Below are 49758 nucleotides of genomic sequence, written 5' to 3' on the forward strand. Positions count from 1 at the left end.
ATGCTGACGCCGAGTCCGACCTTCGCCGCCTGATGACAGACCGCGTCGACCCCGCTCAACGCCTGGCGCACGGCGTCACGGTCGCGCACATCGGCGGCGACGAACTCGACCTCGCTTCCCCCTTCCGGCTCGGGGGCGGAGCTGCCGTGCACGTCGGGGCGCAGGGAATCGAGGATTCGAACCCGCCAGCCCGCGGCGATCGCCTCATCGACGATCGCGGAGCCGATGAATCCGGCTCCGCCGGTCACGAGCAGAAGTCGGCTCATGCTCGTGCCCCGATCAGCGCCGCGACCACCTGGGGCGCCAGGCGCTCGGGCGGCTCGTACCCCGGAGGGATGGCGGCGATGATCGCTGCGACAGCCGCGCTCAACCGCGGCTGCGCCTGTGCCATCACGGCGAACACGCGTTCCGCGGTGGCCGAGGTGTCATCCTCCGTCTCGCCGTGCTCGGTGTCGGTGTCGGTCACGATCGCGAGGTTCACGTGCGCGAACCCGAGCTCCGCGGCGAGCGCCGCCTCGGGCAGCTGGGTCATGTTGACCAGGGCGGCTCCCATCGCGCGGTGCCAGTCGGCCTCGGCGGCCGTCGCGAACCGCGGTCCCTGCACCACGACGCTGGTCCCCGCGGGGTGCACGCGTTCCCCCTGGTCACGGAGCACCCGGAACGCGATCTCGCGCAGATCCCGGTCGTAGGGCTCCGCGAACGGCAGATGCTGCACACCGGCGATCTCGATGTCCCCGTCGAAGTAGGTGTCGGCCCTGCCGTGCGTGCGGTCGATGAGCTGATCGGTCAGCACGAAGTCACCGGGCGCGAGCGATGACGCCAGCCCACCCACCGCGTTGGTCGACAGCAGCACCCGTGCCCCGAGCCGCCGAAGCCCCCACAGCAGCGCCCTGGCGTTGACCCGGTGCGGCGGCACCCGATGCCCCTCCCCGTGCCGCGGCGCGAACGCCACCGCGCGTCCGTGCAGCCGGCCGACGACGATCTCGGGAACGACTCCCCACGGTGAGTCCGACGCGGGAAGGACTCGTCTGTCCCCGAGGTCGAGCGCTTCGAAACCCGATCCTCCGATCACGGCGAACTCGATCCGGCCCGGCTGCGCGTCAGTCATGCTCCCAGCGTGCCCGCGGAGTCGGCATACCGGCACCCCATTTCCTTACACCCCGATGACAGGTTCCCGATCCGCCCGCGTCCGGGCACGCCCGGTCCGCATACTGAGGACATGCGCGACGACCACTCGACCGGTTCGGTGACCGAACGGCTCTCCGTCGCGCTCCAGGATCGGTCGGAACGTGCGCAGCGAGCCCTGGGCTCCCCCCTGCGCACGACGCGGATGGCCGTCGTCATCGGCAGACTGCTCGGTCTCGCCTTCCTCGTGTGCTTCGTCACCGGTCTGTACAGCCACCTGCAGCAGGATCCGCTGCCCTGGCTGACGCTGCCGACGCGCCCGATCCACCTCTATGCCTGGAATCAGGGGATCCACGTCGTCGCGGGGTCGATGCTCATCCCGCTGCTCCTGGCGAAGCTGTGGATCGTGTTCCCGAACCTCTTCGCCTGGCCTCCGGTACGCAGCTTCCCGCATCTGCTGGAGCGCCTGAGCCTGGCGGTGCTGGTGGCTGCCGCGCTGATGGAACCGATCACCGGGGTGCTCAACACCCTGCAGTGGTATCCGTGGGACTTCTCCTTCCGCCGCACGCACTTCGCGCTGGCCTGGGTCCTCATCGGGGCGATGGCCGTGCACATCGCGGTGCACCTCCCCGCGATCGTCACCGCCTGGCGCGCAGACCCGGACGATGACGACGCCCCCTCCGATTCCGATGCCCCCTCCGATTCCGAAGGGACGGCGACGCGATGACCGCGCCCCTCTCCCGCCGCCGCTTCCTCACCGGGGTCGGCGGCGCCTCCGCACTGTTCGGCGCCGCGGCGCTCGCCCACGCGGTCGCCCCCATCGGCCCGTTCAGCCTGCGGGAGCCCCGCACCCGCGCCGACAGCCCCCAGGATCTGCCCGTCAACCGTTCCGCGCGGCAGGCCGATGTGACGGCGCTCGCCCTCGACCCGGAATGGACGCTGACGGTCGTCGGCGGCGGGATGACCCGCGTCTTCACGACCGCCGGGCTCGAAGGCCTGCCGCAGCGCACGGTCCGGCTCCCGATCGCCTGCGTCGAGGGGTGGACCGTCGACGCGACGTGGACGGGCGTGCGCCTGCGGGATCTCCTCACCATCGTCGACGCACCGGAAGACGCCACGATCCGCTTCCGCAGCCTGCAGCAGCGCGGCGCGTTCCGGGCGACCACGATGCCGCCTCAGTATGTCGGCGACCCACTCACGCTGGTCGCCCTGCAGCTCAACGGGGAGCGCCTCGACCTCGACCACGGCTATCCGGCGCGCGTCATCGCCCCCGGGCGGCCCGGCGTGCTGCAGACCAAGTGGCTGTCCTCGATCGAGGTGGTCTGATGAGGGCCGGCAGAATCGCGCTCGCAGCCGTCGGGGTCGCCCTGCTGCTGTGGGGAGCCTGGCTGATGCTCTCCGCACAGGACTTCGCTCAGCTGTTCAGCGTCGCCGTCTGGCTGCTCGCCGTCGTCGTCGTGCATGACGGCCTTCTCACCGTGGTCAGCGCCGTGCGCCATCGCCTGCGGCCTCGGACCGCGACGGCGGCACCCCGCGGACCGGCCGTCACTCGCGACACGGATCCGGCAGACGGGTGAGGCTCACGAAGGCCCTCCCCGACAGCGTCCACGTCTCGATGATCTGCAACCCCGTCCCGTGCACCCGATCGCGGAGTGCGGTCGCTCCGATCTCGTACCACGGGAAGGGCGAGCTCGACCGGCCGTCGATGTCGACGACGGTCGCCTGATACCCCCGGTCCCGCGTCGGGTGCGGATCGACTTCGACGATCACACGTCCCCCCGGACCGACGATCTGCCCGCACCGGGCGAGCAGTGCGTCCGGCTCGCCCCCGATGCCGATGTTCCCGTCCAGGAGCAGCAGCGTGCCCCAGGAGCCCTCCTGCGGCAGCGGATCGAACACGGAACGCTGCAGCGCGGGCAGGCCCTGCTGCCTGGCGTGCTCGACGGCGGACATCGCGACGTCGACCCCCAGCCCGAGGTGTCCGGCCACGATCGCGGCGTGGAGTATCCGCCCCGGCCCGCATCCGACATCGAGCACGGGCCCTCGGATCCGGGCGATCACCGAGTCGTCGGCAGCGTCCGCGGCGGCGAGGAAACGACCGACCTCGACCCGATGCTCGGTTCCCTCCCCGAGTTCGATCAGGCGCAGCATCCCTCCCCCGTTGCGCAGGGCGAAGTCGTAGGGCGCATCGCCTCCGGCGCCGAAGTGCGCGGCGGTCGCGTTGCTCATCCTCGCCCGTTCCCTTCGCCCGCGCGGCCGACGGCAGCCGTGGCCTCGAGGACACCCGAGAAGCGGGGAAGCAGGCCGGCGAGATGCCCCTGCGGAGACAGAACGGCCGCGACCTCCCGCAGCGAGGCGAGATCGTCGATGTCCGTGAGAGGAGGGGCGTCGCGCACGCGGAGCCACATCCGCACCAGGCGTCGACGCTGATGCACCCCGGTGTCCGACACCGACATCGGCACACCGCGGACGAGGTCCCCGCGCGAGCACGAACCCAACCGTCCGGGGCGAAGATCGTCGATCCCGAGGAGCCAGAAGCCTCCGTCGGTCGCCGGTCCGATCCAGGCGTCGACGTCTTCCGGCCAGTCATCGGCGAGTGCGCGCAGCAGCATCGGATCCAGCTGAGGGGTGTCCATGCCGACCAGGAGCACCCTCCCGGGAACGGAGTCCAGCGCTGCGCCGATCCGCTCGTCCAGCCCGCCCGAGACCTGGGAGATGACCCGGAAGCCCGCGGGAACGGATACGTCTCCCTGCGCGCAGACGACGACCGGGAGCCCGGTCGCCCCCACTGCGTCGAGGGTGTCGGCGAGGCTCGCCTGTGCGATGTCCGCCGCCTCCTCCAGCGTGAAGGGCGGATGCAGCCGGGTCTTGACCTTTCCCGGCAGACACTCCTTCGCCATCACGATGATCGTCGTCTCGGCGCTCATGCGAGCCTCCTCAACGTCCGGTGCATATCCGACACCGCGATCAGGGTGCCCCGGACCGTTCCGGTGACCTTCGACCGGCCGGTCCGCGGGCGGTAGGAGACATCGGTCTCGCCGATGCGCAGCCCCTTCCGCCAGGCACGCAGCAGGAGTTCGAGGGGATAGCCGCTGCGTCGATCCTCCATCCCGAGGTCGAGGAGCATCTCGCGACGCCCGGCCCGGAACGGACCGAGATCGTGCATCGAGAGCCCGGTGCGCCGACGCACCATCGACAGCAGCACCGTGTTCGCGAATCGCGCATGGATCGGCCACGCCCCTCGCCCACCGACCCGGCGACGCCCGAACATGAGGTCGCTCTCACCTCGATGCACGGGGCCCGCGAGCCGATCGAGCTCGGTCAGGTCGAACGATCCGTCGGCGTCGCAGAAGGCGACGACGGGTGCCGTGGCCGCACGCAGTCCGGCATGCACGGCAGAGCCGTACCCGCGCCGTGGCTCCTGGATCACCAGCGCTCCGAGACGACGCGCGATCTCCGCCGACCCGTCGGTGGAGCCGTTGTCGACGACGATCGCCCGCGCACCGGAGGGAAGGGCAGCCAGCACCCCGGGCAGCGCCTCCGCCTCATTCAGACAGGGGAAGACGACGTCGGTGGGAAAGGCCATATCGCGACGCTAGAGAAGATGTCCCCCCGGCGACATCCGTCAACTCTTACGAACCGAGGAAGGTTGCCCTCCGAGCGGGTGACGGGGAGGACCTCCGAACCTACGATGAGAGCATGTCCGCGCCGTCCGTTCCGCCTCCGCACCTCGCGGAACTCGCCGACCGCCGGGTGCTCGTGATCGAGGACGATGCGACGGTGAGCGAGGTCGTCCAGGCGTATCTGCGCGCCGCGGGGTACCTCGTCGATCACGCCACCGACAGCTTCACCGGTCTGGCATCGGCCGCGGCGAGCGCTCCCGACCTGATCGTGCTCGACCGGATGCTCCCCGGAATCGACGGCGCCGAGGTGTGCCGGCGGATCCGGGCCGCCTCGGACGTCCCGATCATCATGCTCACGGCCCTCGGTTCGGAGGAGGACCGCATCGACGGTCTGGAAGCCGGTGCCGATGACTACGTGGTCAAGCCCTTCTCCCCCCGGGAACTGGTCCTCCGCGTGAACTCGGTGCTGCGCCGGAGCCTTCCCGAATTCGCGCGGGAGGCTCCGTTCGACCTCGGTCCCTTCCACCTCGATCCCTCGGCCAGGATCGTCACCCGGGACGGCGTGCCGCTCGAGCTGTCGGTGCGCGAGTTCGAACTGTTCGCGTTCTTCCTCAAGCACCCGCGGCAGACGTTCGATCGACCCACGCTGCTGCGTCGGGTCTGGGGATGGGAGATCGGAGACCTCTCGACGGTCACGGTCACCACCCGGCGACTTCGGGAGAAGATCGAAGACGACCCCGGATCCCCCACGGTTCTCGTGACGGTGTGGGGCGTGGGGTACCGCCTCGAATGGGAGGACCGCTGATGCCGTTCGCCGATGTCGTCACGATCGCAGCCATCGCTCTCGGATGGGCTCTCCTCGTCGGAGGGGCCGGCCTGCTCGCGCTGTGGCTGCTGCGCCGGCGCTCACTGATGCTGCAACTGTGCATCGTGATCCTCGCCGTGGTGCTGTCCTTCGCCGCCGGGGTGCTCGCGGTCGCCGAGGCGATGTACATCTCTCCCCACGACCTTCTCGTCGTGGTCGTGGTGACCGCCATCTCCGCCGTCGTCGCGGTCGCCGTCGCCGTGCTGCTCGCGGCCCGGCTCGTCCGCGACGCCCGCTCGTTGCAGAGGCTGACGCATTCGGTCGGTGAGGGAGAACTGCTCGAGGACACGGGCGCCCTCCCCGTGAACACGGAGTTCGCCCGCGTGGCCGCCGAACTCGTCTCGACCAGTGAACGGCTCGCGGCGGCACGCGAGGAGGTGCAGCTCCTCGATCGCTCCCGGCGCGAGCTGATCGCGTGGATCTCGCACGACCTGCGCAGTCCCCTCGCCGGGCTGCGGGCGATGACGGAAGCACTGGATGACGGCCTGGCCGAGGACCCTGCCCGCTTCCATCGTCAGATGCGCCGCCAGGTCGACCACATGAGCGACCTCGTCGACAACCTGTTCGAGGTCTCGAAGATCTCGTCCGGCACCCTGACCCTCCGTCTCGAACCGATGTCCCTGCACGATCTGGTCAGCGACGCGGTCGCCGAGCTGGCGCCGGTCGCCCGGGCGAAGGACGTGGCACTCGTCGAGCTGACCAGCCCGGATCACACCGTCGTCGGTGACGCGCGCGAGCTCGCCCGCGTGATGACCAATCTGCTCGCCAACGCGATCGAGCACACACCGGCCGGAGGGACGATCCGCATCAGGACCAGCCGCGAAGACGACGCGATGGTGCTCTCGGTTCAGGACACCGGCTCGGGCATCGCCCACGAGAACCTGACGAGCGTCTTCGAACCGGGGTGGCGGGGCACCGACGCGCGAACGCCCGGCACGAGCGTCCACGGCACGAGCGGTGCCGGTCTCGGGCTCGCGATCGCGCGCGGCATCGTCGAGGCGCACAACGGGGTGATCAGCGCGCACAACGCCGACGGCGGGTCGCGGTTCGACATCCGCTTGCCCGTGGGCGCCTGAGTCGGGCGGACGAGGTCCGTGCCAGGTCATAGGCTCGGAGGATGACCGCGCGCACCTCCCTCAACCGAGAGATCCTGCGCCTGGCCGTTCCTGCTCTCGGCGCGCTGGTCGCGGAGCCGGCCTTCCTGATCGTCGATGCCGCGCTGGTCGGGCACCTCGGCACGACTCCGCTCGCCGGGCTCGGCATCGCCGCGGCCGTGCTGCAGACCATCGTCGGACTCATGGTCTTCCTGGCCTACTCGACCACGCCGGCGGTGGCGCGTCGCTTCGGCGCAGGTCAGCCGGGTGAGGCCGTGTCGGTCGGCATCAACGGGATGTGGCTCGCCCTCGGACTGGGAGCCGTCCTCGCGGTGATCGGCGCCGTCTCCTCGCCCTGGCTCGTATCGCTCTTCGGCGCGAGCGAGGCCGTCGCCGCACAGGCCAACGAATACCTCGTGATCTCGATGTGGGGTCTCCCCGCGATGCTGATCGTGTTCGCGGCGACCGGGTTGCTCCGGGGCATGCAGAACACCATGACGCCGCTCTGGATCGCAGGGCTCGGCTTCGGCGCGAACGCCCTGCTGAACTGGCTGTTCATCTACGGACTCGGCTGGGGCATCGCGGGCTCGGCCGCCGGAACCGTGACCGCGCAGTGGGGGATGGTGGCCGCCTATGCCCTGGTGGTCCGCCACCTGGCCACGCGCCACAGCGCCTCGCTCCGCGCGCAGCGCGCCGGCATCCGCAGCACGGCCACGTCGGGCGGCTGGTTGTTCCTGCGCACCGTGAGCCTGCGTGTCGCGCTGCTCGCGACGGTGGGGATCGCGACCGGGATCGGGACCGATGAACTGGCCGGGTGGCAGATCGTGTTCACGATCTTCTCGGCTGCGGCCTTCGCTCTCGACGCACTCGCGATCGCCGCGCAGGCGTTGATCGGCAAGGAACTCGGTGCCGGCGACGAGCGACAGGTGCACCGGGTGCTGGCACGGACGGTGGCGTGGGGTGCGTGGTTCGGCGTGGTCGTCGGCGGGCTGATCGCCGCTCTCTCCGGGGTGCTCGGCATCGTGTTCACCGGCGACGCCGAGGTCGCCGCTCTCGTGCAGCCGGCGCTGCTCGTGCTCGCCGTCGCCCAGCCCATCGCCGGTGTCGTCTTCGTGCTCGACGGGGTGCTCATGGGCGCGAATGATGCGCGGTACCTCGCGATCGCCGGTGGCGTGAACCTCGTGCCGTTCCTGCCGACACTGTGGATCATCTCCGCGGTCGGCGTCGACGGATCCGCGGGCCTCGTCTGGCTGGCCGTGGCTTTCTTCGGCGTCTATCTGCTCGCCCGGCTCGGCACCCTCGGCTGGCGCGTGCGCTCAGGGCGCTGGCTCACCGCGTCGGCGTGATCCCGGGTGCGGGCTCCGCGTCCGAGCTGACTGCACAGACTTCCGCGAGAACGACTTCTCCACAATCGCTGAGTTCCCCGGAATACTAGGCCTCCGTTCCCTGGCGCCTCGACGATCATCGAGGAACAATGAGGGGATGCTGGGGATGACGGAACCACAGGTCTGGACACTGATCGGTGTCTTCGCCGCAGCCATGTTCGGAACGCTCACGCTCATGTCGACGATGTTCCTGCGAACGATGCAGAACGGCTTCGACGGCGTGCGCACCGAGCTGAAGAACGAGTTCGCCAGCGTACGGACGGAGTTCAGGAACGAGTTCGCCAGCGTACGGACCGAGTTCAGGAACGAGTTCGCCAGCGTACGGACCGAGTTCAGGAACGAGTTCGCCAGCGTGCGCACCGAGTCGGGCAGCGAGTTCAGCGGCGTGCGCACCGAGATCCGGGCCATCCACGAGCGCATCGATCACCTCGACCGGGACGTCAGCGCGATCTATCGCCACATCTTCGGCATCGACCGCGGCTGACGACTGCTCCACGGTCGTCGTCTCGACGGCTCAGCCGGCGTAACGGCGGCACCACTCGTACATGATCACGGCCGCCGCAGCGCTGGCGTTGATGGAGCGCGTCGAGCCGTACTGGGTGATCTCGATGTGCGCGGAGGCCGCGGCGAGCGCTTCGCTGGACAATCCGGGCCCCTCCTGACCGAAGAGCAGGACGCAGCGGAGCGGGAGATCTGCCTTGTCGACGGGGACGGCACCGTCGACGTTGTCGACCGCGATGATCGGAAGCCCTTCGGCCGCAGCCCACGCCGCGAAGGTCTCGACGTCTTCGTGGTGCACGACGTGCTGGTAGCGATCGGTCACCATCGCCCCGCGCTTGTTCCACCGTCGGCGACCGATGATGTGCACGGTTTCGGCGAGGAAGGCATTGGCGCTGCGCACGATCGACCCGATGTTCATGTCGTGCTGCCAGTTCTCGATGGCGACGTGGAACGGATGCCGCTGGGTGTCGAGGTCGGCCACGATCGCCTCCATCCGCCAGTAGCGGTAGCGGTCGATCACGTTGCGGGTGTCGCCCTCGGCCAAGAGGACGGGGTCGTACTGCTCCCCCTCGGGCCAGGCCTCCGCACCGCCCGGCCAGGGCCCGACGCCGTAGCCGGGTTGGCCGATGGAGCCCGTCGCCGCGGCCGCCGAAAGGTCCGGTGTCGTGCGGTCCGCCGAGGCATCATCCATCCCGCCAGGCTATCGCCGCCTCTGCGGAGCCGGCACCGAGGACTTTTAGGCGTACCGAAAAATACGCTACGGTTTCGGTGTGCCTAAAAATTCTGTGCTTCCGGGAACCACGAAGGATCTGACCCCGGCGACCGCGCCCCGCGGGCTGTGGCTGCTCGGACCCGCCCTCGTCGCCGGGGTCGCCTACCTCGACCCGGGAAACGTCGCGAGCAACATGACGGCGGGCGCCCAGTACGGCTACCTGCTGGTCTGGGTCGTCGTCGCCGGCAACGTCATGGCCTGGCTCATCCAGTACCTCTCCGCGAAACTGGGTGTCGTCACGGGGCAGAGCCTTCCCGAGGTGCTGGGCACACGCCTGCGCCGCCCGTGGGCACGCCGGGCGTACTGGGTGCAGGCCGAACTCGTCGCGATGGCCACCGATCTCGCGGAGATCATCGGCGGGGCGGTCGCCCTGAACCTGCTCTTCGACGTGCCCCTGCTGCTCGGCGGCCTGATCACGGGCGCCGTCTCGATGATCCTCCTCACGGTGCAGAACCGTCGCGGCGCACGTCCGTTCGAGTTCGTGATCATCGGACTGATGGCCATCATCACGATCGGCTTCGTCGCCGGTGTGTTCGTGGCTCCGCCGGATCCGGCAGGGATCCTGGGCGGCATGGTGCCGCGCTTCGAGGACACCGGATCGGTGCTGCTGGCAGCCTCGATCCTCGGGGCGACGATCATGCCGCACGCGATCTACGCACACTCCTCCCTCGCCCGCGACCGTTTCGGGGCGACGACCGCGCACGCCGGCGACGAAGCCGTGCGCACCGAGAGCTCGCGCATCCGTCGGCTCCTCACCGCCACCCGCTGGGACGTCTCGGTCGCGATGGTGATCGCAGGTTCGGTCAACCTCTGCATCCTCCTGCTCGCCGCCGCGAACCTGGCGGGGGTCGAAGGCACCGACTCGCTCGAGGGGGCGCACGCCGCCCTCGCCGCCGGCCTCGGACCGGTCGTGGCCACGTTCTTCGCGGTCGGCCTGCTCGCTTCCGGTCTCGCCTCGACGTCGGTCGGCGCCTACGCGGGAGCCGAGATCATGCACGGCCTGCTGCACGTGCGCGTCCCCCTGCTCGCACGGCGGCTGGTGACGCTGATCCCCGCTCTCGTGATCCTCGGGATCGGTTTCGATCCGACGCTCGCCCTCGTCCTCAGTCAGGTGGTGCTGTCCTTCGGGATCCCGTTCGCCCTGATTCCGCTGGTCGTGCTCACGGCACAGCGACGGACCCTCGGCGCCTGGGTCAATCGACGGTGGACGACAGCAGCCGGCATCGTGGCCTCGGTGCTGCTGATCGCACTGAACGGCGCTCTGCTCTGGCTGGTGCTGACGGGAGCCTGAGCCCGGATAGGCTCGGAGGCATGTCTGCCGAGAGCGCTCGCCGCACCGTCCGCATCCTCACCTGGACCGGCTTCGCGACCGGCATCATCGGTGGGCTGCTGATCGCCTTCCCGAAGGTCATCGGGCCCGCCAGCCCCTGGGTGCAGCTGGCCCTCGGCGTGGCCACCCTCGTGCTGGCGTTCCGTGCCCGCAAGGTCGGCATCGACGAGGTCGAGGGGTTCGACGGCCGGCTCTCGCTGGCCGCCGCCCTCCTCGGATTCCTCGTCCTGTTCTTCGCGGGTCAGGCGGCGTTCATCTTCCTGAGCACCCTGGGCTGACCCCCGTCGCTGCCTGGGCGCGGGAGAGCACCGCGTAGGCTGGTCGGGTGGCCTCCCCCGCAGCTGACGACTATCTGAAGACCGTCTACGCGCACACCGAGTGGCAGGATGCGCCGATCACCCCGTCGGTGCTCGCCGCGAAGCTCGGCATCGCCCCCTCGTCGGTCACCGAGATGGTCAAGAAGCTCGCCGCCGCGGGGCTCGTCTCGCACGTGCCCTACGGCGCGGTGCGGCTGACGGAGGCCGGCACGGCCCGCGCCCTCGCGATGGTGCGCCGACACCGGCTGGTCGAGACCTGGCTGGTGCAGGAGTTCGACTACGGTTGGGACGAGGTGCACGACGAGGCCGAGGTGCTCGAACACACCATCAGCGACCGACTGCTGGAAGGCATCGACGCCCGCCTGGGGCGCCCCCGCTTCGACCCGCACGGCGATGCGATCCCCGATGCCGACGGGCACGTGGAGCGGGTGCCGTTCGTGCTGCTGGCCGATGCCGCGGTCGGACACACAGGACGCGTGCTGCGGGTGAGCGACCAGGATCCGGAAGTGCTCCGCGCCGTGGAGGCCGCGGGCATCGCGGTCGGCGTCGAGGTCACCGTGACCACCGCCGGTGTGTCCGTCGACGGTACCGACGCCGAGGTCGCGCACGCCGCGGACGTGATCTGGCTCACCGCCTGAACCGATATGAAGCAGCGCCCGGATCGTAGGAGGTCGCTGCCGAACTCCTAGTGTGGAAACCGACCGGGGGGTTGGTTCGTGTCACAGGATTTCCACGTCACGCAGTTGGTGCTGTCAACGCAGCGCACGGAGCTCGAGGTGTCGGCGCGGGACCTCGAAGCGAAGATGAGCACCGCGCACGCCGCTGACACCGGCGTGCAGGCGCCGGTCGGCCGTACGTCGCTGCGTGACGCACTGGAGGGCGCCATCGGGGAGACGCATGCGCTGGTACAGATCGGCCAGGATGACGTGCAGAAGATAACGGGCCGACTCCTGATGCTGGAGACGCAGACCACCGGCCTCGACCTGCGCCTCGGCGCCGGCTGGGAAGACCTTCCGCTGTGACCGCTTCCCCCAAGGGCTACCCGTTCGAGCGCATCGACTACGACGTGGGACAACTGAACAGTCTCCATGGACATCTCGAGGATGCCGCCGCCGAGGTCGCGGCGATGCAGCTCGTGCTGCGCAACGTGACCGACAACCTCGAAGGACGCGGGCAGGCGCTCGACCAGGCGAAGGCCATGGCGGGCGACGTCGCCGCTGCGTTCGCGTCTCCGGCCGCGCGCATCTCGGAGGCGAACCTGCCGATCGGCGCGGTCGTGAACGACGGCGGCTACTTGCAGGACGGCAGCGAATCCTTCGCGAACATCGCCAACATCATCAACTATGGTGAGCCGTTGACGACGGACGATCGGTGATCACGTGAAAACGATCTTGAGAAGCAGACGACGTGCGAGTGCAGTGCTCGCAGTGACGGGAGTGATCGTCATGACCGGATGCACGGTGAACGGACCCGCCCCCCAGGGGCAGGCGCTGTTCGACGAGGCCGAGGAGAACTATCTCCGCTATCGCGGGTTCGTGAACGAGCTGCAGACGACGCTCGCCGATGAGGACTGGACGATCGGCCAGCTCGGCGTCTACGGCATGCAGCCGGTCGAATGCGACGGCGACGACCAGTACCGGTTCGACCTGAACCGCAGCATCCAGTTAGACGGATCCCAGCGCGAGGCCTATGCCAAGACCGTCGAAGAGTTCCTCACGGACAACGACATGACCCCCCAACGGCGCGTGCTCGGCGAAAACGACCAAGAAGGACAGCTCATCCAGGTCACAGTGCGCGACGAGGGCGACTTCTCACAGCTGCTCATCGAAATCAGAAAGGACGGACGGGTCAGGATCGCCGCGGAAACCGTGTGCTGGCCCGGAAACGCCTTCGACCTCTCCGACATGCTCTTCGGCGACATCTACTTCCTCGGCGACTACCTGCCGTCGGATGTCGAGTCCCCGACCGATCCGCTGTTCTTCGGCATCACCCCCGGTGACCCGCAGTTCGCCACCGAGACCCCTGCTCCAACCGAGACCCCCAGCCCCTAGAAGATACCAACGTGAGCCTTGCAACGCTTCAGCGCAATCGGCGCCCCTGGCGGGTCGGGCTCTGGGCAGTCAGCAGCGGCGTCGCGTTCTTGCTGGGGAGCGGAATCTTCGCCTACATCATCTATATGGCCCCGTACATCAGCCCGGTTCTCGAGATATTGATGTACGTCCCCTACCTCATCGCGGCGACGTTCACCTCCCTTTTGGTGAGGAATATCGACCGTTCGAAGCCGTGGGCAACAGTGGTCGGGTTTGTCGGGGTGACACTCTGGATTGCACACGGCTTGGTCGTGTTCACCCTCTTCCACTGACACGCACTCTCGGCCTGTTGACCGAGCCCGGGAGAAACAGCAAAACAGGGGTAGATCACCCTCGCCCTCTAGGCTGTGCACATGGCACAACGTGACGACATCGAATGCTGGCTCACCGATATGGACGGTGTGCTCGTCCATGAGAACGACGCCATTCCCGGGGCGTCCGAACTGCTCGCCGGGTGGGAGAGCGCAGGCATCCCGTACCTGGTGCTCACCAACAACTCGATCTTCACCGCGCGCGACCTGTCGGCACGCCTCCGCATCAGCGGACTGCACGTGCCCGAGGAACGCATCTGGACCTCGGCCCTCGCCACCGCCGACTTCCTGAAGCAGCAGCTGCCCGGTGGCTCGGCGTTCGTGATCGGCGAGGCCGGCATCCTCACCGCCCTGCACGACGCCGGCTTCATCATGACCGAGACGAACCCCGACTTCGTGGTCGTCGGCGAGACGCGCAACTACTCGTTCGAGGCGATCACGAAGGCGATCCGCCTCATCATCGGCGGCGCGCGGTTCATCGTCACGAACCCGGATGCCACGGGTCCGAGCACCGACGGACCGCTCCCGGCCACCGGTGCGATCGCGGCCCTCATCACCAAGGCCACCGGCAAGGAGCCCTACGTGGTCGGCAAGCCGAACCCGATGATGTTCCGGTCGGCGCTGAACAAGATCGGCGCGCACTCGAAGCGCACCGGCATGATCGGCGACCGGATGGACACCGACGTCGTGGCCGGCATCGAGGCGGGCCTGCACACCGTCCTGGTCCTCACCGGGATCAGCGACCAGGCCGAGGTCGAGAAGTACCCGTTCCGCCCCGATGAGATCGTGCAGTCCGTGGCCGACCTGCTGCCGCGGATCACCGAGACGATCCCGACGGTGAAGACGAAGAAGTAGCCCATGGGCGCACTGGAAGACGGCGAGCGGATTCGGGCGGCCGATGCGGTCGCCTGGCGCACCTGGCTCCAGGAGAACCACGAGCGGACCACGGGCGTCTGGCTGTTGAGCGTGCGGGGTGCCGCCGACGGTGTCGAGTACGAGGACGCCGTGCGGCATGCGCTCTGCTTCGGATGGATCGACGGCCCGGTGCGCGTGTTCGGCGAGGGAACGGACGAGCGCGCCGTCGGACAGTGGTTCTCGCCTCGCCGCCCCGGCAGCGGATGGGCGGCGACGAACAAGGCTCGGATCGCGGAACTCGAGGCGGAGGGACTGCTCGCCCCGGCCGGGATCCGTGTGCTGGAGACGGCGAAGGCGAACGGCTCCTGGACCGTGCTCGACGGCCCCGAGGCCGGGATCGAGCCGGACGAGTTCGCCGCCGCCCTCGATGCCGTCCCCGCTGCGCGCGAGAACTGGGACGCGTTCCCGAAGTCGGTGAAGAAGTTCGGTCTCACGCACATCGCGATGGCCAAGCGCCCGGAGACCCGGTCGGCCCGCATCGCCAAGATCGTGGCGGATGCCGCGGAGGGGAAACGACCATGAACCAGAACGATCTGCTGTTCCTCGTGGTCTTCCTGATCCTGCTCAGCTCACTGACCGTGTTCATCGTGCAGTTCGTGCGCTCCCGCCGTGGTCGCGGCGGCTCGGACGACGGCCGCGCGGGCTGGTGGGAAGGCCCCTGGGACGACGACGACCGCAAGCGCTGAGCCCGCGGTCGTCGAGGCCCGCCCGTCTGCCGCCCCGCCCGTGTGCCGTCCGGAGCAGATGTCGGGAGATTTCACGGATGTCGGGCGGATGAAGGGCATTCGCTCGACATCCGCCCATCCTCCCGACATGTGAACCGACGACAGGCGTGACATCTGCTCCCGCTCAGGACGCCAGCGACGCCCCGGGGATCGCGGCGAGCAGTTCCCGCGTGTACGGATGCTGCGGGTCGTCGAAGATGCGCTCCGGCGTGCCGCTCTCCACCACGACACCGCGCTGCATGACGTGCACCTCGTCGGAGATCATCCGCACGACGGCGAGATCGTGGCTGATGAACAGGTAGCTCAGGCCCAGGCGCTTCTGCAGGTCGGCGAGCAGATCGAGGATCTGCGCCTGCACCAGCACGTCGAGCGCCGACACCGCTTCGTCGAGCACCACGAGCTCGGGCTCGAGCGCCAGGGCGCGGGCGATCGCGACGCGCTGACGCTGTCCGCCCGACAGCTCGTGGGGCAGACGCTCGGCCATCGCCGCGGGGAGGGCGACCTGTTCCAGCAGCTCGAGCACCCGTGCCTTGCGGGACGCCGTCGTGCCGATGCGGTGGACACGCAGCGGCTCGGCGATCGACTGCTCGACGGTGTAGCGGGGGTCGAGTGAGGCGTAGGGGTTCTGGAAGACGGGCTGCACCCGACGGCGCAGGGCGAACAGCTCCTTGCGACGGAGAGTGGTCAGGTCGAGCCCGTCGAACAGGATCGATCCCGACGTGGCGTCTTCGAGGCCGAGCACCATGTTCGCGGTGGTCGACTTGCCGGACCCCGACTCCCCCACGATCGACACCGTGGTGCCCCGCCGGATCTCGAAGCTCACCCCGTCGACCGCGGTGAACGTCTGCGGTTCCCCCGCTTTGGGAGCGCGGAGTGCGAACTCCTTGCGGAGGCCACGGATCTCCACGAACGGAGTGCCCGTGGCAGCCTCGCGCTGCGGCAGGGCATCCCGGCGGGACGCGAGGCTGGGCGCCGCGGCGAGCAGTTGCTTGGTGTACTCGTGTTGCGGAGCGCCGAGGACCTGGGCGGACGTCCCCTCCTCCACCACCCGGCCACGGAACATGACGACGATGCGGTCGGCGCGCTCGGCGGCGAGGGCCAGGTCGTGGGTGATCAGGAAGACCGCGGTGCCGAGCTCATCCGTGAGCGTGTCGAGCTGGTCGAGGATGCGTCGCTGGACCGTCACGTCGAGGGCGGAGGTGGGCTCGTCGGCGATGAGCAGGCGCGGCTTGCAGGCGAGGCCCATCGCGATCAGCACGCGCTGCCGCATACCCCCGGAGAACTCGTGCGGGTACTGGTGAGCGCGCTGCGCGGCGTCCGCGATCCCCACCATCTCCAGAAGCTCGACGACCCGGGCCTTCGTGGCGTCTCCGTGCGTGTGGCCGTGCACCTCGAGGGCCTCGCCGATCTGCTCGCCCACGCGCATGAGCGGGTTGAGGTTCGACATCGGATCCTGCGGCACGAGACCGATCCCCGCGCCGCGCAGCGAGATCATCGCGTTCTCGGGCAGGGCGGTCAGCTCGCGCCCGTCGAAGCGGATGCTCCCGGCCGTGATCGAGCCGTTTTCCGGCAGCAGGCGGTTGACCGCCGCGGCGGTGGTCGACTTGCCCGATCCCGACTCGCCCACGACCGCGACGGTCTCACCGGCGGCGATGTCGATGTTGACGTCGCTGATCGCGGTGACCAACTCGGAACCGGTCCGGAAGGCGACGGCGAGACCGCTGATGCTCAGCACGGGCTCGGTGATGCTCATGATGTTCTCGTTCCTTCGTTGTCGTCCAGGAGGGCGGGGAGCACCGCGCGCCAGAGCGCCTCGGTCGGTGCGGGTTCGGGGGCGAAGAGGCGGGTGCTCAGCAGCACCGCGGCGGTGCCGGTGTTCGGGACGATCCCGAGGGCACAGCCCGTGAAGCCGGGGTGCCAGAGCACGCGGGTCGGCCGGCCGGCGACGGCGACCGTGTCGCTGCGCCACCCCAGCGCCTGTCCGGCATCCGGTCCGTCGCGGAAGAGCTCGGCGACGTCGTCCGGGCCCCACAGCGCGGGATGGCGCTCGGGCGCGGCGAGCGCCGCCCCCAAGGTCAGCAGGTCGGTCGCGGTGCTGAACAGCCCCGCGTGGCCGGAGACGCCACCGAGAGCATGGAAGCAGTTGCCGTCGTTCACGACGCCGGTGATCTCCTCCTCGCGCCAGGTGAAGTCCCGCGCCGCGGTGAGGATCGGGTAGGGCTCCCCCGTGGCGACCATGCGGCGTTCGGCGACGTCACCGATAGCGGACGAGGCGACGGGCTGGCCGACGGGTCCGTATGCCGTGCGATCCAGGCCGAGGGGCGCGGTGACGAGCTCGCGGACGGCGGCGTCCAGAGGCAACCCGGTGACCGCCGCGACGATGCGGCCCAGGAGCATGAAGCCGAGGTCGGAGTAGTGGCGGGCGTCGTCGAGGGCGTATCGCAGCGGGATCGCATCTGCCGCGGCGGCGGGGTCGCCGGCGTGCGCTCGGTCGAGGTAGAGAGGCTGCCACTCCCACAGGCCGGCACGGTGCTGCAGGAGGTGGCGCACCGTCGTTCCCGGAGCGCACGCGGTCCCGGCGACGAAGCGGTCGACCGGATCGTCGAAGCGCAGGTCGCCCCGGCTGACCAGTCTGAGGATCGCTGTCGTCGTCGCCGCGACCTTCGAGACCGAGGCGATGTCGAACGCGGTCTCGGTGGTCATCGGGGTTCCGGCGAGGTCGGCCAGGCCGCCGGCCGCGACCTCACGCCCCGCATCGGTCACGACGCCCGCGACGGCTCCGCGCGGGGCGGACTCCATCCCGAGGACGGCGGCGACGGCGGCGGCGGCGGTCATGCGCGCACCTCCGCACCGCGGCCGAGGTCGCGATCGAGGTCGAGGAGGATGTCGGTCTGTGCGTCGGATGCGAGCCCCAGGATGCCCAGCCCCGTGCCCACCCCGAGCGCCAGCACCTCACCGGACGGGGCGACCCCGCCCACCACGGGTGAGCGTCGCAGCCAGGACGCCGCGTCCAGGTCGTGCACGACATCGGGGGCGACGGCCGCCGCGAGGTGGGCTGCCGCACTCACTCCGACGTGGGACTCCATCATGCAGCCGATCACGACCCCCAACCCTGCCTCTCGCGCGGCCTCCGCGGCAGCGATCGCCTCGGCCGGACCGCCCGTCTTGGCGAGCTTGATGTTCACGAGGGCGGCGGCTCCCCGATCGGCGATCACGCGCACGTCCTCGGCCGTCCGCACCGACTCGTCGGCCATGATCGGGGTGTCGACGGCCGCCGTCACCGCGGCGAGCGCGACGAGGTCATGGGCGGCGACCGGCTGCTCGACGAGTTCGAGCCCGAGGTCCGCGTCCTCGGCCGTACGGATCAGGCGGATCGCGGTCTCGGCGTCCCAGGCCTGGTTCGCGTCGATGCGCAGGGTGATGTCGGGCCCGACAGCCGCGCGGACGGCCCGCAGTGCGGCCACGATGTCGTGCGCGGCCGAGGCCTTGAGCTTGAGGCAGCCGAAGCCTGCGGTGACGTACTCCTCAGAAAGCGTCGCCACCGCCTCCGGCTCTCCCACGGACAGGGTCATGTCGGTGCGGACGTGCGACGTTCTTGAGGAGTTGTGCACCGCGTGCGCGCGAGACAGCTCGGCCACGAGCGAGACCTCCCGCTGCTGGGCGGCGAGATCGGCGACCGCGCACTCGACAGCGCTGCGGGCGGCCGCATTGCCCCAGATCGACCGCGCGATGTCCCCCGGGAGCCCGGCGTCGCCGGCATCGCGACCGAGCACGGCGTCGGCGAGGGGACCTGCGACCGCGGCGGCGACGCTCTGCGGACTCTCCCCCGTGACGCGCCAGCTCGTGGCGGCTTCCCCGTATCCTCGGCGCCCCTCCGCATCGGTCGCCTCGACCAGCACGACGTCGAGACGGTCCGTCTGCCGCACGGCGGTGATGAACGGGCGCACCAGCGGTGACGACACCCGGAGCACGCGCAGACGCACCACGGCGCTCATGTCCACTCCTTGCGCATGCGCTGCTCGGGCTCGCCGAACTCCGGCTGCGTGCGGGTGGCCCCATCCGGATGCCAGCCCTTCGCCTCGTAGAAACCGATCGACGGCGCATTCGCTGCGAACACCCACAGTGTCGCGGCTTCGGCCCCGGCCTCCCGCAGCTCTGCCGTCGCCCGCGTCAGCAACGCTCCACCGATGCCGCCGCCGTGAGCACGCGGCGACACGTACAGGGAGTGCACGGCCCCGTCGATCCGCCCGTCGGTGTTCGACGTCGCCGCGTACCGGGTGATCCCGACGATCCCGCCGTCCCGCTCGGCCACGAGCACGATGCCCACCGGGTCGGAGAGCACTCGCCGCCACAGCGCCTCCGCGCGCGCGTCGGTCATGACGTCGATCGCCGCATCGGGGAGGACGCCGCGGTAGCTCTCCCGCCAGCAGGCGAGGAACACCTCGAGCACCCCGGACAGGTCGTCCGGGGTGGCGGGGCGCACCTGGAGGGTCACGATGTCGCGGCCTCCGTGAGCACGAGGGAGTCGATGGCGGCGACGGGTTCCGGCATCTGCAGCGGACCGACGCCCGGGGTGATCGTGCCCAGGATGCGCGGCTCGCGAGCACCGGTGCCGCCCGGGACGATCGCGGGGACGCCGTGCATCGTGGACCAGCCGATCAGGGCGAGGAGGATCGCCTCCTTGCTGTCTGCCGCAGCCCCCAGTTCGTCGGCCAGCACGACCTCGGTCGCGGGCAGGGCGGCGCGCAGTCCGTCGAGGATCAGCGGGTTGCGGCAGCCGCCGCCCGACACGGCGAGGAACCCGATGCCCGCGGCCTCCACGTCGCGTGCGACCGTGCGGACGGTGAGCTCGGTCAGTGTCCGCACGACATCCGCCACCGCGATCTCGCGCCCCTGCGCGGCGAGGTGCTCGTGCACGTAGCCGAGGTGGAAGTGCTCCTTGCCCGTGCTCTTGGGCGGGGTGAGCGCGTAGTAGGGGTCTTCGAGCAGAGCGGCCAGCAGCGCCTCGTCGACCTGTCCGGTGCGGGCGATCGCGGCGTCGTCGTCGTAGCCGAGCGGGTTGAGGCCGTGCTCCACGATGACCGCGTCGACGAGTGCGTTCGCGGGGCCGATGTCGTAGGCGACCAGGCCGTCCTGCCGCACCACCGTCATGTTCGAGATGCCGCCCAGGTTCAGGGCGGCGGACACCCCGGCGCGTGAGCGCAGCAGCAGCTCATCGAGGAACGACACCAGCGGCGCACCGTGGCCACCGACCGTGATGTCGCGGATGCGGATGTCGGAGACCACGGGGGCACCCACCTTCTCCGCGATCCAGGCTGGCTGCCCGATCTGCAGGGTGCCCCGCGCGTGCGCGCCGTCGACCCAGTGGTACACGGTCTGTCCGTGCGAGCAGACCGCGTCGATGCCGCCCACTTCTGCGGCGATGTCGGCCGCGACGTCGGCGAACGCCTGACCGATGAGCGTGTCGAGCTCCGCGACCTCCGCGAGCGTCGTCTGCGCCGGTGGCAGCGCCGCGATCAGCCGTGACCGCAGTTCGGGGGCATACGGCACACTGGTCGCCGCGAGCACCGTGCCGCGCAGGTCCACGCCGTGCGCGGTGAAGCCGCCACTGGTCGTGAAGTCGACGACGGCGGCATCGATCCCGTCGTGCGAGGTGCCGGAGATCAGTCCGAGGACGCGCATCAGTTCTCCTCCAGTGCGGTGCGCAGCCGGCCGTCGGCGGCATGCAGTCGTGCGGTCGCCGCCGCGAGATCCTCCCCGCGGCGGATCATGATCGACGCGAGCTTCACGTCGTAGGCGGCCGATTCCAGAGCGGCCAGCGCCGCGTCCCGGTCGACCGCCGCGATGGTCTGCACCATCCGGATGGCCCGCTCACGCAGCTTGTGGTTGGTGGCCTTCACATCCACCATCAGGTTGCCGTACGCCTTGCCGTTTCGCACCATCGAGATGGTCGAGAACATGTTGAGCACGAGCTTCTGGGCCGTGCCCGACTTGAGCCGGGTCGAACCGGAGAGCACCTCGGGGCCGACCTCGACCTCGATCCCGTGCTCCGCCGCGGCGCTGAGCGCGGTGCCGACGTTGCACGAGAGACCGATGCTGAGCGCTCCGAGCTCGCGCGCACGTCGGACGGCCGCGATCACATAGGGCGTGCGTCCGCTGGAGGCGATGCCGATCACGGTGTCGAGCGGACCGATGCCGGCCGCGTCGATCGCTGCAGCGCCCGCGTCCGCGTCATCCTCCGCACCCTCGACGGGGTTCACGATCGCGCCGGGGCCCCCGGCCATGATCGCGAAGACGAGCTCCGGCGGCGTGCTGAACGTGGGCGGGCACTCCGAGGCGTCGAGCACACCGATGCGTCCGGGGGTTCCCGCGCCGACGTAGACCAGGCGGCCACCCTGCGCCATGCGAGCGGCCGTCTCCTCGATGGCGGGCACGATCTGCGGCAGGGCGCGCTGCACCGCGGCGGGCACGGTGGCGTCCGCGTCGTTCATGGTCTGCGCGAGTTCCGCCACGCTCATCAGGTCGAGTTCCGCATAGCGCGGATCGCTGGCCTCCGTGGCCAGTCCGCCGAGATCCTCCAGGGTCATCGCTTTCCTCTGTTCCGGGGGTCGAGGCTGTCGCGCAGGCCGTCACCGAGCAGGTTCAGGCCGACGACGAGGAGCACCACGATCACACCGGGCGCGATCATCGTCCACGGCGCGATCGTCACGAGCGTGCGCGCCTCGAAGATCATCGAGCCGAGCGAGGGTGCCGGCGGCGGTGTGCCGAGACCGAGGAAGCTCAGCGAGGCCTCGGTGAGCACGGCCCATGACAGGGAGAGCGTGACCTGCACGATGATGATCGACGTGATGTTCGGCAGCACGTGCCGGAACATGGTCGCCATGCGACTCTGACCCGTGCTCTTGGCCGCCTTGACGTACTCGACCTCGCGCAGCGACAGCACGGGCCCTCGGGTGACGCGGATGAAGATCGGCACGTACACGATCGCGATGGCCACGGCGATGGTGAACCAGTTGCGGTCGAACACCGACGCGAGCGACAGGGCCAGCAGCAGCGGAGGGAACGCGAACAGCACGTTGGTGACCGCCGTGATCGCGCCGTCGGAGATGCCGCGGTAGAAGCCGGCGATGAGTCCGCACACGGTTCCGACGACGGTGGCGAAGGCCACCGCGACCACCGAGATCAGCGCCGAGTTGGCGACACCGGCGGCCACGCGGGAGAACACGTCGCGACCGAACTGATCGGTGCCGAACCAGTGCACGGCGGACGGCGGCTGCAGGCGGGACGGCGGATCCTGCGCGAGCGGGTCGAACGGCAGCAGCCCGAACGCCGAGACGAGGCTCAGCACCGCGAGCAGGACGACGATGATGAGGCCCGTGAGTCCACTGCGACTGCGCAGCAGGAGACGCACGCGCTCCATGCTGCGCCCGCCGCCGGGGGCGAGGGTCGGAGTCTGAGAGATGTCGGTCATGCGGCACGCACCCGAGGATCGATGACCCGGTAGAGCAGGTCGGTGAGCAGGTTGACGATGACGAAGGCGAGCGCGATCACGAGGACGGTGCTCTGCACGAGTGCGTATTCCTTCTGCTGGATGCCGAGGAGCACCTGTCGCCCGATGCCGGGGAGCGAGAAGATCTGCTCCACCACCACGGCGCCGCCGAGGAGGTAGCCGAACTGCAGGCCGGTCATCGTGACGATGGGAACCAGGGCGTTGCCGAGCACGTGACGCACCTGCAGCCGCCGCGGCGGGACGCCCTTCGCCCTGGCCGTGCGGATGAAGTCGTTGGCGCGGATCTCGAGCACCGCGGTGCGGGTCGTGCGCATGATCGGCGCGGCGATGCCGAAGCCGAGCACGATCGAGGGCAGCAGCATCTGCTGGAGGTTCAGCAGCGGGTCCTCGAACAGCGTGGCGTAGGCCTGACCGTTCGGGTTGAAGCCGAACGAGGAGGCGAGGATCGCCAGGAGCGCCGTCCCGAGCAGGAACGCGGGGATCGAGAGACCGGCGAGGCCGACGACCTGTCCGACGCCGTCGCGGAACGAGTCGGGCTTCGAGGCGGAGAGCATTCCGAGGGGGATGCCGATGGCCAGGGCGATCACGATCGAGAAGATCGCGAGCTCGAAGGTGACGGGAAGAGCGGCGGCGGTGAGATCGAGGACGCTCGTCTGGGCCCGAGAGGAGAACCCGAGGTTTCCGGTGAAGATGTTGCCCAGCCAGGAGAAGAACTGCACGAAGAGCGGCTGGTCGAGCCCGTAGTAGGCCTCGAGGGCTGCGCGTTGCGAAGGCGTGAGGGCGGCCGCCTCCGTGCCGAGGCCGGAGCTGATCTGATCGCCGGGGATGGCCCGCAGCATCAGGAAGACGAAGATGGCGACGCCGAGGAGCGTGCCGAGTGCGGCGACGATGCGTCGCAGCACGCTGTTGCGGAGGAGCTGTCTGAACATGCGCGTGTGGGGGTGCCTGTCGTCGGGGAGGGAGGGGGCGCGGGGTGGCCGCGCCCCCTCCGATCCGCTACTTGATGGAGGTGGTCCGCAGGTACTGCAGCGAGCCGTTCGCCATCGGGACGAAGCCGTCGACGGTCGCGGAGGTCGCGGTGTAGGTGTAGCTCGTGAACAGCCAGATCCACGCGGCGTTGTCCTCGAGGTTCTCGGAGACCTGCGCGTAGATGTCCTTGCGCTTCTCCGGGTCGGCCGTCTGGCGACCCTCGGCGAAGAGCGCGTCGAGCTCGGGCGAGGAGTATCCGGCGACCTTGTTCAGGTTTCCGGTGCTGGTGAAGTAGCGGCCGTACATGCCGTCGGGGTCGGGACGACCGCCGTTGAGGGCGACGGCGGCGTCGAAGTCGGCCGCGATCCAGCGGTCGACGAACGCGCCGGACTCGAGCACCTCGAGGTCGAGCGTGATGTTCGCGTCGGCCAGCTGCGCCTTGAGGTTCTGGGCCTCGTTCACCGACGTCGCGTACTCACCCTGGGAGACGATCGTCTTGATGGTGACGCCGTCCTCCTTGCCCGCCTTCTTCAGGTACTCGGCGGCCTTGTCGAGATCGCGTTCGGGGCACGGACGCGCCTCCGGGTCGGACTTGTACGCGGGAGAGGTGATGGGACCGGTGACTTCGCCCTCGCCGAGAGCTGCCGTGTCGAGCACCTCCTGGCGGTCGATCGCGCACTGCATCGCGAGTCGCACGTTGACGTCGGTCAGGTCACCGCGCGTGGCGTTCAGCTGCAGCGCGTGGTAGCTCAGCTGCGGGGTCGTGGCGACCTCGACGTTCGCGCCCTCGGCGGTCTGTGCGACCAGCGGGTCGTCGAAGACGGCCAGCTGCACGTTGCCGGACTGCATCGCCGACACGATCGATGACTCGTCGGGGATCACCCGGAACTCGACCGTGTCGAGCAGCGCCGCGTCGCCCCAGTAGTCCTCGTTCTTCGCCAGCGTGATCGACTGGCTCGCCTTGCGGTCGTCGAGGATGAAGGGACCGGTGCCGTTGGGCGTGGTGTTCAGCCCCTCTTCGGTGTCGTCCGAGGAGAGCATCGCCATGTTGATCACGGCGAGGTTCGCGGGAAGCGCGGCGTCGGGAGCGCTCAGGGTGAGGGTGACGGTGTTCTCGTCGGTGGCCTCGACCGCGGTGACGGAGGCGAGAGAGCTCGCTGCGACGGCCGCCGTCTCCTCGGCGGCGATGGCGTCGAGCGAGTACTTCACGTCTTCGGATCCGAAGGTGCTGCCGTCCGCGTAGGTGACGCCCTCGCGCAGGTGGAAGGTCACGGTGAGACCGTCTTCCGAGACGTCCCACGACTCGGCGAGGCCGGGGACCACGTTGAGGTCCTCGTCGAACTCGGTCAGCGTGCCGTACAGGTTCTGCAGGACGTTGACGGCCTGGAACTGCGTCGCCTTCCAGGGGAAGAGCGTGTCGGGATCGCTTGTGACGCCGATGACGAGGTCGCCGCCGGCCTCACCCGTCGACGGAGTGTCGGACGCGGGTGCGGAACAACCGGTGATCACGAGCGCCAAAGCGACACCCGTGGCTGTGAGAGCGCCGAATGACGCCCGCCGTGCTGTGCTCATTGCTGATTCCTCCTGGCTGGGACGCGTCGCCGTGGCGTCGGGTCAGGCTCTGTTGCCTGCCGCCCGCGAACATCGTCGGTCTGGGTTGGTACTAAAAGTACACGACAGACGCTACTGATGTAACAGAAGTTCCTCTACTGTTATGAACAGCGATCGGAGACCCTATGCCCCACGAAGCCGCCCGCGACGATGCCGGCGCACACCCCGTGCTCGTCCGCATGCGTGCGATCCGTCCCGAGCTGCGTCCGAGCGAGCAGCGCATCGCCGACCTCTTCCTCTCCGATCCGGCGGGGACCGCCGGACTCTCCATCGCCGAACTCGCCCAGCGCTGCGACACCTCGACCACCTCGGTGGTGAGGTTCTGCAAGCGCCTCGGCTACGAGCACGTGCGCGAGCTGCGCAACCACGTGCTGCGCGACGTCGAACGCGAGACGTTCGACACGGCCGCGCTCCCTGCCGTCTCCGGCGACATCGACCGCAACGACACGCTGTCCGACATCGTCGCGAAGGTGTCGCTGGCCGAGACCCTCTCGCTCGCAGACACCGCCAAGGTGCTCGACACGGAGTCACTGCGCGCTTCCGTCGACGCCATCACGTCCTCGACCAGGGTCGACATCTTCGGTGTGGGTGCGAGCTCCATCGTCGGACTCGACCTGCAACGCAAGCTCACCCGGATCGGGCGCACGGCACTGGACTGGTCGGACGCGCATGCTGCCTGGACCTCGGCGGCGACGCTCGGCCCCGGCAACGTCGCGATCGCGGTGTCGCACACCGGCACCACGACCGACACGATCGAGTTCCTGCTGCTCGCCCGCCAGACCGGGGCGACGACGATCGCGATCACGAACCATGCCGGCGCTCCACTGGCCGACCAGGCGGACATCGTCCTGACGACCGCCGCGCGCGAGACCGGCTTCCGGTCGGGTGCCCTCGGCAGCCGGATCGCCCAGCTGATGGTGGTCGACTGCATCTTCATCGGCGTCGCACAGTCGAACTACGACCGCTCGATGGAGGCTCTGCGCGACACCTTCGCCGCCGTCCACCGCGTGCGGAAGACGGGGGCGTGACCGCCCGCACCCGGCGAGCGCGAGCGGGGCTGTTCACCGCCTTCGCGGGCCTCGGGGTCACGGCCGCCTTCGTCCCCGCGGTCCTGCCCTCGACCGAACGCGCGATGGCGACCGACCTCAGCGCCGCGGTCCCCGCTCTCTTCGGCGGGCTCTTGATCGGAGTCTTGAGCTCGGGCCCGCTCTTGATGCGCCGTCCACCGCGCACCACGCTGATGCTCGGCAGTGCCCTCCAAGCCGTGGCGATCATCGCCGCGGCCGTGGCAGACGCCCCCGCCGTGTTCATCGCCGCGGCCGCCGTCGCCGGATTCGGATTCGGGCTGGTGGAGGCCTCGGGATCCGTGGCGGCGAAGTCCGTGGCCGCCGGCAGCGCGACGGGGCTGCTCAGCGCTCTGCTCGGCACGGTCGCGGTGTGCGCCGCGGTCACGCCCCTGCTCGTCGCCGTGGGGTCCGGAACGCGCCCGCTGCTCGGCATCCTGGCGATCGTGCCGCTCCTGGCGCTGGCGATGCTCGCGGGACCGGCGGCCCCGACCTCCCCCGCCGAGACTCCCGCACATCGGGACGTTCGCGGGCTGCTCGCGCTCCTGCCCTTCGCCGTCGCACTCCCCCTGTACGTCGGCGTCGAGACCGTGCTCTCCGGGTGGTCGGCGGTGATCCCGGAGCGGATCCTCGCGGTCGATCCGGGCCTCGCCGCGCTGGGGACCTCGGCGTTCTGGACACTCATGGCCGTCGGGCGGTTCAGCGCGGCGGGACTGCGCCGCCTCTCCGTCTCACCGATCGTGATCCTCGTGTCCGCCACGGGGGCCGCGGCGGTCCTGATGGCGACCGCGGGGATACTGGTGGAGTCCGCGCCGGGAGTGGCGCTCGGCGCGCTGGCCGCCGTGGTCGTCCTCCTCGCACCCAGCTACGGCCTCATCCTGGGACTCGCCCTCGATCGTCTCGACCCCGCGCGCAGCGCTGCGGTGACCGGCGCGCTCGTCGCCTGCGGGGCCGTCGGAGGGACGTTCGTGCCGACGGTGATCCTCCTGATCGGACGGGATCCGGCATCGAGTACGACGTTCCTCGTGTCTGCCGGGCTGTGCGCGCTCATCCCGGTGCTGATGCTGGTCGCCGCACGTTCCCCTCGTCGGGCTTCCGTACGCTGACATCTCCTGCACACCCGCCGATATCGTCGAGCCCTTCACGGATGCCGGAATACCGGAGCACCCACCCGCGAGTCCGGCGTAACGTCGACGACACACCCATCCGCAGCGAGGAGAGCACGCGTTGTCCACCGAGGTCCTGGCGATCATCATCAGCGCGATCGGCGTCGTGCTGACGATCACCGCGAGCCTCTTCGCTGCTGGCGCCTGGATGGTCCGCCGCATCGATGACCGCATCGATGCCGTCGATGAGAAGCTCAGCACCCGCATCGATGCCGTCGACGAAAAGCTCAGCACCCGCATCGACGCCGTCGACGAAAAGCTCAGCACCCGCATCGACGCCGTCTCCGAAACTCTGACCGCCCGCATCGACGCCGTCTCCGGAACTCTGACCGATCGCATCGATGCCGTATCCGAGACTCTGACCGCCCGGATCGATGCGGTTGCGGCCGATGTCACCGACCTGAAAGTCGCCGTCGCCCGGCTCGAAGGACCACCCCGACACCTGCTCACTGCGCGCCGGTGAGCAGGGTGTGCGGGGGCCTACCGGAGCACGAGAGCAGCGGCGCCGATGAGCGGCCCTTCGTCGCCGAGCCCCGAGCGCACGACGCGGGTACGGCGCGAGTACTCGTGGGCCGCGCTCGCGGTGAGTGCCTGCTGCACGAGGTCGATGTAGTCCGACGACACTCGCGAGAATCCGCCGCCGATGGCGACCACGTCGAGGTCGACGAGGGTCGCGGCATCCGCCAGCGCCTCCCCCACTTCGCGGGCCGAACGCTCGATCGCCGCTCGCGCGAGGGGATCGCCGGCCGCCGAGTCCCGCGCGAGGTCTTCGCCGGTGGCGCCGGTCCACCCCTGTTGCTGGGCCCATGCGGCGCTCGCGGGACCCGAGGCGATCTCCTCGAGCGTCAGGCCGCCCTCACGACGCACCTGACCGAGGTGACCGGCATTGCCGGTGGCTCCGGGAATGTAGGCGCCGTTCGCGACGAAGCCGCCGCCGACGCCGGTCGAGACCACGATCGACAGCGAGGCGCCGGCGCCCTGCGTGGCGCCGAGCCACGATTCCGCGAGCGCGAGAGCACCGCCGTCGTGGCCGAGCACGGTGCGCACGACGCCCCCGAGGACGGTGGACGCCGCGGCGCGGACCGCCTCTTCCAGGACGAAGCCGCGCGCGAGCGGCATGTTCACCGGCATGATCGCGCCGAGGGAGCGGTCGACGGGACCGGCACTGCCGATACCCGCACCGACGAGCTCCGCGTCGGCCGGAAGCGCGGCGAGCGCGTGCTCGACGATCGTGACGACGGCCGCGTCCAGAGACTCGAACGTGGCGTCCCGACCGGTCGGCTGGCGACTGCGACTCCCGGGGAGCAGCCGGCCGTCCTCCGCGACGAGTGCGGCCTCCATCTTCGTGCCGCCCACATCGACGGCGAGCGCGTAGCGCGTCACTGGGGGTCGAGCCCGAGGTCGTCGAGGTCGAAGGCCGCGCGCCATTCCAGGCCCTCGGCTTCGATCGCGGCCTGTGCGCCGGTCTTCCGGTCGACGATCACGGCGACCGCGACGATCTCGGCGCCTTCTTTGCGCAGGGCTTCGACGGCCTTGAGCGCGGACTGGCCCGTGGTCGAGGTGTCTTCGAGCACCACGACGCGCTTGCCCTTGATGTCTGCGCCCTCGATCTGACGACCGCGTCCGTGGTCCTTGGGCTCCTTGCGCACGACGAAGGCGTCGAGCGGGGTGTCGGTGGCGACCGACGCGTGCAGCACCGCGTTCGCGATGGGGTCGGCGCCGAGTGTCAGCCCGCCGACCGCCACGACGTCGAGGTCGCCGATCAGGTCGAGCATGATGCGGCCGATCGCGGGAGCGGCCCGGTGGTCCAGGGTGAGCTTGCGCATGTCGACGTAGTACGTCGCCTGCTTGCCGCTGGAGAGGGTGAAGTCGCCGTGGAACACCGCCTCATCCTTGATGAGGTCGAGGAGTGTCTGGCGGTCTGCGTCGAGTGCGGTCACGGCATCCAGTGTAGGAGGCACACCCTAGGCTTGAGGCATGCGCTTGGCCACCTGGAACGTCAACTCCATCCGCACCCGCGTCACCCGCACCGTCGAATTCGCCGTCCGCGAAGACATCGACGTGCTGGCGATGCAGGAGATCAAGTGCAAGCCGGAGCAGTTTCCCTACGCGCCGTTCGAGGAGGCCGGGTACCACGTCGAGGTGCATGGGCTGAACCAGTGGAACGGGGTCGCGATCGCGAGCCGCCTGCCGATCACCGATGTGCGCACGGCCTTCGACGGAATGCCGGGCTTCGCCAAGGGCCACGAGGGTCCGGATGCTCCTCTCGAGGCGCGCGCTCTCGGCGTCATGGTCGACGGAGTCCGGGTGTGGAGCCTCTACGTGCCCAACGGCCGGTCCCTGGAAGACCCCCACTATCTGTACAAGCTGCACTGGCTGGAGCAGCTCAAGAAGTCGACCGCGGCCGAGCTCTCGGCGAACCCCGACCTCCCGCTCGCCCTGGTCGGCGACTTCAACATCATCCCGTTCGATCACGACAACGGCGACCCCGACATCGTGATCGGCCGCTCCACCCACGTCTCCCCGCAGGAGCGCGACGCGTTCTTCGCGTTCCAGGATGCCGGGGTCACCGACGTGGTGCGCCCGCTGATTCCCGAGGGCTTCACCTACTGGGACTACCAGCGGCTGAAGTTCCCCCGCAACGAGGGCGTCCGGATCGACTTCGTCCTGGGCTCGCGCACGCTGGCCGAAGCGGTCACCGGAGCCTCCATCCACCGTGACGAGCGCAAGGGCGAACAGCCCAGCGACCACGTACCGGTGGTGGTCGACCTCGATGGGCGCCGGTTGGGCACCGGTGGCGCTGAGGACGACGACGACCTGCCGATGATCTTCTCCTGAATGCCGATCCGATGAGCGTGCGACTGATCGCCACCGACCTCGATGGCACCCTCCTGGACTCGACGTCGTCGGTCAGCACGCGCACCCGCGCGGCGCTCGACGCGGCACGGGAGCGCGGCATCCATGTGGTCCCCGTGACGGCCCGCCAGCCGATCGGACTGCGAGCCATCGCCGCGGATGCGGGTTTCGACGGATGGGCCCTGTGCAGCAACGGCGCCTACGCCGTGCGCCTCGACGACGGACGGATGCTCTTCGCGGAAGAGCTTCCACCCGAGACGATCCGTGCCCTCGCCGAGGCTCTGCGCGCGAGCATCCCTGGCCTGTTGTTCGCGAGCGTGCGCGAGGCCGGCGAGACGTTCGTGGCCGAAGACGGTTACGCCGCGATCGCTGCACTCACCGACCACAAGCGCGACCCCGCCACGATGGGCGGCGTGCCGCTGGAGCAGGTGCTCGCCGCCCCCAGCCTGAAGTTCGTGATCCGCCACCCCGAACTCGCGCCCGACGCGCTGTTCGACACGGTACGTTCTCTCGGGCTGACCGGCTTCGAGGCGACGCTCTCGGGCGCTCCGTTCGTGGAGGTCATGGCCGAGGGCGTCACCAAGGCCACCGGCTTGGCCCGACTCTGCGAGCACCTCGGTATCGACCGCACCCACGTGGTGGCCTTCGGCGACGCGCTCAACGACGTCGAGATGCTCCGCTGGGCAGGGCGCGGCGTCGCGATGGCCGACGCCGAACCCCTCGTGCAGGATGCCGCAGACGAAACGACCTCCTCCAACGATCAGGACGGTGTGGCGCGGGTGATCGAGCGGCTTCTCGGCTGAGGCTCAGCCCTCGAACGTCCCGACCTGCGGCACCCGATCGGTCCGCGCGTAGCGGAGCAGCATCACTCCGGCCTCGTCGACGATCGGCGGCTCCAACAACCGCAGCACCGAGGGAAGCGCATCGTCGTCGAACACCTTCTTGCCCGCGCCGAGCAGCAGCGGATACACCCAGAGGTTCAGCTCGTCGAAGAGCCCCTCGGCGAGCAGCGTGTGGACGAAGTCGATGCTGCCGATCACGTGCACTTCGCGGTGGGCCGCCCTCATCGCCGCGACCTCCGCGGCGAGGTCGGCACCGACGCGCGTGCTGCCCTCCCAGTCGAGCGTGAGATTCGCATCCCGGGTCGCGACGTACTTGGGCACGCGGTTGAAGAGCCTGCCGATGTCGCCGGACTCGCCCGAGGTGTGATGCGGCCAGTATGCGGCGAAGATGTCGTACGTGCGCCGGCCGAGCAGCAGCGCGTCGAGCCCGCGCATGCCCTTCTCGATCTCAGGCCCGACACCGGACGAGGGGTATCCGGCCTGCCAGCCGCTGAACCGGAAACCGCCGGAGGGGTCCTCATCGGTGCCGCCCGGCCCCTGAGCGACGCCGTCGAGGGAGGTGAAGAGATCGATCAGGATGCGGCCGGAAGCCTGTTGTTCATCGGGATACGGGCTGTTCATGTCGTGCTCCCTAGGTCAGTCGTGCGATGCGGAAGGTGTCGGCGAACGAGTCCAGCAGCGATTCGTCGCCCCGGACGACCGCGACGATGTCCTGCGCGAGGGCCTCTGCCGGGGTGACATCGCCGCCGATGAGGCGACGGATACCGGGTCCGGCGACGATCACCGCGTCCGGAGCGCCGTCGGGAAGACGTGCGCCGACCGGCGGCGCCGGAGGTGCGATCTGCGCGACCCGGAGCTCGCCGCCGTGCACGGACGCGCGGAGCGCGACGTCGCCGACATGCAGCTCGTACTCGGCATCCACGGCGGATTCCGCCTGGAATGCCGTGCGCAGGGCCATCGTGAGCGAGTCGGGCGTGACGACGTCACCCTCTGCGGGATCCCCCATCGCCTGGAACCCCCATCGTCCGAGGGCGAGCATGATCGGCTCGAACGAGCGCCCGTACGGGGTGAGTTCGTACACGAGCCCGCAATTGAGCAGCGGCACCCGCCGTACGACCCCACCCTCCTGGAGATCCTTCAGCCGGGTGGACAGGATGTTGGTCGGAATGCGCGGCAGGCCCTGCTTGAGGTCGGTGTAGCGACGGGGTCCGACGAGCAGATCACGGACGATGAGCAATGCCCACCGCTCCCCGATCAGCTCGACCGCCGTCGTCACACCGCAGTATTGGCCGTAGCTGCGCGCCCCCATGTCAGGCCGACGCGGCGGTGTCGGCCACGTGGTCCGGCCCGTTCTCGACGGCTTCGGGGGTCATGTAGAGGAAGCCGAGGGAGTTGCCGTCCGGGTCGTCGAGGTCGCGCGAATACATGAAGCCGTAGTCCTGCGCGGGCTTCGGCTCGGATCCACCGGCGGCCAGGCCCTTGGCGAGGATCGCGTCGACCTCCTCGCGCGAATCCTGGCTGAACGCGACCGACACCTGCAGAACGTCGTTCGGGTCGGCGATGGGCTTGTCGGTGAACGTCTCGAAGTACTCACGCCGGAGGATCATGAAGTAGATGTCCTCGCTCCACACGACGCACGCGGCGTTCTCGTCGGTGAACGGAGGGCTGATCTCACAGCCCAGCGCCACGTAGAAGGCCTTGGCGCGTTCGAGGTCACGGGTGGGCAGATTCACGAAGACCTTGGTCATGTCGACTCCCTTGTCGGTGTGGATATCGGTGTGGACCCATCGATCGTGAGCCCTGTCGACCAGCTTGTAAAAAACAACTTTGCTTGTCAATAGCAAGTGATCGCTGGCAAGCAATCGTTCCTACCCACCGATCCGCCGCCAGGGGGATGCCGCGGCCGACGCCCCGCCCTACGGTGGAGGGATGGCCGCCGAACCGTTCACCCGCACGCCGACCGAACGCGAACGGCGCAACGACCTCTTCCTGGCGCTCGCACTCTTCGTCGGCGCGATCCTCAGCGCAGCCCTGTCCTCGATCGCGCAGGTGTACGGCGACGAGCAGGCCGAGCTGTGGACCGCGCTCGTGTACGCGGTCGTCGTCGCCATCCCTCTCGCCTTCCGTCGTCGTTGGCCCGGCACCGTCGCGGTGGTCGTCTCCGTCGCCTACTTCGCCGCCGTCACCGTGCGGGTTCCCGAGATCTATGTCGGGAACATGGCGATGTTCATCGCCCTCTACACGGTCGGCGCCTGGATGAACGACCGCCGGCGTGCACTGATCGTGCGGGTGGCGATCATCGTCGGCATGTTCCTGTGGCTGCTGATCACGATGTACCGCGATGCGATCACGGAGGCGGACGACGCCGATGTCATCGCCGGAGCCATGTCACCCTACGTCGCGTTCATGCTCATCCAGCTCCTGCTGAACGTGCTCTACTTCGGCGGTGCGTACTACTTCGGCGAGCGCTCGTGGGCGGCCGCGGAGCAGCGGTCGGTGCTCGAAGATCGCACGGTCGAGCTGGAACGCGAGCGCGAGGTCACGGCGGCACAGGCCGTCGCCCTCGACCGGGTGCGGATCGCCCGCGAGCTGCACGACGTCGTCGCCCACCACGTCTCGGTGATGGGCGTGCAGGCGGGGGCGGCGCGTCTGGTGCTCGATCGCGACACCACCGAGGCCGCACGCATCCTCTCCGGCATCGAGGGGTCGGCGCGCGACGCGATCCACGAGCTGCGCCAACTGCTGGAGACTCTGCGCACGCCCGGCGGCGAGGCCACCGACACCGCCTCCACACTCACCCTCGACGACATCGCCGCGCTCGCCGAAGCATCGACCGAGGCGGGGCTGCCGACCGACTATGCCGTGATCGGCGAACCCGTCCCGGTTCCCTCCCTCGTCGCCGTGAACCTGTACCGGATCGCACAGGAGTCGCTGACGAACGCCCGTCGCCATGCGGGCTCCGGTGCCACCGCCGATGTCCGTGTGCGCTACGACGACGACGGCGTCGAGGTCGAGATCGTGAACACGGGGCGCGCGGTCACCCACGTGCGTCCGGGGCTCGGTCAGCTGGGAATGCGAGAACGCGCCGCGGCATCCGGCGGCACTCTCGAGGTGACCTCCCGGCCGCTCGGCGGGGTGCGCGTGCGGGCCAGGGTGCCGCTCCCGACCCCGGACCGGGCGGGAGCGCGCCGATGAACGGCCCGATCCGTGTGCTGCTGGTCGATGACCATGCGCTGCTGCGCGCGGGCTTCCGCACCATCCTCGACACCCAGCCCGACATCACCGTGGTGGGGGAAGCGTCCTCGGGCGCGGAGGCCGTCGCTCAGGCATCCGCGCTGCACCCCGACGTCATCACGATGGACGTGCAGATGCCCGACATGGACGGTATCGAGGCGACCCGACGAATCGTCGCCGACCCGGAGATCACCGCGGCCATCGCGATCGTCACCACGTTCGATCGCGACGACTACCTGTACCAGGCACTGGATGCGGGAGCCAGTGGCTTCCTGCTCAAGAACGCCGGTGCCGAAGACCTGATCGCCGCCGTCCGCGCGCTCGCCGCCGGCGACGGGATGCTCGCTCCCGAGGTCACACGCCGCGTTCTGGCACGGTTCGCCGCCGCCCCCGCACAGCCGATCGCGGCCCCCTCGATCGAGAGCGCCGCGATCCCGAGGCTCACCCTCGCCGAGCCCCTCACCGAGCGCGAGGCCGAGGTGCTGACGCTGCTCGCCGACGCCCGCAGCAACTCCGAGATCGCCAGGGCGCTGTTCATCGGTGAAGCCACGGTGAAGACGCATGTCTCCCGCATCCTGCAGAAGCTCGGCGCGCGCGACCGGGTGCAGGCGGTGGTCCTCGCGCATCGCATGGGTCTGGCGTGAGCACCGCGGCCCGCCGCGCGCGCTAGCCTCGGAGCCATGCCCGAAGCCGCACCCCTGTCCCGTCCGATCCTGGCGGGGGTCGTGACGGCACTCGTCGGATTCACCAGCTCCTTCGCCGTCGTGCTGACCGGGCTCGACGCCGTGGGAGCGGACGCGGCGCAGGCGGCGAGCGGACTCCTCGCGGTCAGCCTCACGATGGGACTCGCGTGTGTGGTGCTCGCGTGGCGGTATCGGATGCCGATCACGGTCGCGTGGTCCACACCGGGTGCGGCACTCCTCGTCGCGACCGGCACCGTCGAGGGCGGCTGGTCGGCGGCGGTCGGCGCGTTCCTGGTCACCGCCGCCCTGATCCTGCTCACGGCTCTCTGGCCCGCGCTCGGCGCCCTGATCGCGCGCATCCCTCCGTCGATCGCGCAGGCCATGCTCGCCGGTGTCCTGCTGCCGCTGTGCCTGGCGCCGATCACGGGCATCGTCGCGAACCCCTGGGGCGTGGTGCCGGTCGTGCTCACCTGGCTGGTGTTCGCCCGCCTCGCGCCGCGCTGGGCGGTACCGCTCGCCTTCGTGGCGGCGACCGTGGTCGTCGCAGTGTCACTGATCGGCGCGGGCAGCACGTTCGACGCCGCGCTGCTTCTGCCGCGCCTCGAGTTCACCGCCCCGACGTTCACGGTCGGCGCGCTGGTCGGTCTCGCCCTCCCCCTGTTCATCGTGACGATGGCCTCGCAGAACGTCCCGGGGATCGCGATCATGCGCAGCTTCGGATACGAAGTGCCGTGGCGCCCGGCGATGCTCGTGACGGGTGTCGGCACCGCGCTCGGCGCCACCGCCGGTGGGCACGCGATCAACCTCGCCGCGATCAGCGCCGCCCTCGCCGCCTCACCGGATGCCGATCCCGACCCGAAACGTCGCTGGGTCGCCGGCGTCTCGACCGGGGCGTCGTACCTCGTGCTGGCGGTGTTCTCCGCCGCGTTCGCCGCGCTCGTGGTGCTCGCGCCCACGGCGGTGATCCCCGCCGTGGCCGGTCTGGCGCTCTTCGCCGCCTTCGGATCGTCGGTGCAGCAGGCCATCGACGATCCCGGCGAGCGCATCCCCGCCGTGGTGACCTTCCTGGTGGCCGCCTCCGGGATCGCGGTGCTCGGCGTCAGCGCCGCGTTCTGGGCGCTCATCGCCGGGCTCCTGGTGCGCACGGTGCTGCGCGCAGGGCGCTCCTGATCCCCTCCTCCCCCGGACGGGTGATCCCACGGACTCCGCCGCAGGGGGGATGCCCTGGAATGCCCACGGTCCGTAGCGTGAAGACATGACCACAGGAATGCTCGAACTCTCCGGCATCACCAAGAGCTACGGCTCTCGGCGCGTGCTCGATGACGTGTCCTTCACGGTCGCCCCCGGGCGACTGACGGGCTTCGTCGGCGGCAACGGCGCCGGCAAGACCACCACCATGCGCATCGTCCTCGGCCTGCTCTCTTCGGACGGTGGCGACGTCACCCTGGACGGGGCGCCGGTCACCGCGGAGGATCGCCGGCGCTTCGGCTACATGCCCGAGGAACGCGGTCTCTACCCCAAGATGAAGGTGCTCGAGCAGATCGTGTACCTCGCGCGGCTGCACGGCTTCGGCAAGCAGGATGCCACCGAGCGAGCGACGACTCTGCTCACCGAGCTGGGCCTCGGCGAACGACTGAACGACACGATCGAGTCCCTGTCGCTGGGCAACCAGCAGCGTGCGCAGATCGCCGCCTCACTCGTGCATGACCCCGAGGTGCTGATCCTCGACGAGCCGTTCTCCGGCCTCGACCCCCTCGCGGTCGACGTGGTCGCGGGCGTCCTGCAATCCAGCGCGGCGAAGGGTGCGTCCATCCTCTTCTCGTCCCACCAGCTCGACGTGGTCGAGCGCCTGTGCGACGACCTCGTCATCCTCGCCGGTGGCACGATCCGCGCGGCCGGTTCCCGCGACGCACTGCGCGCCGAGCACGCCCGTGACCGCTACGAGTTGGTCTCGGCAGGTGACGCCGGCTGGTTGCGCACCGAACCCGGCGTGACGGTCGTCGACTTCGAGGGCGGGTACGCGCTGTTCGATGCGGACGGTCCCGAGACCGCTCAGCGGGTGCTCCAGTCCGCGGTGCAGCGCGGAGATGTCGCGAGCTTCGCCCCCAAGCATCCGTCCCTCGCCCAGATCTTCAAGGAGGTCATCCGATGAGCGCTCCGACCCCCGTCCGCAGCCCCAACGGCATCTGGCTCGTCGCCGAACGCGAGATCGGATCGAAGCTTCGCAGCAAGGCCTTCCTGATCTCCACCGGCATCCTGCTGGTGCTCGCCCTCGCCGGCATCATCCTCGGTGGCTTCGCGAGCAAGAACACCGACGCGATGCCGGTCGCCGCGACCGCCGAGACCGCGGCCGCCGTGTCCACCCTCCCGAACGTCGAAGTCACCGAGGTGTCCGACCAGGCCGCCGCCGAGAAGCTCGTCCGCGATGACGAGGTCGATGCCGCGGTGCTCCCGGGCGACGGCCCCTCCGGCTACACGATCATCGCGCTGCAGGACGCCCCCGGCTCGCTCGTCTCGGCGCTGTCGATCTCACCCGAGGTCGTCATCCTGGAGCCGGCGACGACCAACCCTCTCCTGCGCTACTTCATCGCGATCGCCTTCGGACTCGTGTTCATGATGGCGGCGGCGACGTTCGGCGGCACGATCGCGCAGAGCGTCGTGGAGGAGAAGCAGACGCGCGTGGTCGAGGTGCTGCTCTCGGCGATCCCGGCGCGCACGCTGCTCGCCGGGAAGGTGATCGGCAACACGGTGCTGGCGATGGGGCAGATCCTCGCCCTGGCGGCGGTGGCGACGATCGGTCTGATCGTCACGGGTCAGCGCGAGGTGCTCACCACGCTCGGGTCGCCGATCATCTGGTTCGCGGTCTTCTTCCTGTTCGGGTTCATCCTGCTGGCGGCGATGTTCGCGGCTGCGGCGTCGATGGTCTCGCGACAGGAGGACATCGGCTCCACGACCACACCGATCACGATGCTGATCATGGCCCCGTACATCCTGGTCATCGTCTTCAACGACAACCCGCTGGTGCTGACGATCATGTCGTACGTGCCGTTCTCCGCTCCGGTCGGTATGCCGATGCGCCTGTTCGTCGGCGAGGCGCAGTGGTGGGAGCCGCTACTGAGCCTGGTGATCCTGCTCGCCAGCTGTGTGGCGGCGATCGTCATCGGCGCGAAGATCTACGAGAACTCGCTCCTGCGCATGGGCTCACGGGTCAAGCTCTCGGAGGCCCTGCGCGGCTGACGCGCACCCACCGCCGACACCCCGTCTGAGTGTCGAAACCCCCTGCTGCCGACGTCGGCAGCAGGGGGTTTCGGCGCTCAGCGGGGGTCTCGAGCGATCAGATCACGTCGTCGCCGAGGGTGGTGGGGTTGCCGAAGCGGTGGTTCGTGATCGACACGGCCTGCTCGTGCAGGAACGGGAGCATCTCGACGCGGCCGGCACCGGTCACGGCATGCGACCACACCGCCACGTCCGGGCTGCCCTCGAGCGCCTCGAACAGCGCGGATGCCTCGCCACCGACCAGACGGACCCGCTGCCACGTGTTCGCCGCCTTGGCGTAGCGCGTGGTCCATGCGGCATCCGACTCGCGCTTCACGGTCACGCCCTGCGCACGCAGCACCTTCTCGATGCGGGAGGGCAACGCCGGAGCCGACACCGTGAACGGGCTGCCACTGCGGAGGGCGGCGGCGAGCACACGGACCCCGTCGGCGAGCACCGCGTCCTCGGAGATGCGCACGTCGACCGCGACCGGGCGGTAACGGAAGAGGTTGCGCTCGACGCCGAGGTCGGACTTGTCCGACACGGCGCCGAACTCGTCGATCCAGGCGCGCTCATCGGATGCGGCGGCGCGCCGCAACCAGTCCGACGAGGTCGCATCGACATCCGCCCCCGCGGCGTCGAGCAGGGCGGCGACGGCCGGAGCGACGGCGGCACCGGGAGAGACAGCGGGAAGCTCCGCCGGAACCCACTCGCCGAGGCCGTGGAGATAGTTGGGTCCGCCGGCCTTCGCGCCCGCACCCACGGCCGAGCGCTTCCACCCGCCGAACGGCTGACGCTGCACGATCGCACCGGTGATGCCGCGGTTCACGTAGAGGTTGCCCGCCTCGACGCGGTCGAGCCACGTGGTGACCTCACCGGAGTCGAGCGAGTGGATGCCGGCCGTGAGGCCGTAGTCGACCGCGTTCTGCAGGCGCAGCGCCTCGTCGAGGTCCTTGGCGTGCATGATGCCCAGCACCGGGCCGAAGAACTCGGTCAGGTGGAAGTACGACCCCTCGCGCACACCGGTCTTCACACCCGGCGTCCACTGCGTGCCCTCGGCGTCGAGCTTTCGCGGCTCGACGAGCCAGCGCTCACCCTTCTCCAACGTCGTGAGCGCCCTGAGCAGCTTGCCGTCGGCGGGCTCGATGATCGGACCCATCTGGGTGGCGGGGTCATCGGGCAGACCCACGCGCATCGACGTGACGGCATCGACGAGCTGACGCTCGAACCGCTTCGAGTCGGCGACCGATCCGACGAGGATCGCGAGGGATGCCGCGGAGCACTTCTGCCCCGCGTGCCCGAACGCGCTGCGCGCGACGTCGGCGGCGGCCAGGTCGAGGTCGGCGGACGGCGTGACGATGATCGCGTTCTTCCCGCTCGTCTCGGCGAGGAGCGGCAGGTCGGGGCGGAAGGAGCGGAACAGCTGCGCCGTCTCGTACGCCCCCGTGAGGATCACCCGATCCACCGCGGGTCCGGCGACCAGGCGGGTGCCGAGGTCACGGGAGGCCAGGTCGACGAGCGCGAGCAGATCGCGCGGCACACCGGCGGCCCACAGCGCCTCGACCATCACGGCACCGCAGCGCTGCGTCAGCTTCGCGGGCTTGATGATGGCGGCCGAGCCCGAGGCCAGCGCCGCGAGCACCCCGCCGGCGGGGATCGCGACCGGGAAGTTCCACGGCGGCGTGACCACGGTGACCTTCGACGGCACGAACTCCGCACCCGAGACGGTCTCGAGGTCCTTCGCACGCTCGGCGTAGTAGTGCGCGAAGTCGATGGCCTCGCTCACCTCCGGGTCGCCTTCGGCGATGGTCTTGCCCGCCTCGTGGGCCATGATCTCCAGGAGCTGCCCACGACGAGCCGCGAGTTCGTCTCCGGCGCGATGCAGCACGGCGGCGCGCTCGGCAGCGGGGAGGGCGGCCCACTTCTCGGCCGCGGCGGTCGCCGCGGTGAAGATGCCGTCCAATTCGGCTTCCGTCTCGACCTTGGCGATCGCGATCGTGTCCAGCCCCAGGGTCGATCCGACCGAGCGACCGAGGATCGCCCGTCCCCACGCGCGGTTGGCGGCGATCGCGGGATCGGTGTCGGCCTGGTTCCGGAAGCCGTCGGTCGTTGCGGCGTCTGCCTCTGCGGTGCGGTCCTGCACACGGTGCGGACCGGGGACGAACCCGGGCTCATCCGTCGCGAGCGCGGCCAGCGAGCGCTCGAAGCGCTCCCGCTCCCGGGTCAGCAGGGTCGGGTTCGAGGCCAGTTCGAACACCGCCGACATGAAGTTCTCGGAGCTGGCGTTCTCCTCGAGACGACGCACCAGGTAGGCGATCGCCACATCGAATTCGGCCGGGTTCACGACCGGCGTGTAGAGCAGGAGGCGACCGACGTCCTTGCGGACGGCCTCGGCCTGCCCGGTCGCCATGCCGAGCAGCATCTCGTACTCGACCAGCGGGTCCGCACCCGTCGGATCCGCCACGCCCCGTGCCTGGGCGAGCAGCCACGTGTAGGCGATGTCGAACAGGTTGTGACCCGCGATGCCGATGCGCACGGCGTCCAGGCGCTCCGGCGTCATGGCCCAGTCGAGCACCCGCTTGTAGTTGGTGTCGGAGTCCTGCTTGGTGCCGTAGGTGGCGAGCGGCCAGCCGTGGATCGCCGCGTCGACCTCTTCCATCGCGAGGTTCGCGCCCTTGACCACGCGCACCTTGATCGGCGCTCCGCCCTTGGCGCGGCGGGCGGCGGCCCACTCCTGCAGGTGCTGCATGGCACCGAGCGCATCCGGCAGATACGCCTGCAGCACGATGCCGGCTTCGAGGTTCTCGAGCCCCGGCTGGTCGAGGATGCTCGTGAAGGCCGCGATCGTCAGGTCGAGGTCGCGGTACTCCTCCATGTCGAGGTTGATGAACTTCGCCTTGCCCTCGGCCTCGGCCGCAGCCGCCAGTTCGTAGAGCGGGGTGAGCTTCTCGACGACGTCTGCGACGGCCTCGTCGAACGACCACATCGAGAGCTGGCTGACGACGCTCGAGACCTTGATCGAGACGTAGTCGACGTCGTCACGGGCGAGGAAGTCACGGGTGCCGCGCAGACGGTGTCCTGCTTCACGCTCGCCCAGCACCGCTTCGCCGAGGAGGTTCAGGTTGAGGCGGTTGCCACTCTTGCGGAGCTTCGCGATCGCGGGGCCCAGCTTGGCGGGGGTCGCATCGAGCACCAGGTGCCCGACCATGGCGCGCAGCACACGACGGGAGATCGGCACGACGACACCGGGCAGCTTGGGCGCCCAGAAGCCGCCCGTCTTGATCGCGGCGCGCAGGTAGCCGGGCAGCAGACTCGGGGTGATGTCACTCAGCTCGGCGAGCGTGCGCCCGGCGACGCGCAGATCTTCGGGTCGCATCACGCCGTCGACGAAGCCGACCGTGAACGCGAGCCCGTTCGGGTCTTTCAGGACCTCGGAGAGGCGCTGGGCGGCAGGCTCGACGGGGTGGGTCTCGCTCTCGGCGAGCCAGCGCTGCACGAGGGCGGCGACCTCTTCGGTGCGGGGAGTGGTGGTGTCGGCGGCGACAGGCATCGGTGGGACCTTCCAAGAGAGCGCACACCGGGGTTTCGTGTGCGGCTGGATCATTGTCCTGCCACTCGGTAGGCTCCGTCTATCAACCGATTCGAGTGGGTTCTGTTCACTCTGACTGAACGGATGGAACGCGCGTGCTGGACGTCAATCGGCTGCGGATGCTGGTGGAGCTGTCGCGGCGCGGAACGCTGTCGGCCGTCGCCGATGCCCTCTCCTACAGCAAGGCCTCGGTGTCACAGCAGCTGAGCGCACTGGAGCGCGATGTGGGCGTGCCGCTGCTGCGCCGGGTGGGGCGCGGAGTGCAGTTCACCCCGCAGGGGAACGTGCTCGTCGCCGAGGCCATCGGCATCCTCGATCAGCTCGAACACGCCGAGGTCGCCGTGGCTGAATCGCTCACCGAGGTGACGGGCACCGTGGGCATCGCGGTGTTCCAGTCGACGGCGCACTCCCTCCTCCCCCGCGCCCTCCGGGCCCTGAAGGATCGGCACCCCGCATTGCGCGTCGAGGTCACCGAGTGCGACCCGGAGACCGGCCTCGTCGGGGTGTCCAGCCGGGACTTCGACCTGATCCTGGCCGAGCAGTACCCCGGACGCACCCGCCCGATCCACGCGGATCTCGACAGGGTGGAGCTCGCGCATGATGCGATCGCGCTCGCCCGACGCCCCGGAGCCCCGACCCCTGCGGATGCCTTCGCCGCACTGTGGTCGACCCGCGGGGAGCCCTGGGTGCTCGAGCCCGCCGGTACCGCTTCGCGAGCGTGGGCGGAACAGCTGTGCCGCACGGCCGGCTTCGAACCGGACGTGCGCTACGAGATCGCCGACCTCACGGCACATGTGCGACTGATCCATGCGGGGCTCGCCGTCGGGCTGCTGCCCGACCTGGTGTGGGCGGGTGACACCCCGACCGTCGACCTCACCCCGCTCCCTCATGACCCACGGCGCGAGATCTTCTCCTCGGCGCGCCGCGTGTCGGCGGATGCCCCGTCGATCCGTGCGGTCCGCAGCGCGCTGGCTGACGCGGCCACGCACAACCTCCCGGACTGAGGCGCCGGGAGCCGGACCGCGCACCCGGGAATATGCATGCACATGCATCTGTTCAGTCCCGTGTACCCGGACGATGGAGTCCGATCCCCTCCGTCCGAAAGGCACTTCTGTGAGCACTCCCGTCATCGACCGCACCGCACCGACCGAGCACCCCGTCCTCGACGTCCTCGCCGGCCGCTGGAGCCCCCGCGCTTTCGACGCGCAGAACACGATCGACGAGGCCAAGCTCGCCACCGCGCTCGAAGCGGCCCGTTGGAGCCCGTCCGCCAACAACACGCAGCCCTGGCGCTTCATCGTCGCCCGCCGCGGCACCGCCCTGCACGCGCAGGTGGTCGACGCGCTGATGGGCTTCAACCAGGCCTGGGCGGGCAACGCCGCCGTCCTGGTCGTCGCCGTGGCCGAGACCGCGACCGCCGACGGCACGCCCCTCACCCACGCCCTCTACGACCTCGGCCAGGCTGTCGCGCACTTCTCGGTGCAGGCACACCACGACGGCCTGCTCGTGCACCAGATGAGCGGCTTCGACCCCGAGGTCGTCCGCGAGTTCGCCGATCTCGAACCGCGCTTCGTCCCGGTCACGGTCTTCGCGGTCGGCGAGTTCGGTGACGTGAGCGCGCTCCCCGAAGTGCTGCAGGAGCGCGAGGTGGCGCCGCGCGTCCGTCGCCCCATCGCCGAGTCGGTCATCCTCAGCGCCTGACACCCGGTCGGGCACCCGTTCTGGGGGTGCTGCCACAGACATCCCCCAGGCTGCGCAGAAGCGTCGAACCTAGGGTTGCTCGGGTGCTCCACGCTCACCCTCAGCTTCCTCCCGCTCGGCACTTCGCGCTCACCTGGGGGATCGCCGATCAGCACGGAGGGATGACGAGCGCGATGCTGCGGCGCTCGCGGGCGTTCCGCCGTCTCGGCGGAGTCGACGTGGACATCCTGACGCTGGACGACCGCCCCGACTACCCCGAGTTCGCGGATCGTCTCCACGCCGCAGGTGAGCTCATCGACGGGTTGCGCATCCGCAACCTCTGGGACGAGCTGCGTCGGGAGTCGCCCCGACCACGCGGGACCACGCCGACCGCCGCGGAACTGCTGGTGCCGCAGGCGGGCGACGTGGTCGCGTCCCACGACGGCACCGTCCTGAGCCGCGCACGCCGCGACGATGCCGGCCGGATGCTGGTGGATCGGTTCCGCCGCGACGGCTCGCTGCTCGCCACCGAGCGCCCCGGCGACGACCGGAAGGTCGTGCTCTACTCGACGGACGGCGCACCGCTGCGGGGGTGGCGCACGACGTGGGGCCTGTACCGCTGGTGGTTCGACCGCCTGACCGGCAAGGCACCCAGCTTCCTGCTGGTCGACTCGAAGACGGCCGCGCGCTCGGTCGCCGACTATCGGCGGGACAACGTCGTCACGGTGCACATCGTCCATGCGTCGCATCGCGTGGGCGGGCGGCCGGGGACGCTCCGGGCGACACGCGAATCCGTGCTGCGTCGCGCCGGGGAGTTCGACGAGATCGTCGTCCTCACGTCGCGACAGCGCACCGATCTCATCGAGGATCTCGCCGCGATCGACGTCGCGGCCCGGGTCCGCACGATCCCGAACGCGGTCGCCCTGCCCCCGCGCGCTGCCGTGACCCGCGACGCGTCACGCGGCGTCGTCGTCGCCTCACTCACACGCCGCAAGCGACTCGAACACGCGGTGGAGGCCGTCGCTGTCGCCCACTCCGCCGATACGACGATCGATGCCGACATCATCGGAGAGGGCCCACGCGAAGCAGCCCTGGAAGAGCACATCCAGCACCTGCACGCCGACGGTCATGTGCACCTGCGCGGATACGACTCCGACGCACGCTCAGCGTTCCGTTCCGCGGGATTCAGCCTGCTCACATCGACCTCCGAAGGGCTGCCGCTCGTGCTCGTGGAGAGTATGGCCGCCGGCTGCATCCCGCTCGCCTACGACATCCGCTACGGCCCTGCCGACATGATCAGCGACGGAGTCGACGGCTTCCTCGTCCCGGACGGCGACGTCCAGGCCCTCGCACGACGCATCGTCGACCTGCAGGCCATGCCCCCCGCGTCTGTCGAGGCGATGCGTCGTCGCGCGGTGGCCCGCGCCTCGGAGTTCTCCGATGACGCCGTCACACGACGCTGGTCGCGGGAGTTGCGGGCTGTGTACGACGCGAAGCTGTTCGCCGCCGCGCGCGATCAGCCCCGGCTCGTGCGCCTGCGTCGTCGTGCGGGTGCGCTACGACGCCGGGCGCTCTGGATGCTCGGCCGCTGAGCGGTCGGTGCCGCACGGTCGGTGCCGCGCCCACACACACCTCCCGCATACCCCCACGCGCGCACACGCGCCGCGAAGGAGAACTCGCGCTTTGAAGGAGGCTTTGACGCATCTCCTCCTTCGTAGCGTGAGTTCTCCTTCAGACAGTGAGGCGGGCGAACACCACGGCCCACGCAACTCAGTCCTGATACGGCTCAGTCGTCGAGCAGCTCGGCCTCGATCACCTCGTCGTCCTGGGGCTCGGGCTCCGGTGTCGTCGCGGTGAGCACGAGGCCCGAGCCGTCTGCGGCCACGTCGACCCGCACCGTGTCGCCATCGTGCACGCCGCCCGAGAGCAACGCCGTCGCCAGCTTGTTCTGCACCTCGCTCTGGATGAGGCGGCGCAGCGGTCGGGCTCCGAACATCGGGTCGTACCCGCGCTCGGCGAGCCAGGCCCGCGCATCGGGGGTGACCGCGAGGGTGAGGCGACGGTCGCGCAGCCGGTCGTGCAGCTGATCGACGGAGAGCTCCACGATCTGGGCGAGGTCGTCTTCGCTCAGCGCCGAGAACATCACGATGTCATCCAGTCGGTTCAGGAATTCCGGACGGAACGCCTGCCGCACGAGCGCCATGACCTGGTCGCGCTTCTCGTCCGGCCCGAGCACCGGGTCGATCAGGATCGGCGATCCCAGGTTCGATGTGAGGATCAGGATCACATTCGAGAAGTCGACCGTACGACCCTGGCCGTCGGTCAGGCGACCGTCGTCGAGCACCTGCAACAGCACGTCGAACACCTCGGGGTGGGCCTTCTCGACCTCATCGAGGAGGATCACGCTGTACGGCCGACGACGCACGGCTTCGGTCAGCTGACCACCCTGCTCGTAGCCGACGTACCCCGGAGGGGCGCCGACGAGACGGGACACCGAGTGCTTCTCGCCGTACTCCGACATGTCGATGCGCACCATGGCGTGCTCGTCGTCGAACAGGAACTCCGCGAGCGCCTTGGCCAGCTCGGTCTTCCCGACACCGGTCGGGCCGAGGAACAGGAACGAGCCGGTCGGGCGACCGGGGTCGCTGATCCCGGCACGCGAACGACGAACGGCGTCGGACACGGCCTTGACGGCATCCTTCTGTCCGATCAGTCGCTTCCCGAGCTCGTTCTCCAGGTGCAGCAGCTTCTCGCTCTCGCCCTGCAGCAGTCGGCCGACCGGGATTCCGGTCCACGCGGCGATCACGGCGGCGATGTCCTCTTCGGTGACCTGCTCGTTGACCATGCGCGGCTCGGCGGGTGTCGCGGCTTCGGCCTGCTCCGCCTCGGCGATGTCGCGCTCCAGCCGCTTGATGGTCTCGTACTCGAGCTTCGAGGCCTTCGTGTAGTCCGCGTTGCGCATCGCGAGATCGCGCTGGGTGATCGCGTCGTCGAGCTGCTTCTTCAACTCACCGACCCGGTTCAGGCCCTGCCGCTCGCGCGCCCATCGGGACTCGAGGCCGGCGAGCTCCTTCTCCATCTCGACCAGGTGCTCGCGGAGCACGCCGAGGCGCTCCTTGGATGCGGCATCCTTCTCCCGCTTGAGCGCGAGCTCCTCGAGCTTCATCCGATCGACCTGCCGCTTGAGCTGGTCGATCTCGACGGGCGAGGAGTCGATCTCCATCTTGAGCCGGGACATCGACTCGTCGATCAGGTCGATCGCCTTGTCGGGCAGCTGTCGGGCCGGCAGGTACCGGTTCGAGAGCGCAGCGGCCGCCACGAGGGCGCTGTCGGAGATCGTGACCCCGTGGTGCGCTTCGTACCGCCCCTTGAGGCCACGGAGGATCGCGATCGTGTCCTCGACCGTGGGCTCGCCGACGTAGACCTGCTGGAAGCGACGTTCCAGCGCGGCGTCCTTCTCGATGAACTCGCGGTACTCGTTGAGCGTGGTGGCGCCGATCAGCCGCAGCTCACCACGGGCCAGCATCGGCTTGAGCATGTTGGAGGCGGCGACGGATCCTTCTCCCCCGCCGGCACCCATGAGCACGTGCAGCTCGTCGATGAAGGTGATGACCTGTCCGTCGGACTCGGTGATCTCCTTGAGCACCTGCTTCAGCCGCTCCTCGAACTGCCCGCGGTACATGGCACCGGCCACGAGGGCGGAGATGTCGAGGGTGACCAGCTCCTTGTCCTTGAGGGATTCGGCGACGTCACCCGCGACGATGCGCTGGGCGAGTCCTTCCACGACGGCGGTCTTGCCGACGCCGGGCTCCCCGATCAGCACGGGGTTGTTCTTCGTGCGGCGGGTGAGGACCTGGCTGACTCGACGGATCTCGCTGTCGCGTCCGATCACGGGGTCGAGCTTGCCCTGGCGGGCGCGGTCGGTGAGGTTGATGCCGAACTGCTCGAGGGCGGACTGCTGTTCTTGATTCTGGCTACCGGTCTGCGGGGTGGTCATGCGCTCCTCCTGGAGATGCTCCTTCTGGTCGTCTCCCGCCTGCCGGGTCGGAAGGCGGGATCAAAGTTGAGTGGTGTTGACTCAAGTTTAGCATTCCTTCAGCGTGCGCGTGCGATCGCATCCCAGATCGCGACCGCGACCGCGCGCTTCGACCCGGATGCACTGCCCGCGTCGGCACCGTGCGGTCCGAGGATGTGCACGGCGTTCTCGGGGCTCTCGAATCCCCGCTCCCACCCGACCTCGTTCACGATGAGCAGGTCCACGCCCTTGCGCTGCTGCTTGCGGCGGGCACGGGCGAGGAGCTCCGATGCATCCTCCGGAGTCTCCGCGGCGAACCCGACCACGAGCTGACCGGTTCGCCGCTGCGAGGCGAGCGCCGCGACGATGTCCTCGTTCTCGACCAGCTCGATGGCGGGGATCCCACCCCCCTCCTTGGTGAGCTTGCGCTCCGACACCGCCGCCGGTCGATAGTCCGCCACCGCCGCCGCCATCACGACCACATCGGCGAGGGAGGACTCATGCTTCATCGCCTCGGCGAGCTCTGCCGCCGTCCCGACCGGCACGACCCGGATCGACGGGTGCCGCACCTCGGCGAGCACCTCGCCCGAGATGTTGGCCGACACCAGGGTCACCTCGGCCCCTCGGGCGGCGGCCTCCGCAGCGAGCGCCGCCCCCTGCCTGCCACTGGAGCGGTTGCCGAGGAAGCGCACCGGATCGATCGGCTCGCGGGTGCCCCCCGCCGAGACGACCACGCGCACACCGGCGAGATCACCGGGAGTCAGCAGCGCCTGGGCGGCGGCGAAGATCTCCTCGGGCTCCGACATCCGGCCGGGGCCGCTGTCACCGCCGGCGAGCTCTCCGTCCGCGGGGCCGACGACGTGCACACCGCGCTCCCGCAGCGTCGTGATGTTCGCCTGCGTCGCGCGGTTCCGCCACATCTCCGCATGCATCGCCGGGGCGATCAGCACCGGAGCCTCGGTGGCGAGCAGGGTCGTGCCGAGGAGGTCGTCGGCGAGCCCGGCGGCCATCTTGGCGATCGAGTTCGCCGTCGCCGGCGCGACGATCACCAGCTCGGCGTTCTGCCCCAGGGCGACGTGCCGCACCTTCGCGACGTCGTCGTGCACGCTCGTCGTGACCGCATGACGACTGATCGCCTCCCAGGTCGGGAGCCCCACGAAACGCAGGGCGTCCTCCGTGGGCACCACGGTCACGTCGTGCCCACCCTTCGTGAGCAGGCGCACGAGGTGCACCGTCTTGTACGCGGCGATGCCGCCTGTGACTCCGACCACGATGTTCACGTCTCGATTCTGCCCCAGCATCCGCCGCCATGGGCCGGCACCTCTTCCTCGACCTAGACTTGGACGCGTGTGCACGGTTGTCATCGATGTCGAGAGGGCCGGCTCGGCACGACTCCTCGCGGTCCGCGACGAAGATCCGCTGCGGGCGTGGGACTCCCTCGGACCGTGGTGGCCGGAGGACCATCCCGGTGTGATCGGGATCCGCGATCGCCGTGCCGGGGGCGCCTGGCTCGCCGCGAACCCCGCCGAACGCCGGCTCGCCGTGCTGCTGAACCGCGCGGACGTGAGCGACCTCCCCGCCGCGCGGGCCGTCTCCCGCGGCGCCCTGGCACTGGAGTCCGTGCAGGGGCGCTCGCCCGTCGCTCCCCTGTCCATGCACGGCTTCAACTTGCTTGAGGTCGGCCCCGAAGGCGCCCGCGTGCTGTCGTGGGACGGCGTCGAACTGCGCGAGACACGCATCGATCCCGGCACGCACATGATCGCGCACGATGACCTCGACGATGCCACGACCCCGCGGATCGAAGCCTGGCTGCCGGAGTTCCGCGCCCTGGGCCCGACCGCTGACAGCGCCGACTGGACGGCTGAGTGGACCGCGCTCCTCGCCTCCTCCGCCGAGCTGCCGCCCGAAGACGACCGGGCCATCATCCGCGACAACCGCCCGCACGGCTATCCCACCCAGTCGCTGCTGTACTGCATCGCCACCGTGACCCCCGAGGGCGTCGAGGTCCGCGACGTGACACTCCCCTCCCCCGCGCACTTTCCGGAGTGACACTCCCCCCTCCCGCCCCCCACTCCCGCACTCCCGCAATCCCGCACTCCCGCCGAGACCCCCGCCTGTCGTCGACACCCCTCCTGTGTCGCGCCGCCCAGCGGGGGCGTCGGCACTCAGCGGGGGCGTCGACTTGATCTTGCACCGAAGGGGGAGAGGGAGGGAGGGGGGAGAGAGGGGGA

At 69.7% G+C, this 49758-nt stretch carries 54 protein-coding genes (1 of these 54 only partly in view); 31 read left to right on the forward strand and 23 right to left on the reverse strand.

Annotation, left to right across the window (positions count from 1 at the left end):
* Both L978_RS05300 and L978_RS05305 read right to left on the reverse strand, forming a co-directional pair.
* Positions 1 to 266, reverse strand: partial view of an NAD-dependent epimerase/dehydratase family protein gene (locus L978_RS05300; protein ID WP_047521036.1) — the 5' portion only. It extends 805 nt beyond the left edge of the window; 266 of the gene's 1071 nt are visible here — the first part of the coding sequence; the start codon lies at positions 264 to 266; its stop codon lies beyond the left edge, outside the window.
* Entirely contained in the window at positions 263 to 1108 is an 846-nt protein-coding gene (locus L978_RS05305) for an MTAP family purine nucleoside phosphorylase (protein ID WP_047521038.1), read from the reverse strand. The genes L978_RS05300 and L978_RS05305 overlap by 4 nt, the downstream gene beginning before the upstream one ends.
* Positions 1109 to 1219: 111 nt before the next feature.
* Here L978_RS05305 and L978_RS19120 point away from each other — a divergent pair, with 111 nt between their 5' ends.
* The 3 genes from L978_RS19120 to L978_RS05315 are packed head-to-tail and all read left to right on the forward strand — an operon-like array spanning position 1220 to position 2702.
* Complete coding sequence (locus L978_RS19120; RefSeq protein ID WP_231554975.1) at positions 1220 to 1852, forward strand: hypothetical protein; 633 nt, start codon at positions 1220 to 1222, stop codon at positions 1850 to 1852.
* On the forward strand, positions 1849 to 2451 hold the full coding sequence (locus tag L978_RS19125) for a molybdopterin-dependent oxidoreductase (RefSeq protein ID WP_231554976.1): 603 nt from the start codon (positions 1849 to 1851) through the stop codon (positions 2449 to 2451). The genes L978_RS19120 and L978_RS19125 overlap by 4 nt, the downstream gene beginning before the upstream one ends.
* A complete protein-coding gene (locus L978_RS05315) occupies positions 2451 to 2702 on the forward strand; it encodes a hypothetical protein (protein ID WP_047521041.1) in 252 nt (83 codons plus the stop codon). Before L978_RS19125 ends, L978_RS05315 begins: the two co-directional genes overlap by 1 nt.
* Here the strand turns inward: L978_RS05315 and L978_RS05320 are convergent.
* From L978_RS05320 to L978_RS05330, 3 genes are read right to left on the reverse strand one after another with little or no spacing between them, the layout of a single operon-like run.
* Positions 2671 to 3354 carry a class I SAM-dependent methyltransferase gene (locus L978_RS05320; protein ID WP_047521043.1) on the reverse strand — a complete coding sequence of 228 codons (684 nt, stop codon included), beginning with the start codon at positions 3352 to 3354 and terminating at the stop codon, positions 2671 to 2673. The genes L978_RS05315 and L978_RS05320 overlap by 32 nt on opposite strands.
* On the reverse strand, positions 3351 to 4052 hold the full coding sequence (locus L978_RS05325) for a TIGR04282 family arsenosugar biosynthesis glycosyltransferase (protein ID WP_052193352.1): 702 nt from the start codon (positions 4050 to 4052) through the stop codon (positions 3351 to 3353). The genes L978_RS05320 and L978_RS05325 overlap by 4 nt, the downstream gene beginning before the upstream one ends.
* Complete coding sequence (locus L978_RS05330; RefSeq protein WP_047521044.1) at positions 4049 to 4711, reverse strand: glycosyltransferase family 2 protein; 663 nt, start codon at positions 4709 to 4711, stop codon at positions 4049 to 4051. Before L978_RS05330 ends, L978_RS05325 begins: the two co-directional genes overlap by 4 nt.
* A gap of 113 nt (positions 4712 to 4824) precedes the next feature.
* Here L978_RS05330 and L978_RS05335 point away from each other — a divergent pair, with 113 nt between their 5' ends.
* The 4 genes from L978_RS05335 to L978_RS05350 all read left to right on the forward strand — a co-directional run bounded on the left by L978_RS05335 (position 4825) and on the right by L978_RS05350 (position 8576).
* On the forward strand, positions 4825 to 5553 hold the full coding sequence (locus tag L978_RS05335) for a response regulator transcription factor (RefSeq protein ID WP_047521046.1): 729 nt from the start codon (positions 4825 to 4827) through the stop codon (positions 5551 to 5553).
* Positions 5553 to 6689 carry a sensor histidine kinase gene (locus L978_RS05340; RefSeq protein WP_047521051.1) on the forward strand — a complete coding sequence of 379 codons (1137 nt, stop codon included), beginning with the start codon at positions 5553 to 5555 and terminating at the stop codon, positions 6687 to 6689. Before L978_RS05335 ends, L978_RS05340 begins: the two co-directional genes overlap by 1 nt.
* A 41-nt stretch (positions 6690 to 6730) precedes the next feature.
* Positions 6731 to 8053: an MATE family efflux transporter gene (locus L978_RS05345; protein WP_047521053.1), complete on the forward strand. Its 1323-nt coding sequence runs from the start codon at positions 6731 to 6733 to the stop codon at positions 8051 to 8053.
* Between the two features lie 145 nt (positions 8054 to 8198).
* The gene (locus tag L978_RS05350) at positions 8199 to 8576 is read left to right on the forward strand and encodes a hypothetical protein (protein ID WP_047521154.1); all 378 of its coding nucleotides are present in this window, start codon (positions 8199 to 8201) and stop codon (positions 8574 to 8576) included.
* Positions 8577 to 8606: 30 nt separating this feature from the next.
* Here L978_RS05350 and L978_RS05355 read toward each other — a convergent pair whose 3' ends face one another.
* A complete protein-coding gene (locus L978_RS05355) occupies positions 8607 to 9284 on the reverse strand; it encodes a TrmH family RNA methyltransferase (RefSeq protein WP_231554978.1) in 678 nt (225 codons plus the stop codon).
* Positions 9285 to 9363: 79 nt separating this feature from the next.
* On the opposite strand from L978_RS05355, the gene L978_RS05360 reads away from it, so the two are divergent.
* The 10 genes from L978_RS05360 to L978_RS18880 all read left to right on the forward strand — a co-directional run bounded on the left by L978_RS05360 (position 9364) and on the right by L978_RS18880 (position 15014).
* The gene (locus L978_RS05360) at positions 9364 to 10656 is read left to right on the forward strand and encodes an Nramp family divalent metal transporter (protein ID WP_052193353.1); all 1293 of its coding nucleotides are present in this window, start codon (positions 9364 to 9366) and stop codon (positions 10654 to 10656) included.
* A gap of 20 nt (positions 10657 to 10676) precedes the next feature.
* Positions 10677 to 10973, forward strand: coding sequence for a hypothetical protein (locus L978_RS05365; protein WP_047521057.1), 297 nt, complete (start codon positions 10677 to 10679; stop codon positions 10971 to 10973).
* Positions 10974 to 11020: 47 nt separating this feature from the next.
* Positions 11021 to 11650 carry a metal-dependent transcriptional regulator gene (locus L978_RS05370; protein ID WP_047521059.1) on the forward strand — a complete coding sequence of 210 codons (630 nt, stop codon included), beginning with the start codon at positions 11021 to 11023 and terminating at the stop codon, positions 11648 to 11650.
* Between the two features lie 78 nt (positions 11651 to 11728).
* Complete coding sequence (locus tag L978_RS05375) at positions 11729 to 12034, forward strand: hypothetical protein (protein ID WP_047521061.1); 306 nt, start codon at positions 11729 to 11731, stop codon at positions 12032 to 12034.
* A complete protein-coding gene (locus L978_RS05380; protein WP_047521063.1) occupies positions 12031 to 12387 on the forward strand; it encodes a hypothetical protein in 357 nt (118 codons plus the stop codon). The genes L978_RS05375 and L978_RS05380 overlap by 4 nt, the downstream gene beginning before the upstream one ends.
* 52 nt (positions 12388 to 12439) lie before the next feature.
* Complete coding sequence (locus L978_RS05385; RefSeq protein ID WP_156118232.1) at positions 12440 to 13063, forward strand: hypothetical protein; 624 nt, start codon at positions 12440 to 12442, stop codon at positions 13061 to 13063.
* An 11-nt stretch (positions 13064 to 13074) separates the two neighbouring features.
* Complete coding sequence (locus tag L978_RS05390) at positions 13075 to 13374, forward strand: hypothetical protein (RefSeq protein ID WP_047521067.1); 300 nt, start codon at positions 13075 to 13077, stop codon at positions 13372 to 13374.
* A gap of 81 nt (positions 13375 to 13455) precedes the next feature.
* A complete protein-coding gene (locus L978_RS05395; RefSeq protein ID WP_047521068.1) occupies positions 13456 to 14268 on the forward strand; it encodes an HAD-IIA family hydrolase in 813 nt (270 codons plus the stop codon).
* 3 nt (positions 14269 to 14271) lie between these two features.
* Positions 14272 to 14850: a YdeI/OmpD-associated family protein gene (locus L978_RS05400; RefSeq protein WP_047521070.1), complete on the forward strand. Its 579-nt coding sequence runs from the start codon at positions 14272 to 14274 to the stop codon at positions 14848 to 14850.
* Positions 14847 to 15014, forward strand: a complete 168-nt coding sequence (locus L978_RS18880) for a hypothetical protein (protein ID WP_165875499.1) — start codon at positions 14847 to 14849, stop codon at positions 15012 to 15014. Before L978_RS05400 ends, L978_RS18880 begins: the two co-directional genes overlap by 4 nt.
* A gap of 163 nt (positions 15015 to 15177) precedes the next feature.
* Here L978_RS18880 and L978_RS05405 read toward each other — a convergent pair whose 3' ends face one another.
* The 9 genes from L978_RS05405 to L978_RS05445 all read right to left on the reverse strand — a co-directional run bounded on the left by L978_RS05405 (position 15178) and on the right by L978_RS05445 (position 25104).
* Complete coding sequence (locus tag L978_RS05405) at positions 15178 to 16806, reverse strand: ABC transporter ATP-binding protein (RefSeq protein WP_047521072.1); 1629 nt, start codon at positions 16804 to 16806, stop codon at positions 15178 to 15180.
* The gene (locus L978_RS05410) at positions 16803 to 17888 is read right to left on the reverse strand and encodes a serine hydrolase domain-containing protein (protein WP_052193354.1); all 1086 of its coding nucleotides are present in this window, start codon (positions 17886 to 17888) and stop codon (positions 16803 to 16805) included. The genes L978_RS05405 and L978_RS05410 overlap by 4 nt, the downstream gene beginning before the upstream one ends.
* Positions 17885 to 19048 carry an enolase C-terminal domain-like protein gene (locus L978_RS05415; RefSeq protein ID WP_052193355.1) on the reverse strand — a complete coding sequence of 388 codons (1164 nt, stop codon included), beginning with the start codon at positions 19046 to 19048 and terminating at the stop codon, positions 17885 to 17887. The genes L978_RS05410 and L978_RS05415 overlap by 4 nt, the downstream gene beginning before the upstream one ends.
* Positions 19045 to 19548 (reverse strand): GNAT family N-acetyltransferase, encoded by a 504-nt coding sequence (locus tag L978_RS18695; RefSeq protein WP_052193356.1) that lies wholly within the window; start codon positions 19546 to 19548, stop codon positions 19045 to 19047. The genes L978_RS05415 and L978_RS18695 overlap by 4 nt, the downstream gene beginning before the upstream one ends.
* Positions 19545 to 20735 carry an anhydro-N-acetylmuramic acid kinase gene (locus tag L978_RS18700; RefSeq protein WP_047521074.1) on the reverse strand — a complete coding sequence of 397 codons (1191 nt, stop codon included), beginning with the start codon at positions 20733 to 20735 and terminating at the stop codon, positions 19545 to 19547. The genes L978_RS18695 and L978_RS18700 overlap by 4 nt, the downstream gene beginning before the upstream one ends.
* Entirely contained in the window at positions 20735 to 21640 is a 906-nt protein-coding gene (gene murQ, locus L978_RS05430) for an N-acetylmuramic acid 6-phosphate etherase (protein ID WP_047521076.1), read from the reverse strand. The genes L978_RS18700 and murQ overlap by 1 nt, the downstream gene beginning before the upstream one ends.
* Positions 21637 to 22524: an ABC transporter permease gene (locus L978_RS05435; RefSeq protein WP_052193357.1), complete on the reverse strand. Its 888-nt coding sequence runs from the start codon at positions 22522 to 22524 to the stop codon at positions 21637 to 21639. The genes murQ and L978_RS05435 overlap by 4 nt, the downstream gene beginning before the upstream one ends.
* Entirely contained in the window at positions 22521 to 23492 is a 972-nt protein-coding gene (locus L978_RS05440; RefSeq protein WP_047521078.1) for an ABC transporter permease, read from the reverse strand. Before L978_RS05440 ends, L978_RS05435 begins: the two co-directional genes overlap by 4 nt.
* A gap of 67 nt (positions 23493 to 23559) precedes the next feature.
* Entirely contained in the window at positions 23560 to 25104 is a 1545-nt protein-coding gene (locus L978_RS05445; protein ID WP_047521081.1) for an ABC transporter substrate-binding protein, read from the reverse strand.
* 164 nt (positions 25105 to 25268) lie between these two features.
* On the opposite strand from L978_RS05445, the gene L978_RS05450 reads away from it, so the two are divergent.
* From L978_RS05450 to L978_RS05460, 3 genes are all read left to right on the forward strand, one after another.
* Positions 25269 to 26171, forward strand: a complete 903-nt coding sequence (locus L978_RS05450) for a MurR/RpiR family transcriptional regulator (protein WP_047521083.1) — start codon at positions 25269 to 25271, stop codon at positions 26169 to 26171.
* Complete coding sequence (locus L978_RS05455; RefSeq protein WP_047521085.1) at positions 26168 to 27313, forward strand: MFS transporter; 1146 nt, start codon at positions 26168 to 26170, stop codon at positions 27311 to 27313. Before L978_RS05450 ends, L978_RS05455 begins: the two co-directional genes overlap by 4 nt.
* Positions 27314 to 27434: 121 nt before the next feature.
* A complete protein-coding gene (locus L978_RS05460; protein ID WP_047521087.1) occupies positions 27435 to 27836 on the forward strand; it encodes a hypothetical protein in 402 nt (133 codons plus the stop codon).
* Between the two features lie 17 nt (positions 27837 to 27853).
* On the opposite strand, the gene L978_RS05465 is transcribed toward L978_RS05460, so the two are convergent.
* On the reverse strand, positions 27854 to 28756 hold the full coding sequence (locus L978_RS05465) for an ROK family protein (RefSeq protein WP_047521089.1): 903 nt from the start codon (positions 28754 to 28756) through the stop codon (positions 27854 to 27856).
* Positions 28753 to 29313: an orotate phosphoribosyltransferase gene (gene pyrE / locus L978_RS05470; protein WP_047521091.1), complete on the reverse strand. Its 561-nt coding sequence runs from the start codon at positions 29311 to 29313 to the stop codon at positions 28753 to 28755. The genes L978_RS05465 and pyrE overlap by 4 nt, the downstream gene beginning before the upstream one ends.
* 37 nt (positions 29314 to 29350) lie before the next feature.
* Here pyrE and L978_RS05475 point away from each other — a divergent pair, with 37 nt between their 5' ends.
* Positions 29351 to 30211 (forward strand): exodeoxyribonuclease III, encoded by an 861-nt coding sequence (locus L978_RS05475; RefSeq protein WP_047521093.1) that lies wholly within the window; start codon positions 29351 to 29353, stop codon positions 30209 to 30211.
* A gap of 11 nt (positions 30212 to 30222) precedes the next feature.
* The gene (locus L978_RS05480; protein WP_047521095.1) at positions 30223 to 31032 is read left to right on the forward strand and encodes an HAD family hydrolase; all 810 of its coding nucleotides are present in this window, start codon (positions 30223 to 30225) and stop codon (positions 31030 to 31032) included.
* A gap of 3 nt (positions 31033 to 31035) precedes the next feature.
* Here the strand turns inward: L978_RS05480 and L978_RS05485 are convergent, their stop codons facing one another.
* The 3 genes from L978_RS05485 to L978_RS05495 are packed head-to-tail and all read right to left on the reverse strand — an operon-like array spanning position 31036 to position 32819.
* Positions 31036 to 31692 carry a dihydrofolate reductase family protein gene (locus tag L978_RS05485; protein WP_052193358.1) on the reverse strand — a complete coding sequence of 219 codons (657 nt, stop codon included), beginning with the start codon at positions 31690 to 31692 and terminating at the stop codon, positions 31036 to 31038.
* Positions 31693 to 31702: 10 nt separating this feature from the next.
* Positions 31703 to 32380 (reverse strand): winged helix-turn-helix transcriptional regulator, encoded by a 678-nt coding sequence (locus L978_RS05490; protein WP_047521097.1) that lies wholly within the window; start codon positions 32378 to 32380, stop codon positions 31703 to 31705.
* Position 32381: 1 nt separating this feature from the next.
* Entirely contained in the window at positions 32382 to 32819 is a 438-nt protein-coding gene (locus L978_RS05495; RefSeq protein WP_047521098.1) for a VOC family protein, read from the reverse strand.
* A 181-nt stretch (positions 32820 to 33000) separates the two neighbouring features.
* On the opposite strand from L978_RS05495, the gene L978_RS05500 reads away from it, so the two are divergent.
* From L978_RS05500 to L978_RS05520, 5 genes are all read left to right on the forward strand, one after another.
* Positions 33001 to 34266 carry a sensor histidine kinase gene (locus L978_RS05500; RefSeq protein WP_047521100.1) on the forward strand — a complete coding sequence of 422 codons (1266 nt, stop codon included), beginning with the start codon at positions 33001 to 33003 and terminating at the stop codon, positions 34264 to 34266.
* Complete coding sequence (locus tag L978_RS05505; protein WP_047521106.1) at positions 34263 to 34949, forward strand: response regulator; 687 nt, start codon at positions 34263 to 34265, stop codon at positions 34947 to 34949. The genes L978_RS05500 and L978_RS05505 overlap by 4 nt, the downstream gene beginning before the upstream one ends.
* A 36-nt stretch (positions 34950 to 34985) precedes the next feature.
* Positions 34986 to 36158, forward strand: coding sequence for a benzoate/H(+) symporter BenE family transporter (locus L978_RS05510; protein ID WP_047521113.1), 1173 nt, complete (start codon positions 34986 to 34988; stop codon positions 36156 to 36158).
* Positions 36159 to 36255: 97 nt separating this feature from the next.
* Positions 36256 to 37140: an ABC transporter ATP-binding protein gene (locus tag L978_RS05515; protein ID WP_047521115.1), complete on the forward strand. Its 885-nt coding sequence runs from the start codon at positions 36256 to 36258 to the stop codon at positions 37138 to 37140.
* A complete protein-coding gene (locus L978_RS05520; RefSeq protein WP_047521117.1) occupies positions 37137 to 38225 on the forward strand; it encodes an ABC transporter permease in 1089 nt (362 codons plus the stop codon). The genes L978_RS05515 and L978_RS05520 overlap by 4 nt, the downstream gene beginning before the upstream one ends.
* 97 nt (positions 38226 to 38322) lie before the next feature.
* On the opposite strand, the gene L978_RS05525 is transcribed toward L978_RS05520, so the two are convergent.
* A complete protein-coding gene (locus L978_RS05525) occupies positions 38323 to 41793 on the reverse strand; it encodes a proline dehydrogenase family protein (protein ID WP_047521119.1) in 3471 nt (1156 codons plus the stop codon).
* Between the two features lie 134 nt (positions 41794 to 41927).
* Here L978_RS05525 and L978_RS05530 point away from each other — a divergent pair, with 134 nt between their 5' ends.
* The 3 genes from L978_RS05530 to L978_RS05540 all read left to right on the forward strand — a co-directional run bounded on the left by L978_RS05530 (position 41928) and on the right by L978_RS05540 (position 45104).
* On the forward strand, positions 41928 to 42836 hold the full coding sequence (locus L978_RS05530) for a LysR family transcriptional regulator (protein ID WP_047521121.1): 909 nt from the start codon (positions 41928 to 41930) through the stop codon (positions 42834 to 42836).
* A gap of 109 nt (positions 42837 to 42945) precedes the next feature.
* A complete protein-coding gene (locus tag L978_RS05535) occupies positions 42946 to 43533 on the forward strand; it encodes a nitroreductase family protein (RefSeq protein WP_047521123.1) in 588 nt (195 codons plus the stop codon).
* Positions 43534 to 43616: 83 nt separating this feature from the next.
* The gene (locus L978_RS05540; RefSeq protein ID WP_047521125.1) at positions 43617 to 45104 is read left to right on the forward strand and encodes a glycosyltransferase; all 1488 of its coding nucleotides are present in this window, start codon (positions 43617 to 43619) and stop codon (positions 45102 to 45104) included.
* Positions 45105 to 45298: 194 nt separating this feature from the next.
* Here L978_RS05540 and L978_RS05545 read toward each other — a convergent pair whose 3' ends face one another.
* Together L978_RS05545 and coaBC are read right to left on the reverse strand one after the other, a co-directional pair.
* Positions 45299 to 47509: an ATP-dependent Clp protease ATP-binding subunit gene (locus L978_RS05545; RefSeq protein WP_081996930.1), complete on the reverse strand. Its 2211-nt coding sequence runs from the start codon at positions 47507 to 47509 to the stop codon at positions 45299 to 45301.
* Between the two features lie 98 nt (positions 47510 to 47607).
* Positions 47608 to 48807, reverse strand: a complete 1200-nt coding sequence (coaBC, locus tag L978_RS05550) for a bifunctional phosphopantothenoylcysteine decarboxylase/phosphopantothenate--cysteine ligase CoaBC (RefSeq protein ID WP_047521173.1) — start codon at positions 48805 to 48807, stop codon at positions 47608 to 47610.
* Positions 48808 to 48874: 67 nt separating this feature from the next.
* On the opposite strand from coaBC, the gene L978_RS05555 reads away from it, so the two are divergent.
* Positions 48875 to 49576: an NRDE family protein gene (locus L978_RS05555; protein ID WP_047521127.1), complete on the forward strand. Its 702-nt coding sequence runs from the start codon at positions 48875 to 48877 to the stop codon at positions 49574 to 49576.
* Positions 49577 to 49758: the final 182 nt, after the last annotated feature.

The organism is Microbacterium sp. ZOR0019 (assembly GCF_000800925.1).
Classification (GTDB): domain Bacteria; phylum Actinomycetota; class Actinomycetes; order Actinomycetales; family Microbacteriaceae; genus Microbacterium; species Microbacterium aurugineum.

What these genes read in the sequence shown, in the direction of transcription:
- L978_RS05440 (WP_047521078.1), bottom strand. Translation starts at nt 23,492, where the DNA reads ATGTTCAGACAGCTCCTCCGCAACAGCGTGCTGCGACGCATCGTCGCC.
- L978_RS05415 (WP_052193355.1), bottom strand. Translation starts at nt 19,048, where the DNA reads ATGAGCGCCGTGGTGCGTCTGCGCGTGCTCCGGGTGTCGTCACCGCTG.
- L978_RS05525 (WP_047521119.1), bottom strand. Translation starts at nt 41,793, where the DNA reads ATGCCTGTCGCCGCCGACACCACCACTCCCCGCACCGAAGAGGTCGCC.
- L978_RS05350 (WP_047521154.1), top strand. Translation starts at nt 8,199, where the DNA reads ATGACGGAACCACAGGTCTGGACACTGATCGGTGTCTTCGCCGCAGCC.
- L978_RS05325 (WP_052193352.1), bottom strand. Translation starts at nt 4,052, where the DNA reads ATGAGCGCCGAGACGACGATCATCGTGATGGCGAAGGAGTGTCTGCCG.
- L978_RS05475 (WP_047521093.1), top strand. Translation starts at nt 29,351, where the DNA reads ATGCGCTTGGCCACCTGGAACGTCAACTCCATCCGCACCCGCGTCACC.
- L978_RS05520 (WP_047521117.1), top strand. Translation starts at nt 37,137, where the DNA reads ATGAGCGCTCCGACCCCCGTCCGCAGCCCCAACGGCATCTGGCTCGTC.
- L978_RS05505 (WP_047521106.1), top strand. Translation starts at nt 34,263, where the DNA reads ATGAACGGCCCGATCCGTGTGCTGCTGGTCGATGACCATGCGCTGCTG.
- L978_RS05305 (WP_047521038.1), bottom strand. Translation starts at nt 1,108, where the DNA reads ATGACTGACGCGCAGCCGGGCCGGATCGAGTTCGCCGTGATCGGAGGA.
- L978_RS05515 (WP_047521115.1), top strand. Translation starts at nt 36,256, where the DNA reads ATGCTCGAACTCTCCGGCATCACCAAGAGCTACGGCTCTCGGCGCGTG.
- murQ (WP_047521076.1), bottom strand. Translation starts at nt 21,640, where the DNA reads ATGACCCTGGAGGATCTCGGCGGACTGGCCACGGAGGCCAGCGATCCG.
- L978_RS05490 (WP_047521097.1), bottom strand. Translation starts at nt 32,380, where the DNA reads ATGGGGGCGCGCAGCTACGGCCAATACTGCGGTGTGACGACGGCGGTC.
- L978_RS05340 (WP_047521051.1), top strand. Translation starts at nt 5,553, where the DNA reads ATGCCGTTCGCCGATGTCGTCACGATCGCAGCCATCGCTCTCGGATGG.
- L978_RS18700 (WP_047521074.1), bottom strand. Translation starts at nt 20,735, where the DNA reads ATGCGCGTCCTCGGACTGATCTCCGGCACCTCGCACGACGGGATCGAT.
- L978_RS05545 (WP_081996930.1), bottom strand. Translation starts at nt 47,509, where the DNA reads ATGACCACCCCGCAGACCGGTAGCCAGAATCAAGAACAGCAGTCCGCC.
- L978_RS05335 (WP_047521046.1), top strand. Translation starts at nt 4,825, where the DNA reads ATGTCCGCGCCGTCCGTTCCGCCTCCGCACCTCGCGGAACTCGCCGAC.
- L978_RS05405 (WP_047521072.1), bottom strand. Translation starts at nt 16,806, where the DNA reads ATGAGCATCACCGAGCCCGTGCTGAGCATCAGCGGTCTCGCCGTCGCC.
- L978_RS05315 (WP_047521041.1), top strand. Translation starts at nt 2,451, where the DNA reads ATGAGGGCCGGCAGAATCGCGCTCGCAGCCGTCGGGGTCGCCCTGCTG.
- L978_RS05450 (WP_047521083.1), top strand. Translation starts at nt 25,269, where the DNA reads ATGCCCCACGAAGCCGCCCGCGACGATGCCGGCGCACACCCCGTGCTC.
- L978_RS05355 (WP_231554978.1), bottom strand. Translation starts at nt 9,284, where the DNA reads ATGGATGATGCCTCGGCGGACCGCACGACACCGGACCTTTCGGCGGCC.
- L978_RS05395 (WP_047521068.1), top strand. Translation starts at nt 13,456, where the DNA reads ATGGCACAACGTGACGACATCGAATGCTGGCTCACCGATATGGACGGT.
- L978_RS05485 (WP_052193358.1), bottom strand. Translation starts at nt 31,692, where the DNA reads ATGAACAGCCCGTATCCCGATGAACAACAGGCTTCCGGCCGCATCCTG.
- L978_RS18880 (WP_165875499.1), top strand. Translation starts at nt 14,847, where the DNA reads ATGAACCAGAACGATCTGCTGTTCCTCGTGGTCTTCCTGATCCTGCTC.
- L978_RS05495 (WP_047521098.1), bottom strand. Translation starts at nt 32,819, where the DNA reads ATGACCAAGGTCTTCGTGAATCTGCCCACCCGTGACCTCGAACGCGCC.
- L978_RS05445 (WP_047521081.1), bottom strand. Translation starts at nt 25,104, where the DNA reads ATGAGCACAGCACGGCGGGCGTCATTCGGCGCTCTCACAGCCACGGGT.
- L978_RS05345 (WP_047521053.1), top strand. Translation starts at nt 6,731, where the DNA reads ATGACCGCGCGCACCTCCCTCAACCGAGAGATCCTGCGCCTGGCCGTT.
- L978_RS05320 (WP_047521043.1), bottom strand. Translation starts at nt 3,354, where the DNA reads ATGAGCAACGCGACCGCCGCGCACTTCGGCGCCGGAGGCGATGCGCCC.
- L978_RS05330 (WP_047521044.1), bottom strand. Translation starts at nt 4,711, where the DNA reads ATGGCCTTTCCCACCGACGTCGTCTTCCCCTGTCTGAATGAGGCGGAG.
- L978_RS05480 (WP_047521095.1), top strand. Translation starts at nt 30,223, where the DNA reads ATGAGCGTGCGACTGATCGCCACCGACCTCGATGGCACCCTCCTGGAC.
- L978_RS19120 (WP_231554975.1), top strand. Translation starts at nt 1,220, where the DNA reads ATGCGCGACGACCACTCGACCGGTTCGGTGACCGAACGGCTCTCCGTC.
- L978_RS05500 (WP_047521100.1), top strand. Translation starts at nt 33,001, where the DNA reads ATGGCCGCCGAACCGTTCACCCGCACGCCGACCGAACGCGAACGGCGC.
- L978_RS05365 (WP_047521057.1), top strand. Translation starts at nt 10,677, where the DNA reads ATGTCTGCCGAGAGCGCTCGCCGCACCGTCCGCATCCTCACCTGGACC.
- L978_RS05510 (WP_047521113.1), top strand. Translation starts at nt 34,986, where the DNA reads ATGCCCGAAGCCGCACCCCTGTCCCGTCCGATCCTGGCGGGGGTCGTG.
- L978_RS05400 (WP_047521070.1), top strand. Translation starts at nt 14,272, where the DNA reads ATGGGCGCACTGGAAGACGGCGAGCGGATTCGGGCGGCCGATGCGGTC.
- L978_RS05410 (WP_052193354.1), bottom strand. Translation starts at nt 17,888, where the DNA reads ATGACCGCCGCCGCCGCCGTCGCCGCCGTCCTCGGGATGGAGTCCGCC.
- L978_RS19125 (WP_231554976.1), top strand. Translation starts at nt 1,849, where the DNA reads ATGACCGCGCCCCTCTCCCGCCGCCGCTTCCTCACCGGGGTCGGCGGC.
- L978_RS05435 (WP_052193357.1), bottom strand. Translation starts at nt 22,524, where the DNA reads ATGACCGACATCTCTCAGACTCCGACCCTCGCCCCCGGCGGCGGGCGC.